59 protein-coding genes and 2 pseudogenes (2 of these 61 cut by a window edge) are annotated in these 57,671 nt (G+C 37.6%); 54 read left to right on the top strand and 7 right to left on the bottom strand.

The genetic code is table 11. The features are described from left to right. From IGI82_RS18540 to IGI82_RS18460, 17 genes and pseudogenes are all read left to right on the top strand, one after another. A protein-coding gene (locus IGI82_RS18540) for a relaxase/mobilization nuclease domain-containing protein (RefSeq protein ID WP_438842694.1) crosses the window boundary here: on the top strand, positions 1-776 show its 3' portion. 727 nt of this gene lie to the left of the window's left edge; the window shows 776 of its 1,503 coding nt (coding positions 728-1,503); the start codon falls outside the window, past its left edge; the stop codon is at positions 774-776. 185 nt (positions 777-961) lie between these two features. Next, positions 962-1,744 (top strand): Fic family protein, encoded by a 783-nt coding sequence (locus tag IGI82_RS18535; protein WP_101699676.1) that lies wholly within the window; start codon positions 962-964, stop codon positions 1,742-1,744. Between the two features lie 79 nt (positions 1,745-1,823). Beyond that, positions 1,824-2,279 carry a hypothetical protein gene (locus tag IGI82_RS18530; protein ID WP_074934940.1) on the top strand — a complete coding sequence of 152 codons (456 nt, stop codon included), beginning with the start codon at positions 1,824-1,826 and terminating at the stop codon, positions 2,277-2,279. 124 nt (positions 2,280-2,403) lie between these two features. Next, positions 2,404-2,925 (top strand): annotated as a pseudogene (locus IGI82_RS18525) (DNA cytosine methyltransferase); the annotation flags it as partial. Between the two features lie 147 nt (positions 2,926-3,072). Then, positions 3,073-3,855, top strand: a complete 783-nt coding sequence (locus IGI82_RS18520; protein WP_438842693.1) for a DNA cytosine methyltransferase — start codon at positions 3,073-3,075, stop codon at positions 3,853-3,855. Between the two features lie 111 nt (positions 3,856-3,966). Continuing rightward, on the top strand, positions 3,967-4,722 hold the full coding sequence (locus IGI82_RS18515) for a DNA-methyltransferase (protein ID WP_438842692.1): 756 nt from the start codon (positions 3,967-3,969) through the stop codon (positions 4,720-4,722). Positions 4,723-5,001: 279 nt separating this feature from the next. Further along, a complete protein-coding gene (locus IGI82_RS18510) occupies positions 5,002-5,202 on the top strand; it encodes a hypothetical protein (protein WP_074934935.1) in 201 nt (66 codons plus the stop codon). Positions 5,203-5,242: 40 nt separating this feature from the next. Next, on the top strand, positions 5,243-5,548 hold the full coding sequence (locus IGI82_RS18505; RefSeq protein WP_101699616.1) for a hypothetical protein: 306 nt from the start codon (positions 5,243-5,245) through the stop codon (positions 5,546-5,548). After that, the gene (locus IGI82_RS18500; RefSeq protein WP_438842691.1) at positions 5,545-5,871 is read left to right on the top strand and encodes a hypothetical protein; all 327 of its coding nucleotides are present in this window, start codon (positions 5,545-5,547) and stop codon (positions 5,869-5,871) included. Before IGI82_RS18505 ends, IGI82_RS18500 begins: the two co-directional genes overlap by 4 nt. 284 nt (positions 5,872-6,155) lie before the next feature. Further along, on the top strand, positions 6,156-6,326 hold the full coding sequence (locus tag IGI82_RS18495; protein WP_438842690.1) for a hypothetical protein: 171 nt from the start codon (positions 6,156-6,158) through the stop codon (positions 6,324-6,326). A gap of 38 nt (positions 6,327-6,364) precedes the next feature. After that, positions 6,365-6,733 (top strand): hypothetical protein, encoded by a 369-nt coding sequence (locus tag IGI82_RS18490; protein ID WP_438842689.1) that lies wholly within the window; start codon positions 6,365-6,367, stop codon positions 6,731-6,733. A gap of 101 nt (positions 6,734-6,834) precedes the next feature. Next, positions 6,835-7,701 carry a DNA cytosine methyltransferase gene (locus IGI82_RS18485; protein WP_438842688.1) on the top strand — a complete coding sequence of 289 codons (867 nt, stop codon included), beginning with the start codon at positions 6,835-6,837 and terminating at the stop codon, positions 7,699-7,701. 41 nt (positions 7,702-7,742) lie between these two features. After that, positions 7,743-8,003 carry a hypothetical protein gene (locus tag IGI82_RS18480; protein WP_438842687.1) on the top strand — a complete coding sequence of 87 codons (261 nt, stop codon included), beginning with the start codon at positions 7,743-7,745 and terminating at the stop codon, positions 8,001-8,003. A 58-nt stretch (positions 8,004-8,061) separates the two neighbouring features. Next, positions 8,062-8,787, top strand: a complete 726-nt coding sequence (locus IGI82_RS18475) for a DNA/RNA non-specific endonuclease (RefSeq protein ID WP_438842686.1) — start codon at positions 8,062-8,064, stop codon at positions 8,785-8,787. Between the two features lie 76 nt (positions 8,788-8,863). Next, complete coding sequence (locus IGI82_RS18470) at positions 8,864-9,310, top strand: hypothetical protein (protein ID WP_438842685.1); 447 nt, start codon at positions 8,864-8,866, stop codon at positions 9,308-9,310. 242 nt (positions 9,311-9,552) lie between these two features. After that, a complete protein-coding gene (locus IGI82_RS18465; RefSeq protein WP_438842684.1) occupies positions 9,553-9,879 on the top strand; it encodes a hypothetical protein in 327 nt (108 codons plus the stop codon). A 345-nt stretch (positions 9,880-10,224) separates the two neighbouring features. Then, entirely contained in the window at positions 10,225-10,593 is a 369-nt protein-coding gene (locus IGI82_RS18460; protein ID WP_438842683.1) for a DNA methyltransferase, read from the top strand. Positions 10,594-10,822: 229 nt separating this feature from the next. Here the strand turns inward: IGI82_RS18460 and IGI82_RS18455 are convergent, their stop codons facing one another. The 3 genes from IGI82_RS18455 to IGI82_RS18445 are packed head-to-tail and all read right to left on the bottom strand — an operon-like array spanning position 10,823 to position 14,314. Next, a complete protein-coding gene (locus tag IGI82_RS18455; RefSeq protein WP_438842682.1) occupies positions 10,823-11,278 on the bottom strand; it encodes a PTS sugar transporter subunit IIA in 456 nt (151 codons plus the stop codon). A 1-nt stretch (position 11,279) separates the two neighbouring features. Then, positions 11,280-13,472 (bottom strand): alpha-galactosidase, encoded by a 2,193-nt coding sequence (locus IGI82_RS18450; RefSeq protein WP_438842681.1) that lies wholly within the window; start codon positions 13,470-13,472, stop codon positions 11,280-11,282. 2 nt (positions 13,473-13,474) lie between these two features. Further along, on the bottom strand, positions 13,475-14,314 hold the full coding sequence (locus IGI82_RS18445) for an AraC family transcriptional regulator (protein WP_438842697.1): 840 nt from the start codon (positions 14,312-14,314) through the stop codon (positions 13,475-13,477). Positions 14,315-14,482: 168 nt separating this feature from the next. On the opposite strand from IGI82_RS18445, the gene IGI82_RS18440 reads away from it, so the two are divergent. Further along, positions 14,483-15,823, top strand: a complete 1,341-nt coding sequence (locus IGI82_RS18440) for a glycoside hydrolase family 32 protein (protein ID WP_438842680.1) — start codon at positions 14,483-14,485, stop codon at positions 15,821-15,823. A gap of 12 nt (positions 15,824-15,835) precedes the next feature. Beyond that, complete coding sequence (locus tag IGI82_RS18435) at positions 15,836-17,221, top strand: PTS transporter subunit EIIC (RefSeq protein WP_438842679.1); 1,386 nt, start codon at positions 15,836-15,838, stop codon at positions 17,219-17,221. Between the two features lie 147 nt (positions 17,222-17,368). On the opposite strand, the gene IGI82_RS18430 is transcribed toward IGI82_RS18435, so the two are convergent. Next, positions 17,369-18,274 carry a hypothetical protein gene (locus IGI82_RS18430; RefSeq protein WP_438842678.1) on the bottom strand — a complete coding sequence of 302 codons (906 nt, stop codon included), beginning with the start codon at positions 18,272-18,274 and terminating at the stop codon, positions 17,369-17,371. 36 nt (positions 18,275-18,310) lie between these two features. Beyond that, the gene (locus tag IGI82_RS18425; RefSeq protein ID WP_429864886.1) at positions 18,311-18,709 is read right to left on the bottom strand and encodes a hypothetical protein; all 399 of its coding nucleotides are present in this window, start codon (positions 18,707-18,709) and stop codon (positions 18,311-18,313) included. 645 nt (positions 18,710-19,354) lie between these two features. Here IGI82_RS18425 and IGI82_RS18420 point away from each other — a divergent pair. Beyond that, positions 19,355-19,723 (top strand): MarR family transcriptional regulator, encoded by a 369-nt coding sequence (locus IGI82_RS18420; protein WP_142960395.1) that lies wholly within the window; start codon positions 19,355-19,357, stop codon positions 19,721-19,723. Between the two features lie 173 nt (positions 19,724-19,896). Continuing rightward, positions 19,897-20,007, top strand: a pseudogene (locus tag IGI82_RS18415) (transposase); the annotation flags it as partial. An 88-nt stretch (positions 20,008-20,095) separates the two neighbouring features. On the opposite strand, the gene IGI82_RS18410 reads toward IGI82_RS18415, so the two are convergent. Beyond that, positions 20,096-20,713, bottom strand: coding sequence for a CPBP family intramembrane glutamic endopeptidase (locus IGI82_RS18410; RefSeq protein ID WP_438842677.1), 618 nt, complete (start codon positions 20,711-20,713; stop codon positions 20,096-20,098). Between the two features lie 158 nt (positions 20,714-20,871). Further along, positions 20,872-21,510 carry a CPBP family glutamic-type intramembrane protease gene (locus tag IGI82_RS18405; protein ID WP_438842676.1) on the bottom strand — a complete coding sequence of 213 codons (639 nt, stop codon included), beginning with the start codon at positions 21,508-21,510 and terminating at the stop codon, positions 20,872-20,874. A gap of 537 nt (positions 21,511-22,047) precedes the next feature. On the opposite strand from IGI82_RS18405, the gene IGI82_RS18400 reads away from it, so the two are divergent. The 33 genes from IGI82_RS18400 to IGI82_RS18240 form a co-directional block, all read left to right on the top strand. Further along, positions 22,048-23,004, top strand: a complete 957-nt coding sequence (locus IGI82_RS18400) for an LPXTG cell wall anchor domain-containing protein (RefSeq protein ID WP_438842675.1) — start codon at positions 22,048-22,050, stop codon at positions 23,002-23,004. Between the two features lie 147 nt (positions 23,005-23,151). After that, the gene (locus IGI82_RS18395) at positions 23,152-24,000 is read left to right on the top strand and encodes a helix-turn-helix domain-containing protein (RefSeq protein ID WP_438842674.1); all 849 of its coding nucleotides are present in this window, start codon (positions 23,152-23,154) and stop codon (positions 23,998-24,000) included. Between the two features lie 125 nt (positions 24,001-24,125). Further along, positions 24,126-24,473 carry a DUF7006 family protein gene (locus IGI82_RS18390; protein WP_438842673.1) on the top strand — a complete coding sequence of 116 codons (348 nt, stop codon included), beginning with the start codon at positions 24,126-24,128 and terminating at the stop codon, positions 24,471-24,473. Between the two features lie 1,393 nt (positions 24,474-25,866). Next, the gene (locus IGI82_RS18385; RefSeq protein WP_429976870.1) at positions 25,867-26,199 is read left to right on the top strand and encodes an LPXTG cell wall anchor domain-containing protein; all 333 of its coding nucleotides are present in this window, start codon (positions 25,867-25,869) and stop codon (positions 26,197-26,199) included. Further along, the gene (locus tag IGI82_RS18380) at positions 26,199-27,002 is read left to right on the top strand and encodes a WxL domain-containing protein (protein WP_429976821.1); all 804 of its coding nucleotides are present in this window, start codon (positions 26,199-26,201) and stop codon (positions 27,000-27,002) included. The genes IGI82_RS18385 and IGI82_RS18380 overlap by 1 nt, the downstream gene beginning before the upstream one ends. Positions 27,003-27,091: 89 nt before the next feature. Next, positions 27,092-28,132, top strand: coding sequence for a DUF916 and DUF3324 domain-containing protein (locus tag IGI82_RS18375; protein ID WP_438842672.1), 1,041 nt, complete (start codon positions 27,092-27,094; stop codon positions 28,130-28,132). 15 nt (positions 28,133-28,147) lie between these two features. Next, a complete protein-coding gene (locus IGI82_RS18370; protein ID WP_438842671.1) occupies positions 28,148-30,055 on the top strand; it encodes a pectate lyase-like adhesive domain-containing protein in 1,908 nt (635 codons plus the stop codon). After that, positions 30,048-34,193: a WxL domain-containing protein gene (locus IGI82_RS18365; RefSeq protein ID WP_438842696.1), complete on the top strand. Its 4,146-nt coding sequence runs from the start codon at positions 30,048-30,050 to the stop codon at positions 34,191-34,193. Before IGI82_RS18370 ends, IGI82_RS18365 begins: the two co-directional genes overlap by 8 nt. Before the next feature lie 153 nt (positions 34,194-34,346). Then, a complete protein-coding gene (locus IGI82_RS18360) occupies positions 34,347-35,825 on the top strand; it encodes a helix-turn-helix domain-containing protein (protein WP_438842670.1) in 1,479 nt (492 codons plus the stop codon). A gap of 22 nt (positions 35,826-35,847) precedes the next feature. Next, positions 35,848-36,198 carry a DUF7006 family protein gene (locus IGI82_RS18355; RefSeq protein ID WP_438842669.1) on the top strand — a complete coding sequence of 117 codons (351 nt, stop codon included), beginning with the start codon at positions 35,848-35,850 and terminating at the stop codon, positions 36,196-36,198. Positions 36,199-36,664: 466 nt separating this feature from the next. Further along, positions 36,665-37,237, top strand: a complete 573-nt coding sequence (locus tag IGI82_RS18350; RefSeq protein ID WP_438842668.1) for a TetR/AcrR family transcriptional regulator — start codon at positions 36,665-36,667, stop codon at positions 37,235-37,237. A 13-nt stretch (positions 37,238-37,250) separates the two neighbouring features. Further along, complete coding sequence (locus tag IGI82_RS18345; RefSeq protein WP_438842667.1) at positions 37,251-37,997, top strand: SDR family NAD(P)-dependent oxidoreductase; 747 nt, start codon at positions 37,251-37,253, stop codon at positions 37,995-37,997. 15 nt (positions 37,998-38,012) lie between these two features. Then, positions 38,013-39,077 (top strand): alkene reductase, encoded by a 1,065-nt coding sequence (locus tag IGI82_RS18340; RefSeq protein WP_438842666.1) that lies wholly within the window; start codon positions 38,013-38,015, stop codon positions 39,075-39,077. 62 nt (positions 39,078-39,139) lie between these two features. Next, entirely contained in the window at positions 39,140-40,144 is a 1,005-nt protein-coding gene (locus IGI82_RS18335) for an NADP-dependent oxidoreductase (protein ID WP_438842665.1), read from the top strand. A 16-nt stretch (positions 40,145-40,160) separates the two neighbouring features. Then, complete coding sequence (locus IGI82_RS18330; RefSeq protein WP_438842664.1) at positions 40,161-41,006, top strand: alpha/beta fold hydrolase; 846 nt, start codon at positions 40,161-40,163, stop codon at positions 41,004-41,006. 678 nt (positions 41,007-41,684) lie between these two features. After that, on the top strand, positions 41,685-42,017 hold the full coding sequence (locus IGI82_RS18325) for an LPXTG cell wall anchor domain-containing protein (protein ID WP_438842663.1): 333 nt from the start codon (positions 41,685-41,687) through the stop codon (positions 42,015-42,017). Then, positions 42,017-42,820, top strand: coding sequence for a WxL domain-containing protein (locus tag IGI82_RS18320; RefSeq protein WP_429976821.1), 804 nt, complete (start codon positions 42,017-42,019; stop codon positions 42,818-42,820). The genes IGI82_RS18325 and IGI82_RS18320 overlap by 1 nt, the downstream gene beginning before the upstream one ends. An 89-nt stretch (positions 42,821-42,909) precedes the next feature. Then, the gene (locus tag IGI82_RS18315) at positions 42,910-43,101 is read left to right on the top strand and encodes a hypothetical protein (RefSeq protein ID WP_438842662.1); all 192 of its coding nucleotides are present in this window, start codon (positions 42,910-42,912) and stop codon (positions 43,099-43,101) included. Continuing rightward, positions 43,098-43,949, top strand: a complete 852-nt coding sequence (locus IGI82_RS18310; RefSeq protein WP_438842661.1) for a DUF916 and DUF3324 domain-containing protein — start codon at positions 43,098-43,100, stop codon at positions 43,947-43,949. The genes IGI82_RS18315 and IGI82_RS18310 overlap by 4 nt, the downstream gene beginning before the upstream one ends. 15 nt (positions 43,950-43,964) lie before the next feature. After that, on the top strand, positions 43,965-46,463 hold the full coding sequence (locus tag IGI82_RS18305) for a BspA family leucine-rich repeat surface protein (RefSeq protein WP_438842660.1): 2,499 nt from the start codon (positions 43,965-43,967) through the stop codon (positions 46,461-46,463). Between the two features lie 152 nt (positions 46,464-46,615). Then, the gene (locus tag IGI82_RS18300) at positions 46,616-46,885 is read left to right on the top strand and encodes an HTH domain-containing protein (RefSeq protein ID WP_438842659.1); all 270 of its coding nucleotides are present in this window, start codon (positions 46,616-46,618) and stop codon (positions 46,883-46,885) included. Further along, complete coding sequence (locus IGI82_RS18295; protein WP_438842658.1) at positions 46,833-47,444, top strand: helix-turn-helix domain-containing protein; 612 nt, start codon at positions 46,833-46,835, stop codon at positions 47,442-47,444. Before IGI82_RS18300 ends, IGI82_RS18295 begins: the two co-directional genes overlap by 53 nt. Continuing rightward, a complete protein-coding gene (locus tag IGI82_RS18290) occupies positions 47,392-47,835 on the top strand; it encodes a hypothetical protein (RefSeq protein ID WP_438842698.1) in 444 nt (147 codons plus the stop codon). Before IGI82_RS18295 ends, IGI82_RS18290 begins: the two co-directional genes overlap by 53 nt. After that, complete coding sequence (locus IGI82_RS18285; protein WP_438842657.1) at positions 47,835-48,092, top strand: hypothetical protein; 258 nt, start codon at positions 47,835-47,837, stop codon at positions 48,090-48,092. The genes IGI82_RS18290 and IGI82_RS18285 overlap by 1 nt, the downstream gene beginning before the upstream one ends. A gap of 22 nt (positions 48,093-48,114) precedes the next feature. Further along, positions 48,115-48,465, top strand: coding sequence for a DUF7006 family protein (locus IGI82_RS18280; RefSeq protein ID WP_438842647.1), 351 nt, complete (start codon positions 48,115-48,117; stop codon positions 48,463-48,465). Positions 48,466-48,833: 368 nt separating this feature from the next. Then, positions 48,834-50,309, top strand: a complete 1,476-nt coding sequence (locus tag IGI82_RS18275) for a helix-turn-helix domain-containing protein (RefSeq protein ID WP_438842656.1) — start codon at positions 48,834-48,836, stop codon at positions 50,307-50,309. Positions 50,310-50,616: 307 nt separating this feature from the next. Next, complete coding sequence (locus IGI82_RS18270; RefSeq protein ID WP_429966798.1) at positions 50,617-50,937, top strand: hypothetical protein; 321 nt, start codon at positions 50,617-50,619, stop codon at positions 50,935-50,937. Next, a complete protein-coding gene (locus IGI82_RS18265) occupies positions 50,937-51,767 on the top strand; it encodes a WxL domain-containing protein (protein ID WP_438842655.1) in 831 nt (276 codons plus the stop codon). The genes IGI82_RS18270 and IGI82_RS18265 overlap by 1 nt, the downstream gene beginning before the upstream one ends. An 88-nt stretch (positions 51,768-51,855) precedes the next feature. Then, positions 51,856-52,911, top strand: a complete 1,056-nt coding sequence (locus IGI82_RS18260; RefSeq protein WP_438842654.1) for a WxL protein host-binding domain-containing protein — start codon at positions 51,856-51,858, stop codon at positions 52,909-52,911. Continuing rightward, positions 52,895-55,894 carry a WxL domain-containing protein gene (locus tag IGI82_RS18255; protein ID WP_438842653.1) on the top strand — a complete coding sequence of 1,000 codons (3,000 nt, stop codon included), beginning with the start codon at positions 52,895-52,897 and terminating at the stop codon, positions 55,892-55,894. The genes IGI82_RS18260 and IGI82_RS18255 overlap by 17 nt, the downstream gene beginning before the upstream one ends. Before the next feature lie 59 nt (positions 55,895-55,953). Beyond that, positions 55,954-56,328, top strand: coding sequence for a hypothetical protein (locus IGI82_RS18250; RefSeq protein WP_429966802.1), 375 nt, complete (start codon positions 55,954-55,956; stop codon positions 56,326-56,328). Positions 56,329-56,667: 339 nt separating this feature from the next. Beyond that, entirely contained in the window at positions 56,668-57,015 is a 348-nt protein-coding gene (locus IGI82_RS18245) for a DUF7006 family protein (protein ID WP_429966803.1), read from the top strand. A gap of 413 nt (positions 57,016-57,428) precedes the next feature. Beyond that, positions 57,429-57,671: the 5' portion of an LPXTG cell wall anchor domain-containing protein gene (locus IGI82_RS18240; RefSeq protein ID WP_429976870.1), read on the top strand. Its footprint extends 90 nt past the window's final position; the window shows 243 of its 333 coding nt (coding positions 1-243); its start codon is at positions 57,429-57,431; the stop codon falls past the right edge of the window.

Here is a 57,671-nt window from a genome sequence, read left to right as displayed (position 1 = left end):
ATTATACATTAAATAAAAAGCACCGAATCTATAATGAAGAAAACATTATTGAGCGTACAAGTAAAAATAAACCTGAAGCTGTTTTTGCTTTAGGAGATATTGCGAAAAAATATGCGGATCACAAAGCAGAAAAAGAATCTTTACCAGATCTAACTTTTGTCATTGAACCTTGGCAGATCGAAAGAGATACAACTACAGGTATTTATGTTGAAATTGCCTATGGTCGTTATGAGACTGGAGTTGTCAAAATTCCTGATTACATGTTAGAAAAATTAAAAGACGGCCGCTATGAGGCCCATTTTAATTACAAAGATATCTTCTATTTTTGGAGTGAAGAGAAAGTTCAAAAAAATAAATTTGTCATAGGATCTTCTTTGGCCAGTTACCTTTCAGGAGAAAGCGGTCTTGTTCCAAAACGGAAAAATTCTGCTATTCAGAATGTTCGAGAAATGGTGGCGGCGCTTAATATTCTATCTGCAAGGCAGGTTAGTAGTGAGCAAGTACCGAAAGTTTTAGGGCAAGATTTTTACGACAATTACGAAATTGTACAAGAAGCCAGATCGGCGTTGAATGATAAATTATATCGAGCAAACGAAAAACTAAAATTTGATCCTTCTAACCTGGAGCAAGCTGCGAAGGTAAAAGCACTGCATGCTGAAAAGAGTGAACTAGAAAAACAAGTGAAGCTTTTTGAGAAGCAACTGAAGACTTATGATGCGGCACTAGGTATTTTGACGGAAAAAGGATTGTCAGATTCAGTAGATATAGAAAAATAGTACTCATAATGTTTAATTGCGAGCTTTGGACGTGCTATGATATAAGTAGTTAGTAACAATGGAAAGCAAATAAACTTAGATCTCATGAATCAAAATAACCACAATTTGAATTTTATGATCAAGGATTTTTTAAAACTAAGTCTTTTTTCTTTTAGAAAGAATGAATACTCTTTAGGAGGGATTATATGGATAACACAGCACTCGCTAAATTTATACAGTCGCTTGGTAGTTTGAATAACTACGGCAGCTCTGTTTATCAAACAAAGAAAGCACTAGATTTGAAATCTACGAAACCTCTGCGGCAAAATATGGATGATATAGCCATTTTTGTAGATAGTCTAAAAGGAATTAATGCAATTAAGGAAAAAGGATTTTCTGTAGATGGTATTATCGAAGTAAATAAGCAATTTGATTCCCCGTCAGATGAACAACCTATTCTTCCAGGACATTTGAGAAATTCTTATTACAACGAAGATGATCGAATTGCGATCGTAATTGATCAGGCCAGCCAAGAATATTATGTACCTAAAGAAATCATTACAAGGGGGGACTTACAGGAAATTGTAGATCAATTCAACGAGTCAGAAAAAACGGAGAAAGATGCCTGGATGGTTTTTGCTCGTCTTGCAAAATTACAGGCTTTTCAAGATGGGAACAAACGCACAGCTTTGATTTCAGCTAACGCGGCATATGGATCACTGGAGACTGAAAACTATCTAATGATTCCGTTTCATGATATCAAGCGCTTGGAGTTTACTGTTAACTTGATGTCTTTCTATCGAGCAAAAAGTGTGTCTGAAGAGAGAGAGGCGTTTGAACGACTATATAGCACACTTCCTACAAAAAAAGAACGAGAACTGTATTTACGTCAACCTATCGATGATCTCAATCAAGGCCAGGATATATCTACTTATAGAATTAAATCTGAGCTTAGATCCAAAGAAGATGATCCGGAGCCTGAGATATAGGATCAATGAAAAACTAGCAAAAAAAGCATTACCTATCCAATACGGTTAGGTGATGCTTTTTTATATTTTGGAGGGAAAAATGGAACTATTCGATGTGACAAAATACCAGTTACCAGCGGAATCCGCTGTCGAGTGGGAGACAACGAAAGAACGATTAGGAATATTTCTCTCACAGTATAAAAGTGTTCGAGAAAAATTAGGGATCTCTGCAGCTCCTAAAATTTATGAAACCTATTCTTTCTTGCACCACGAAGACATACCAAAACAACTTATGGGAGATCCTATCTATCAAGAGTTTGAATATCTTCATAGAATATTTATCTCGGGGTATTTGGCTATCAATCACCCGTACAAACCTGAAATTACTGATAGAAGAAGGAAGATTTTTTTATTGAGATACCTATACGGACTTTCAATTTCTACTGTAAGTGATAGGATCCATTACCAGAAAAACATTATCCTGACAGATTCTAAGAAGGCACTTGTACAGTTTACCTCAGCTCTGAAACTTTTAGAAAGAAAAGAAACAATGTGATGGAGACTCTACTCAAAAAAGAACATTTATGAGGAAATCTCGTGTCCTTTACCAATCCGACCGCTGATTATAGTTGTCTTACAAGCTTGAATAACTGAAACACAGCTGTGGGAAAGAACTATGGATGAAGGGGAAAAAGTCATTAACTTTTATTGATTTGTTTGCTGGAGTAGGCGGATTTCGTATGGGAATGGAGAGAGCCGGCCATAAATGTGCTGGATTTTGTGAGATTGACAAACATGCTCGACAAAGCTATAAAGCTATTTTCGATACAAGAGAAGAGGTGGAAATGCATGACATTACAAAACTATCAGACGACTTTATTCAACGAATCGGACGTGTGGACGTTATCACAGGAGGATTTCCTTGCCAGGCTTTTAGCCTTGCAGGAAAAAGAAGAGGTTTCAGTGATACTAGAGGAACTCTCTTTTTTGAAATTGCACGCTTCGCAAAGATTTTGCAACCTAGCTATCTATTCCTTGAAAACGTCAAAGGACTCCTCAATCACGAAGGAGGGGCTACGTTTGAGACGATCCTCAGAACGCTGGATGAATTGGGGTATGACGTTTCGTGGCAAGTGTTTAACAGCAAAGATTTTGTCCCACAAAACCGAGAACGTATCTTTATTATCGGACATTTTAGAGGATAAGGTGCCAGACAGTTTCTACCTCTCACAGGAGAAAAAGAATCAGCTGATCAAGAACCAGCAAAAATCAACATAGCTGGAACGACAAATAAACGAAATAACTTAAACACGAATTTGAGAGAGCGGACCTATTATACGGATGGACTAATGGGGACCTTGACGGCTACTGATTATAAAACGCCGAAACAAATTGTCATTGGCAACGTGAATCCTAGCGGAAATGGTATGAATGGTCAGACCTTCAGTTCTAATGGTATAGCTCCTACACTCACTACGAATAAAGGAGAGGGTACTAAAGTAGCAATTCCGATCCTATCACCTGACAAAGACGTAGTTAGACAAAATGGACGCCGAATTAAAAGTAATGGAGAAGAAATGTTCACACTGACTGTACAGGATCGACATGGAATTATTGTTGAAGGACAAATTGATGGCCGGTATCGATCAGCAGTTAGTGTGTATTCGCCTGAAGGAATCTGTCCTACTTTAAACACAATGCAAGGCGGCGGACAGGAACCGAAGATTGTTGTGAAAGAAGCTACGAAAAAAGGGGACACGTCCGCTGTAGCTGGTGACAGTATCAATTTTGCTTATCCTAAATCGAACACTAAGCGTGGAAGAGTTGGGAAACAAGAAGCTCATACGATTGTTACTAGCGATCAGCAAGCAGTAGTGGCCGATGATTTTCAAATTAGGAAACTGACCCCTTTGGAATGTTGGAGGCTTCAAGCTTTTCCTGATTGGGCCTTTTTGGCTGCTAAGTTTGGCAGCCGAGAAATAGCTAAGAAAATTATAAAAGAAAAACTAGATCACTACAGCTGTGATTATGAGGTGAAAGTATCCAATTCTCAGTTGTACAAACAAGCTGGAAATTCGGTTACAGTATCGGTGATCTATTTTATAGCGAAACACCTTTGTATCAACATGTGACAAGCTTTTTGTGACTGATCTTCAATCTCTAAGTGAACTACTTAGCCTGTAAAGTAATCTTATCAAGACTTGATAAAATTGATTCAGGCCTGAATCGTAGAGGAGTAGTCTATGATTCAAAATAATAGGATTTACTTAGAAGATTGTTTATCTGGAATGAAAAAAATTCCTGATGAATCGGTAGATGCAATCATTTGTGATCTGCCGTATGGGACAACTTCTTGTTCTTGGGACAATATAATTCCTTGGGATCAGTTGTGGTCACAGTATTTGCGGATAGCAAAGGAAAATAGTGCGATCGTTCTTTTCGGGGCTGAGCCATTTTCTACGCAATTACGAATGAGTAACTTAAAGCATTACAAATATGATTGGTACTGGGTAAAGAACACTGCTACAGGATTTACATTTGCTAAAAGACAGCCTATGCGATCGGTAGAGACGATTTCGGTTTTCTCTAAAGGAACAACTGCCTATTATCCTCAAGGCTTGCAGAACCTTTCTCAGCCGCAATTAAGAAGTAGAAAGGCAACCGAAGATTCAATTTATAAAACAGATTCTTTGAGCAAAAATGAGTATATACAAGAATTTACAGGGTTTCCAAACAATGTATTGAGATATAACAAAGAAACGACTAATATCTTTCACCCGACACAAAAACCGATCGCTCTTTTGGAATATCTCGTTAAGACATATTCTCAAAAAGGTGACTTGATCCTAGACAACTGCATGGGAAGTGGAACGACAGCGATTGCTTGCTTAAATACTGACCGACAGTTTATTGGTTTTGAAACAAATAAAATATATTATGATAAGGCTATTGAGCGTATAAAGACTAATGTAACACAACTTGATCTATTCGAATTTTAAAGAAAAAAATTGAAAAAAAGACTTGATAAAGTCGGTATACCGATCTATAATAGATGTATAAAGTCGGTATACCGACTTATGTGTTAAATCAAATCTTATAAGAATAGGAGTGGTTTTATAGGCTTGATAATCTTTAGTAATAAAAAATGCACTTATTCTGCTGACACAGAATAAGCGCACAGTAACAAAACCAAGCAGGCATGCTACTACTCAAAATATATCATAAAAGAGAGTAGTAGCAAATCTTTTCGCTACACTCCTTAACTGGAGGACACAAGCATGTACGCTGATAAAAAGAAAATCGAATGGTTATTATTCGAAAGTGGAATATCAAGAAAACAAATCAACGAAAAATCGGGAGTTAAATTAACTACAATTACAGATTTAAGGAAGAAACGCTCTTCGATTGACCTTATGAGATTTGATAATGCCGCAAGTTTAACGGCCTTTGTTGATGAAATAATGAAAGAAGAAAAGTGATCCTACTGTAGTTGTGACTCCTTAAAATCTAGGAGGAATTATGAAATACACTGCATACAGAAAATCTGATCCTTATACTTTATACGAAATCGAAGGAACCACTGAAAATTTGGCTGCCTTCATAGCTACTCGTAGTCCTTTTGACAATGACTTTATGATCTTTAAAGAGGGCCAACTTATTTTAACACTTGTTGGATTTTTCATTGATCAAGCGATAGATCGTGAATTTATGGCTTATGAGTTGTCACCTGTATTAATTCCGATGCAAAGAGGAGAGGTAAGCATTCCAAAAGTAATAATGACAAAGAAATCTGTTCACAAGCAACGTGAGGACGTATTGTCATGAGTATTGCGGAAGGGAAGAAATACCGACTAAGAAGCGATTTTGTTTTTTCAGAACATGAACTAGCTGAAGGAACGTGGATAAGGATAGTAGAGATTTCTTATCCGATTGCTTATTGCATTGCTTATACTAAGAATGGCGATGTAACATTAGAAATTAACATTCAACGCTTAAGTCCGCTATTGGATTTATCTAGTGAGGAAGACGATTTTGGGTTTTGCGATTTTTGTAATCGGAGCCTGACTTACCAACCCTATCGAGCATTGAATATTGGATACCTTTGCGATGAATGTGCAGAGAAATTAGGAACCAGAAAGTGGAAATAGATTTTTAAATAATAGGAAGCTGTGGCTGCAGTACGGCCACAGTTTCTCGTCTAATAGAAGGAGAAATTTGATATGAGATATAGCCAGATGGATCATAAAAGAATGTGGGTAGAAAAGTTGGAAAGAGATTTGTCACAACTCGAATCACTAGGATATAGCAGAGATTCTGAAGTGTATAAGTCAGCTGTAAAACGAACTGACAAGGCCCGAAAAGAACTAAAAAATCTAGTTGCTGACAGACAGAGATAGCAGAAAGGCAAATTATGGAAACTTAGAAGGAAGCTTTGAAAATTAGAAAAGTTGAATGCAGAGTTGAAACTCCCGATACGGTTTATTGCGGATCACCAAAAGATTTGTTACTGGTCATATCAGAAAGCGAATTGAAGCTGGCAGTGATCAACAAGAAGCTTGAATCTTTGTTTGGTGATAAACGTTGGGACATTGAAGTCGGCTGATGGTAGAAATTAACAACTAATAAATGAGGAACCTTATTATGAGAACAGAAATTGAAGTTCAAAAAGAAAATGTGCAATTTTTACTTGATTTTATTGAAGAAAATCCAGAAGTGCGAATCGTGCCCTTGGTGAATTCAGAAATAGCGGAAGATGATGGGCTTGCTTCATGGATGGGTTCAGTTGGAAAATCTGAAATCGATTATATATGGGATAACGGGGAAAGAATCTTTTTTAAATCACAAGATGAAGAAGAGTTAATTGAAAAAGAAATGGACGCTATTGAAAACGAGGTTCAATCACTAGATGAAAATCATCCGCTATCGAAAGCAATCGGAAAAAGAGCGGTTGCGCGAGTTGAAGGATATCAGTGGGAAAAAGTGATCGTTATGTGGATTGGGTTACCTTAGTCAGAAGATCACGATAGTTGATAAAGTCGCGAAAATTATAGGTGTGGTAGTAGAGTCATATCTACAAAAAAACAGAAATTACCAACTGAAGGAGTGATGAGTTGATAACGGCAAAAAGTTACTTTAGCGGTGCAGGCGGTATGGATCTAGGTATGATTGAATCTGGAATTCATATCCTTGAATCATATGAAATAGATTCAAAAGCTGCAGGAACACTGAAAAATAATTTTGAACATACGATCAATCAAAGTGATATAACTCAAATTACCGTTTTAGATCAACAAGATGCAGATGTTTATATCGGCACTTTTCCTTGTACGAAGTATTCGAATATTGCTGCTATCAGCGGGACAAGGACGGGTGATGATTTATTCTTACATTTCTTTCGTCATATAGCTTTAGCGAAGCCCGAGGCTTATGTTATTGAGAACGTTCCAGGGATGAGAAAATTTCAAGTAGTAATGGAATGTTTGACCAAGCTGCCAGATTACTACGTCCGAGTAGAATGCCCAGTCAATGCTAACTGGTGGCTTCCACAAGAGCGAAAAAGGTTGATTGTCATTGGCACTAGAAAACCATTCAATAATTTAGAATATCCGCTTGCTATTGATCAAATACCTGTGACCGTTGGAGATATTTTAGAAGATGATCCAGAAATTCATATACCTGAATATGTTTATAAACGGTTGAATGGCGGATATCGGGATAAACCTATTATCACAACTAGAGAAGGTAAAGCTCCCACCTGTGTGGCGCATTATGCTAAAGATCGTAGCACTCGATTAGTTGATGACGGAAACCGAATACGACCATATACTGTTTTGGAATATCAGCGGCTTCAGGGATTTCCAGATTGGTTTAAATTTGAAGGCACAGAAAACGATGCATATAGACAGATCGGAAATGCAGTACCTGTGAACATGGGGCGTTGGATCGGAGAGCAATTGCAAAAATATTTTAGTAACTAGGTTAGCTATTGTCAAAAATAGGTGAATCGAGGTGATTTTTAATGTTTTTGAAAAGCGCAGGAATGGATAGAGAAGAGTTGTTAGAATTAATCGTTTATGAATACGTCCATGCAAAATCAACCTATGGAAATACACTTTTAGGAAAACCCCCAGAAGTCATATATGCCGAAGGTAAGATGATGGGCGCTTGTATATCTCTGGGGTTGAATTATGAAATAAAAAACAAGATAGTAACATTTAAACTTAACTCAACCAACAAGGAAGTGGCTCGATTTCCTTTTGATCCAGAAGAGCCCTGGTGATTCTGCTATCTACCAAAATAAATGACTAGATGAATAACACTAATACAAGGAGATTTTAATGAAACATAAGTCAAAATTTATACTAGCAGCGTTAATCAGCCTGCTTGGATTTACGGCTTCATTAATTGATTTATCGGAAGTCGATATTCAGTTACCAAGCTTTTTAGATGAATGGACCTATCAGGAAGAAATATCAGCTGAAGAGGTTGAAAATATTTCTGATTTTGACGGTCACAATGTAGTTGTTAGAATTAATAATAATGTGCCATCATTCACCGCTGAAGAGATGTCGATCGATGCAGGAACTTGGCAAAAATTTTCGGACCTCGATTCCCTCAATAGAGTTGGGGTTGCAGATGCAATGCTACACCAATCGATGATGCCGACAGAAGAACGAGGCGATATATCAAACGTGTATCCCTCGGGATGGAATCAGAAAAAACTTGAAAATAATGTTTGGCTCTATAATAGAAGCCATCTAATTGGCTTTCAAATGACCGGTGAAAACGATAACTGGAAAAATTTATTCACTGGTACGCAACAGCTGAATCAAATCTACATGGTTCAATTTGAAAATGAAGTTGCCAATTATCTTAGAAATACTGATAATCACATTCGCTATCGTGTCACACCAGTTTTTAGGGAAAGAGAATTGCTTGCGAGAGCTGTTCAGCTGGAAGCACAAAGTATAGAGGACGACCAAGTTCAATTTAATGTATTGATATATAATGTCCAAGATGGCGTTACGATTGATTATCACACCGGACAAGCAAAGATTCAATAATCTGATTTTTTCAGGATAAATTGATTATTCTAGTGTTAAAATAGATGAAAAAGGTAGTTAGATAGGAGAGGTTTAGTTGGAAAACTATAGGAAAATCATAATAAGAGTATTGTCGTATCTTTCTTTGGCCGTTCTGGTATTCTCAATCTCTATTTATTTTAGAAGTTTGACGAGTGCTCTAGAAAGTCAAAAGCAAAGGTTTGAAGTGATGGATCAGAAAATCGATCGATTAGAAAAACAGTTGAATGAAGAACAGAGCGATTCTGAAATTGACCATGAGAAAAATATTGATAGCGGATTCTACGAGGGAGCAGTAGAATCTTACCTCTTCAAAGATAATCAAATTCCTGAAGGGAAAATATTTTTCACAGAAAATGAAGCGAAACAATATGGAGAATCGTACGCACAAGCAACAAATGTGACTAAAATAGAAATAACACCAATTGAAGCTGTGCTTAGTTATAGTCATGGCGAGCAAAAAGATGGATATGTTTACGCCTGTCTTGTTCATACAGCAGATTAATTTCTGAATTGATATTATAGATATAGCGCATGCAAACACTATAAAGTGTATTATATCTAGATACACTTTATAGTGTTTTTGGTAGGATGATCATTTTGAGCAAAGGGAAATATGACTTAATGAGCAGTGATCTGTAGATTAAACTTATAAATTAATTTATAAGTTTTAGTTTAATTTTGTAATTATAGCGCTTTCGTGTTATGATGACAGTGTAAAAATACTGTATTGGGAGTTGAGTAAATATGAGTAGAAAAGGAAAATGGATTTCTTGTTTTGTAGTGGTGCTTTTTGGAATTATTTCATTTAACACTTTGGGACAACCGGTAAGTGCTTCGGAAAATGTCATTGTTAGTAGTAGCGATAGAGAAATAACCGAGCCAAAAATCATAGGATTTGAGGAGCAAGGTGGTATCCAATCTCGTGTTCAGGTGTTTAAGTTCAGTATATTATTTCCTCCTGGACAATATCCTCCAGCTGTATACTCAACTCATATGTACATTGGTCATTTAGAACGTGTAAGCTATGTGGGCGGAGCTCAGTATATCGGACATTATTCAACTGGAATCTGAGAAGGAGTCTGAGAATATGAATAACTTTGATCTATGGAAATGGGTTGCAGGAAAAAGGACAGATAAAGAATCCAACTATTCCAAAAAAAATTGGTGGTATGTAGGTTTAATGTTACTGCTGTTTATATTGATTGTCCTATCTTATTATTTTATTTCCGTATTATGGTAGATTCTAGATCTTTTGAATGAGTGTAACATGGATATTATAAAAAATGAATAACTAGCAAAAAGCCTCTTGCATGTTCAAGAGGTTTTTTATTTACTAATTACGGGGTACATGGAACATAGAAACGAAATAGTGCGATCGTTTTATTTGGTGCAGAACCTTTTTCTACTCAACTGCGAATGAGTAACTTCAAGGATTACAAGTATGATTGGTATTGGGTGAAAAATACGGCGACCGGCTTTGCATTTGCGAAAAAACAGCCGATGAGATCAGTGGAAACGATCTCTGTGTTTTCCAAAGGATCTGCGATCTATTATCCTCAAGGATTGGAACGGATTCAACAACCTAAGTTAAGAGTGAGAAACACCACGGAAGGGTCGATTTATCATTCAGAATCCTTGGCAGAAAAAGCGTATGTCCAGGAATACACAGGCTATCCGAACAATGTTTTGCGTTTTGATAAAGAATCAATGCACACTTTCCATCCAACTCAGAAACCAGTGAGTCTATTGGAATACCTGGTTAAAACATACACTAAGAAAGACTAACTATATAGAGTCAAGTGAAAATTAGCTAAATCAAAAAAATATTTTATAACAGTTAAGTCCAAAAAATGAGTACAACAAATAGACCTTTCACTATTAGATTTTTTTGATTGTTCAATAGTATTGAACTTACACAAAATTCTTTACGGACCCTCAAACTCTTTGGTAGCTCATTTTTAGATATCGTTCGGGTTGTACTTTATAAGACATAAGTAACTTTTCTCCTTTGAACCTATAGATCTCCTAATTTTTCATGGACTTTTACGTGGTTATTATTGATCAACTCGATTGATGCAATATCCTCAAATGCAACGATGACAGTCGTCTGTTTTCCTTGTTCTAAGATAAACGGAAGGTCAACTGTTGCCAGCAATGTCTCTTCGCTAACTTTTTGCCCCTCAGCAACATGGACATCGATTCCTTGACCGTTTAATTCAACTGTATCAATCCCAATATGGACTAGAACAGACTGTCCTTTTTTTGTTTCCAATAAAATCGCATGTTTGGTCGGAAATACACTAATCACTTTGCCGATGATTGGGCTGTAGATGTGATTTTCTTCAGGTTCAATCCCAAATCCATCTCCCATCGCTTTAGAAGAAAAAACAGGATCATTGACGTTTTCTAGTTTGATTATCTGACCGTTGAGCGGCGCAAAAATATCTTCTTTTTTCTTGTTGAAAAACATCTTAAACACGCTCCGTTTCTAATTTATCTAGTTTTATTCTTTTGACGATGAAATCGCCTTTAGTATTTTCCAAAGCCAATCCGCAATTAGACAACTCTGATCCCGAATATACTTGATTAGTGGTTTCGTCTCGGTAAAGGGCATTACTGTCCAGAGTAGGTATCTTGACCAATAGGCTTAGATCGAATACTTTATACGTATTGCGGAAGACATAAATAAGGATTTGTTCTTTATTCGTGAACAGCCATGCACAAATATTTCCATCAAAAGGAGAGAACAGTCGGTAAAATTCTCCCTCCATAATAAGTGTTCTTTCACGTTTGTATTCTTTCAAATGGTTCCGAACAGATTCTTTTTCATCCTCAGTCAAATGAATAATATCCATCTCATAGCCCATATTGGTGGAAGACGCGAGAGCTGCTCTCGTTTCAAAGGAAACGATCCGATTTGTTTGGTGGTTCGGCACATCGGAAACATGACCGGTCATTGATGAAACAGGGAATAGGTGACTAGCTCCATATTGAATTTGCTGTCGATCCAGACCATCTGTGTTATCGCTGATCCATGTTTGCGGAAAATAATAGAGCATTCCTGGGTCTAATCTACCACCGCCGCTGGAACAATTTTCAAAAAGTACATCCGGAAAAGCGTTCGTTAACTTATTGATGATGTTGTACAGACTTAGCATGTAACGATGACTGTACTCTGAAGGCTCATACGTTGAATCCTGAGAAAAAGGGTCAGATATATGGCGATTCATGTCCCATTTAATATAATTCACCCGAAGTTTTGTGATAGTCTCTGATAAGGTTTTGATAATGAATTGTTGGACCTCTTGCTTTGTAAGGTCTAGTACATATTGACTTCTGCTTAGTAACGGCTCATATTTTTTGCTTCTCATGACCCAATCAGGATGCTTTTGGATCAGTTCAGAATTAGGAGAAATCATTTCGGGTTCAAACCAGATGCCAAACCCAATATTTTTCTGCTTTGCATAATCAACTAATGATTCGATGCCATTAGGAAATTTATCTGTATCTACCTGCCAATCCCCCAAGGACGTTTTACTACTGTTTCTCTTTCCATACCAACCATCGTCTAATACCACTGTTTCAAACCCCAAATCATTCGCAGCATCAATTAAATCAGTGATCAACTTGTCATTTACATCGTAATAGGTCATTTCCCAACTATTAATCAGAATAGGGCGTTCTCTATTTCTCCATGCAGGATGGATCAAATGATTAGAAAAGAAATGATGGAAATTCTGCGAGCTGCCATTGAAGCCTTCATCACTGTAAGACAAGATGGCTTGAGGACTATAAAAAGTTTCACCAGGTTCTAATCTCCATGAAAAAGTCTCGCTATTTATTCCGATTTGCATTCGTAGTTGATTATATTGGTCTCTTTCTAGGGTTATTTCGTGATTTCCACTGTAAATCACTGTCATCGCATGGACTTCGCCTTGAAATTCGTTTGCATCCTTGGATAAAGCGATGAAAGGAGGATATTGCGGACTGCTTGCTCCTCTTGAGCTTCCAATCTTGAATAAACCATGCTGAATCTCACTTCGATTTAACTGAAATTCTTTTTGATGGGTTCCATAAAAAGTCGTCGAAAACTGTTGATCATATCTGGTATCAATTGAAGCGCTCAATAATTTAGAAATCTTTATCGAATGGATACCATCATTTTTTACGCTTGAGGAGCGGACGATCATAGGAGAATTTTCAAAAATCGTATAGTACAAAGCCAGTTCGATTTTCGAAGCCTGATCGTATAGAAAGATAATCAACGTTTGTGCTGGCTCATCTGTGTTTCTAACATGAGGCAAATCTGTTAGCTCCACGGCTTCATTTCTGATTTCATAGTTCTTATAGCATAACCTGGTTATCTCTTCTCCGTTTTCTTGTTGAATTTGTACAGCAGCACTTCGGTAATCTCCTTGATGAGGGAATGATATTTCTAATGGCAGAAATTCGGGAGAAATTTCAGGCTTTTCGATAGTAGGTGCAGCTGCAAAGGATCGCTTTTTTAAAATTGGTCGATTACTGAAGTGATAACTATCGACCTTTTTACCCCAATAACGGTGAACAAGATAATTGTTTTCCACGATTTCCATAATATAGGTAACGTGATTGTTTGATAGTGTGAAGGTGTTTTTTTCTGAGTCATAGTGAATGAGTTCTCGCATGATTAGTTGTGATCCTTTCTAAATTCAGTAGGGGAGAGTCCCAGTTCTTTTCTAAAAAATTTTGAGAAGGAAAGGGCGTCGGCAAAACCAACCGATCCTGCAATCAAGTTGATTGGATCGTCGCTTTCCGTTAATAGTTTTTTGGCTTTATTGATTTTTAAATTAGTCAAATACTTCTTAGGCGAAACGCCGATTTCTTCTTTAAACATGGCGGACAAATAATTTGGATGGATACCTACAGAATAGGCAATATCAGAAATTTGAATATCATCATGATAGTGCAGCTCCATATATCGTATTGCTTGAAAAGAGGGGGAGGTTTCAAGATTTTTCACTGTTTTTATCTCGCATTCTCCTAAAAGGGTTCCTACGATGTCATACATAATGCCATTGATCTTAAAGTAAGAAGCCAGTGTATTTTGATTTAGCTCAATGATCTCTTCAATTCTCTTTTCATAGAAGGAAGCATCCGAACAGTCCATAACAAAATTAGCTGGACTGGATTGAATCAAGGTCTGAACAAAGTTAACAGATTCAATACCGGTGAAACCAATCCAAGAATACTTCCAAGGACTTTGCTTATCAGCTGTATAGGTAGAAACGATATTGGCCGGTACGATAAAGATTTGGTTCTCATGGACTTCAATTTTCTGATCTTCAATTTCCAACAGACCTTTGCCCTCCTTTACAAAGTGAATAAAGTGATAGTCTCTTCGTTTCGGACCATAGCTATAATTAGGTTCACAATATTCTATTCCGCTGTTGTATAAAATGAAGTCTGAGATACTCTTTTTCGAAAAGTCAGTAAACTTATCTGTATATTCTCTCAGATTATTATTCATAAATTTATTATACATGGTAACGCTTAACAAATAATGTCTATCTTAGAAATTTCCATATATCCATTAATTTTTTCCATATTCCAAATCTATTAAAGGATGTTAAGATCTCATCAACCAAGGATATGAAAACGCATTAATGCAATTTATTAAAAGGAGGTATAAGGGAATTTGGAGAATCAGCATAAGAATTCTTTCCATATAGAGCCGGCAAAAGGATTATTAAATGATCCAAATGGATTAATCCAATTTAAAGGGATGTACTATTTTTTTCATCAGTGGAATCGCTTCGAAACGAATCATAATTATAAAGAGTGGGGACTATTTACTTCCAAAGATTTAGTGAAATGGGAGAGTCAAGGATCAGCCATTTTACCAGATTTAGAAGACGATAAAGGTGGTATCTATTCAGGCAGCGCGATTGAAAAAGATGGAAAAATGTATCTTTTCTATACAGGAAATAGTAAAAAACATGGAAAAAGAAAAAGTTATCAGAAAATTGCCTACTCTGAAGATGGAAGAACTTTTATTAAGAAGGATCAAGTCATCGAGACACCTGTTGGTTATACCGAGCATCATCGCGATCCCAAGGTTTGGGAAAAAAATGGGGTGTGGTGGATGATCGTAGGTACACAGACGCAAGCCAATGGTGGAGCCATCACATTATTTGAATCAAGTGATCTAGTCAATTGGCAGTTTAATGGTGAGTTTTATTCAGATGAAAAATTGGATCAGATGTGTGAGTGTCCGGATGTATTTTCTTTGTCTGATGATGTAGATATCTTAATGGTATGTCCACAAAAAAGAACCTCTATTGAAGAAACGGATTTATCGCTTTCTAGTTATGCGGGGTATTTAGTTGGGAAAATCGACTATCTGCAAAAGAAGTTTATCGAAAAAGAAGAGCTGAGAAAGTTAGATCATGGTTTTGATTTTTATGCCCCACAAACGTTTAAAGATGATAAGGATCGGCGTATTTTGACTGCTTGGATGTCTCGGATGGATGACGAGGAAGAAGCCAATTGTCCTACGCTTATAGATGGTTACTTACATTGTCTGACGATGCCTAGAGAGCTGAAATGGAAAAATAATCATCTTTACCAAGTCCCGCTGGAAGAATATCAAGTATTAAGAAAAGATCAGCAAGAATTTAAAAATAAAAGTCATTTAATCAAAAATCAAAATAGCGCATATGAAATGATTATTGAATTTAATGAATCAAGCTCTGACTTTTCATTGAGTTTAAACTCGGAAATGAATACGATCAACTATAGTGACGGTTTCTTAGAGATTAGCCGAATCAATTGGGTTTCAGGGAAAAGCGAAGCCAAGAGAATTGAACTGAGTTCACTATTCAAACTGCAAATTTTTAATGATACTTCAGCAATGGAAGTGTTCATCAATGATGGCGAGTATGTTTTTTCAATGAGAACCTTCAGCAATAATCTCAAGAGAGACGTATATTATCAGAATTTGAGTCACAACGGTTCGGTTATGTTTTATAATTATTAAGGAGGATAACAAATGAATAACAAAGATATTGCGAAGAAAATCTTGGAACTAGTTGGCGGAAATGAAAATGTTCAATCAGTGACGCATTGTGCGACCAGACTTAGAATCATTACGTACGATAAGGACAAAATTGATATCAAGGCTGTCGAAGACATTGATAAAGTAAAAGGGAGCTTCTTTAACTCAGGACAATATCAAGTCATATTAGGAACAGGGTTAGTGAATAAAGTGTACGAAGAATTTGTTCCACTTATCGACGGTTCAGGAAAAGATATCGCTGAGGAGCCGGCAGAAAAGCAAAAAATGACTTTTCAACGGGCGATCAGAATATTTGGGGATGTGTTTGTTCCGATTATCCCAGTTTTAGTCGCTACGGGGCTTTTTATGGGGTTGCGAGGACTATTTACACAAGAAGCCGTCTTAGGTGTTGTCGGTCTTTCTCCAGATGACATTCCCCAACAATTTCTGATGATCACGCAAATTCTAACAGATACGGCTTTTGCCTTTCTGCCTGCTTTAGTCGCTTGGTCTACTTTTAAAATTTTTGGCGGAACACCTATTTTGGGGATTGTATTAGGGCTAATGCTCGTAAGTTCAGTATTACCGAATGCTTATGAGGTAGGACAGCAAGCAGCTGAGCCACTAGTATTTTTTGGGTTTATTAAGGTAGTTGGTTATCAAGGTTCGGTATTGCCAGCCTTTGTAACAGGGATTTTAGGTTCAAAAATTGAAATATTATTGCGAAAACGCATTCCAGATTCACTAGATTTAATTTTGACGCCATTCTTGACATTATTAACAGGACTTATTTTGGCATTATTCATTATTGGACCGATTTTCCATGAAGTGGAAATTGGCGTTTTGCACGCAGTAGAATTTCTATTAAATCTTCCTCTTGGAATCGGAGGATTGATTTATGGTAGTTTTGGACAATTATTGGGTATCTTTGGTATTCATCATATCTTGAATTTCTTAGAAATCAGCATGTTAGGGCAAGATGGTTGGAATTACCTAAACCCAATTGGAACTTGTGGAAATATCGCACAAGCGGGAGCAGTACTAGCAGTAGCAATCAAGTCCGTCTCTCCGAAAATGAAGCAAATCGCTTATCCATCAGCGTTATCCGCTGCACTAGGAATTACTGAACCTGCTGTTTTTGGTGTAACATTACGTCTTATCAAACCATTTATCATGTCAATGATTGGTGGCGGAGTAGGAGGCTTCTTAGCATCGTTGCTACACTTAAGAGCAACCGGAATGGCTTTGACAGGTATACCTGGAACATTGCTCTATCTGAATGAACAATTGCCATTGTATATCTTAGTCAATCTAGTCGCATTTGCCGTTTCCTTTGGATTAACTTGGATGATTGGATATAAAAAGGATCAAGAATTGTAAGATAATTTTTTTAAATCGTATATTAGAGAATTGCATTTAAGTATTAGACTTTAAAAGGACACTTCTTAATGACATTCTATTAAATTAATCATGAGATCGAAAAAACAGACCAATGAAATGGTCTGTTTTTTTTTTTGTCTATTCAATTTAAAATGAGTGTTTGATTTCGATGTTAAAGGGTTTGATTAGTCCTAATGATTGCATTGCGTAAGCATAATTGTTAGCAAAACCTACTTTAATACTTTCGTAATTAGAAGGAGCAAAATCATAAACGTCTGTTACTACACCAGTTGTTTTAACCGATCCGTTTGACTGTCTCACAAAGGAATATGAATATTTAACATTGTGTAATGCATAGTACTTGTCTCCACTTGTAAAAGCAAATGTTCCTTTTATTGTTTTTGTCTTGCTTGTTCCACGCACCCAAGCTTTGTATTCTGAGTAAAAGCTCCCTAAAATATCATTACCAGATACAACGTTTTTAGCCCAAGCATTTCCGTTAGATACATGTTTCGCAGGTGAAGGAGATAAGAAACTAGGGACTTCTGCATATTTCATATACATAGCAGTATTAGGATAGCCTTCGTTTCTAACAATCGCAATCCCTGCTGCCCAGCCGGACCTAGCAAGTTTGATAGGGTCAACAGCTGCACGGCTAGTTGATACTCTACTCTCAGATGTATTGACTAGTTCATTTGCTGAAACAAGAGCTTCTTCAAGCTGCGTGGAATCTATTGTCGCAGATAAAATGAAATCTGATATCGCCTTATTCATTTCTTGAGAACTAATTATGCCACTTTGTTTACAGTTTTCAATGATTTCGTTAATTGTATCTTGATTACCAGAAGATTCAGCAACATAGTTATCAATCAAACTTTGTGTTTCAGGAGTGATTTCTAAGTTTGAGCTATTTGAGATAATCGGTTCCGAAACTTGAGGATTACCTTTAGCGATCTCATCTGCCAAATTGTCGGCAAAAGTTGTTACTGGATTTGAGAAAAATACCAACATACCTCCCATAATAGTAATTGTTCCTAACACTTTTTTAAACATATAAACACCCTTTTCTTTTTTTGTATATTTTAAGAACTACTCGACTCTATCAAAATCATTCTTTTCTTTAAGATCCAAATGAAAGGACAATTTATCTTGTAGATCTTTAAATTCTTGGTAATCTGAAAACGTTGATAACTCTTCAGTATCCATATCATATATATAGTATTCGCCATCATAATCTTGAAGAACAACATATTTTTCGTTCCAATTTAATTTATCAACTTCATCTACGATTACTTCCATCTGATGGATTTTTCTGTTTTTAACAAAATCGCTCGTTGTAGCAGATGTCTGTACAATGTCATATGTGTCGTTAATCACAATAGTGAACGAGCTATTTGTGACTGATGGAAACTCATCCCCATTTAAGACAGAACAGCCAGAAAAGATGAAAGACATAGCTAATAATGTTGAAATGATAATTTTTTTCATTATATACCTCGATACTTTCTATTTAACAACTATTCAAAAAAATATTATATACATAATTATAACTCAATTTCTTTTTTGGACTATTTTATCGTCCGGTACATTATAAATAACTGTGTAAGGAAGAAAGAAAATTAAACCGTAGAAGATAACTTACTTGAAATGCCTACACTTCAATATTATGGAGATGATTTGCTAGAATGATCTAGAAGTGTTAGTGAAGAACAGTTTTTGTCAGTAATAAATTCTTATTCTGCCGATTGCAGTAATAAAAAAATGCGAAGCTTTATTTTTACTTTCATAAGGTGTATTCTATATTAGACTTTAATATTATTCAAAAGGAGATATATGAATGGCTTCAAATTTTAATAAGCTGCCATACCATTTGAGAAAGTGGTATACATGGTTATATACGGTACCTCTAATTTTAATCCTGATAGATTTAACCTTAACTGAGTGGTTGAACGGTTACTCATTATCAGCGTTGTTTTTAATCCTATATGGTATAAGTTTTTTCTTTTCTACAAAAGCAACTAAGGGCAGAAAACAATGGATTATATTAGATACTATTATATACGTATTTTTACTGGCGGTTATTCATATATTTTACAAATAGAGAATAATCTAAAAAGGATAAGGTGGACTATTATGCTAGGATTGAGTAAATCTGAATATCAAATTCTTTATAGTCTTTATGATGTCAATCAATCGTTAACTAAACATGAGATATTAGAAAAAATGCCTGAATTGAACAAGAATACAGCTGCTGTTGTGATACGAAGTTTATTCGATAAAGGATATTTGGAAGTAGGAGAGATTAAATATTCGCAAACCGTATTAGCACGGGCTTACAGGCCGAGTATCCCTTTTATAGATTTTATAAAAGGCGAATACGGAGAAACGGCTGTAGAAAAATTAGTTAATCACGCAATAAGCTCTTTGACGACCAAACAACAAACGGAATATTTTTCCAATCTTATAAATGAAAGAAAAAATGTGATAAATAAAAATAGTTGAGTTTTTCATATTTCGGAAACTATTCAGGGAACGATAAAGGGGTCAGAAACTTAAAAGTTTCTGACCTCATATTTATAACCGCATGCTCAAAACCACATTTGAAAATCGGAATTTACAGAAATACTGTGGGGAAATAGTTAGAGAATCATAACTTGCCATTTAGTGAGAGAAGAATAAACAACAAGATAAAAGTGATAAAACGAGTAGCCTACGGCTATCGAAATTCCCACAACTTTCGAGCAAGAATTTATCTCATTCAAGGCTTGATCTTCCAAGTAAAATAAAAACCAGTTAAGCACTCTGCCTAACTGATTATGACTAAATTTTCAGTTGTATCTTTCTCTACCAACACTAAATGTCGAAGAACCATTTTTATTTTATAAGGAAACTTAAAAGTCCAAAAGAATCATATACGAAATGACAAATCCAGCTAATCCATACACTATTAGATTTCTTCCAAATATAATTTAGAGCAAGTCTTGCAGGCATCAAAGTCATTACTAATTGTAGTGGATTAAAACCATATGAAGTGATGTGCCACATAGAAAATAGGAAGCTACAAATAATTGTAGACCAGAAAAAAGATATTCCTCTTTTTTGAAGAGATAAAAGAATATTTGTACTTACCAATTCTTCCCCCAAAAGCATAAAGGGTATTTGTAAAAAATACATTGTCCATGAGATGGTTCCATAAATAGAATTAGATGTGGTTTGACCGAAAAAATGAACATACATCCAAGAAAAGAAGAAGCCAGAAATCAGAACTAATGGTATGCCCCAAAGTAAAACTTTGATACTGAAATGTTTAAACTGAGATAAAAACTCAGTCTTCAATAAGAAATACCCCGCTAAAGCTGATAACAAGAAATTCCAAACAGTTCCGAATACAGATAAAACGTTAGTGTTTAAACCAGTATAAGAAAGAAACAAGTAAGAGATGGCAATAATTATGGTTAAAAAAAATAGAATAACAGATGAATTTTTCTTCAATATCAGCACTCCTTTTTATTTGATAAAACCAAGATAAGTATAGAGATAAAAATAAAAAACAATAAAAATATTAATTTTTTTGGTTATATATAAGCAAGTTACTCAGCAATCCGATGGAATAAACAAGCCAGCCCTAATTAGGCTGGCCAGTATGAATATTAGCCAAAGAAAAAAGCTACAATGATAGCAGTGAAATCAAAAATTAAATGAACTGCATAACTAGTTATTAAAGAATTACTTTTAATAGCAGCTTGATTAAAGAGAATTCTCGCTGTTCCTTGTAACAAAAGGATATGCCCCAAAGTATGAATGATATTGCCATTATCATAAGTGGAATAATGTATTAATGCAAATAGTATTGCTGAAAGTAAGCTAGCAAGTGGAAGACGGAATTTATTAGAAAAGATGGACAAAAAGAAAATAGAAAAGAGTTCTTCCCCCATAATCATTATAGGCAGAACAATAAATAGTAAGGGTTGAAAAGCTTCTGTAGCAGAATTTCCTTCTAGGTTCCATTGCAATACTTTTTGTAGAATAAAAGATATAACAAAACTCAAAACAATATTTAAAAAGAAGTACAGAAGGAAGTTTTTAATTGGTGCAGTGGGTTTAGAAAAAAGGGACTTTATACTACCCGGCCCATAAACATAGCGAAAAGCAATAAAACCTGTGACTGTCAGTGCAAGAATACTGACTATTGATGGTCCCCATAATAGTCCGACTATTCCAAGTATTACGATGAAGGTCCCAATGAAAATTTTTTTTGTCTCTAAATCTCTGTGTAATAATCTGTTCATATGATTCAGCTCCTAATGTGGTATAAAATAGAATTCGTTTTTTGTAAAAATATTAAGTGAGGAAAATTAATCGGATCAGTTTAAGACAATTTAATATGAAATAACTGTTGTAAGTATAAACTATTATCATTTCAAAATATAATTTAAAGCTTGGTCGGCATAAATCATATCAAACGAACACGTTCAATCTTACTTTTAACCAGCTTCTATATAATAGAGTATAAAACTGCAATGCATGTAGGCATTAACAACTCTTGGTTGTATTGACTAGCCTTTTCCAAAGGATTGATTCTCTTATTCTTATATTTATACAAGTGTATCTTACGTCATTTCAGTTAACAAAAGAAATAAAGTCGTATATTTAAGACTTTTTTTCTATATTCATTAAATCAAACTATAATGAAGTGGAATTTTAAATTCTAATAAAATCTGTGAGGAGCAAATAAATGAAATGGATAGTTATGATCATTACTTTAATATTACTTAGTTTCGTGTAAATACGAGTTTTTAACGATCAATTTAATGGAGGAAAACAAAATGAAAAAACTTTTTATTGGATTAACAGCAGTTGCAATTAGCAGTATAGGGGGTGTAGTACCTGTTTCGGCAGATACAATAAACGGGTATCACGTCACAGTAAAAGATGAATACCATGCAATTGATGATGATGGAACCATGTGGTCAAATGATGGTGGCACATGGTTTAATAGCCTTACTGGTGAAAAGGGCATTCTTCTTTTCGAAGAAGAACCAGAGGGAACGAAAGAAACAGAACCAAAACCAGAAGAAACAACTCCCGTAACTCCAATCCCTACACAAGAACCAGAGGGAACGAAAGAAACAGAACCAAAACCAGAAAAAACAACTCCCGTAACTCCAACCCCTACACAAGAACCAGAAGGAACGAAAGAAACAGAACCAAAACCAGAAAAAGCAACTCCCGTAACTCCAACCCCTACACAAGAACCAGAAGGAACGAAAGAAACAGAGCCAAAACCGGAAGAAACAACTCCCGTAACTCCAATCCCTACACAAGAACCAGAGGAAACGAAAGAAACAGAGCCAAAACCGGAAGAAACAACTCCCGTAATTCCAACTCCTACACAAGAACTAGAAGGAACGAAAGAAACAGAGCCAAAACCGGAAGAAACAACTCCCGTAATTCCAACTCCTACACAAGAACTAGAAGGAACGAAAGAAACAGAACCAAAACCAGAAGAAACGAACCTCTCTATTAAGACAGCAAAAAACACATCAGAGGTTATTGGTCAAGGAGCCAATAAGGAAGCAACATCTGTGACGAAAACGGCTAGTTCTGTTAAAAAAGGAGAAACTAAAGTTCTAGAAGATAAAGTAAATATCAATGCTAATAGTTTTCCTAAAACAGGAGAAAATAGCAGTATTTCAACTATTTTAAGTTTTATTGGTATTATATTTGTATCTATAGTGGGGTTCTTTGTATTCAAAACGAAAGAGGCAAAATTACGAAATTAAAGACGATAGAAATTTTTCACTAAATTAATTTAAAGATCATGAATTTAAATTGGATATATAATTTAAATAGAAATTAAAACTGAAAATCAACTGATTCTATTCAGAAGATGGTTTATTGAAGGTTATGTAAAAGAGGGGGTACTATTTATGTACGGTGAGACGATCAGAAAAATTCGTTTAAAGAAAGGATTTAGTCAAAAAGAAGTTTATGGAGATATCATATCTAAGTCCTATGCTATTGAATTTGAAAAAGGAAAACATCAAATAGCTTCCAATATACTTATTCAAATCTTAGATAAGCTTTCAATGGATATTGATGAATTCTTATTTATTGCAAATGATTATCAATTGAACGAAAAAAATAATTACAATCATATTTATCAAAGATTGGCAAATAAACAAGATATTTCTGGTCTAAATCTCTTGTTAGAAGATTTGAAAAAAAAAACAGGAAAATTGAACAATATTAGAATTGCAGAAGTAAGATCACGTATAAGAATTTTAACGCATTTTAAAAAGTTTGGAACTTATCATGCTGGAGTAGTTCTGGAATGTGATCGTCAGGTTATTGCTTCTTATCTGGTAGATGTTGAAAGTTGGACGCTACATGAAATCTTACTTTTTGCTAATACACTGGACTTTTTAGAAGATGAACTCATCTTTATTTTTTTCAAAAGAGTTTCTAATTTATTAGAATATTATGTTCTGCTTGATAATGGTCGAGAAATTTATTGTACTTTGTTAATAAATTTATTAGAGTACACCTTTAAGAAAGAACAATATCAGTATACAGAAGTTTTACTTGCACAATTAGATCTGTTATCAACCGATTATAGAGAATTTTTCCACAGAACAGTTTATAAATTCTTTGAAGGACTGTTACTCATGAAGCGAGGAGAGGAAGAAAAAGGAAGAAAAATTGCAGAGCGCATGCTAGAAACTATGCGTTACTTAGATCAAGAACCGTTAGCGAAGATGTTTTCTCACTTGGTGTAACCATAGTATAAAATGATTTTAAGCATCAGAAAAAATGAAAAATGCATTAATTAAAATATACTAGAAATGGTTCCTTTCCGTAGTGTGTACCTAATCTTCAAATAAAGTGGATGAGGAAGAAAACAATGACGAAATTAATAAAAAAAGAAGAATACATGGAATATTTTCAACAGTCGCTTAAAAAAAAAGAAAAAGAACGAAATGCGTTGAGCCGTTATATGGAGGAGCAGTTCGAAAGATTAAATCAATTAATTGATGGTGTTTCTAAAGATTCATTTTGGGATGTTTTCCCTGAAATATTAGGTATTGATGCTAAGCTAACTTTATTGATCGAGTTGGCATCATTTGAGAACTTTTCCAATAAGGATATCATTCGAATAGTTGAGAATGATTATAAGAATTATTTTAAGGAGTTATGTGGGTATGACCTGAAAATGAAACCCAAACCTTCTATGATCTTTAATGTGTCATAAAGTTATATTGATGTGATGTAAAAACTAAGTCTATTCTGAAAATGACTAATTGCTGGATGCTCTTTTTGTTTCCGTAAACTTGTCATCAAAAGATTATTTATCTTAAAAATAGTTTTATGAGTGTTTGGACAAACCCTTTATGGTGTCAGAAACTTAAAATTTTTTGTCCCTCTTTTATATAATGAACGCAAGTAATGAAGCAAGTAAAATGAGGTATATATGATTTCCTAGTATCAATAACGATAGGATTTGAGGAACAAGTTGGTATCCAATCTCGTGTTCAGGTTTTAAGTTCAGTATATTATTTCCTCCTGGACAATATCCTCCAGCTGTATACTCAACTCATATGTACATTGGTCATTTAGAACGTGTAAGTTATGTGGGCGGAGCTCGGTATATCGGACATTATTCAACTAGAATCTGAGAATATGAATAACTTTGATCTATGGAAATGGGTTGCAGGAAAAAGGATAGATAAAGAACCCAACTATTCCAAAAAAATTGGTTGTATGTAAGTTTAATGTTACTGCTGTTCATATTGATTGTCCTATCTTATTATTTCATTTCCGTATTATGGTAGTTTCTAGATTTTTTTAATGAGTGAAACATGAATAGTATAAAATGAATAACTAGTAAAAACCTCTTACATGTTCAAGAGGTTTTTTATTTACTAATTACTTGCAGCCAAATTTTGATAGTACCTAATAAGTGTGTCGACGCGTAATTAAATTGTTTAAGTCAGTCAGTGTTTTAATCTGATTTAAATTTAATTCCGGCATATTACAAATTCTTAGTAGGACAGTAGAGTTTACCCTGTTGGTCTATTTGCCGATTGGAATATATAAACCGTTCTTTGCAGCCAGATATGTTGAGCAAATTAGAATTCAAAAAAAAGAATGTGTATGATGCAATTGTTAAAAAGAGTGTTCAGAAAATGACTAATTACTGAACACTCTTTTTAGATACTATAATTGATATGTATTATTCTATTTTTGTATCCACAAACTCATAAATTATCCACTGTTCAATTAAAAATTAAGTTTATGATGATAATTACATATCTTGAATGGTGTCAGAAACTTAAAAGTTTTTGATCCTTTTTTTATGTCCATTTTTCTAAATTTGCATGTCGAAGTGAAAATTTCGATTATTCATTTAATAGAGAATCCATTAATCTAGGAGATACAAGAAAGGTGCTTCATTGAACCTTGTTTGTTTTTTCTCATGTATTAAAAACCTTCGTTTTTGGGTTTACAGAAAAAAAGACATTTGAACAAGTCAAATGTCAAAATAACTGTTGGTAAATTAGGGTTTCTTAGTTTTGAGAAACATAAGTAATGATCAATCTAAAAAACGAAGATTTTTGAGACGACTATTTAAAGGAGGAGGGAAGATGCATAAAACGGTTGGATGTTTGATTGGGATGCTGGCAGTGCTTCTTGCACTTCAATTTCCATTGTCCGTCGATGGTACACAGGTCCAATCCGTCGAGTCAGAGGGATCTATTGGATTTACCGGGGCGTACAAACCGATCGGCACACCCGATCCACCCCCAAGCACCAGTCCACAAAAACCAGGCGGCTCGTTACCACAAACGAATATGACCGAAGGGTCATTTGCTATTTGGGTCGGCAGTTTCTTAGTGGCCGGTACCTTAGTGGTAGTAGAGTACCAAAGAAGAAAAGCAACACAAAAAATAATTGGAATGAAAGCAGGAAATGAATGATGAAATTTATCCGTTTAGCCACTGTAGCGGCATTATCAACAACGATCTTTGCCGGAGGCGTACAAGCCTTCGCTGAAGAAACAGAATCACAAGAAGTACGTCAAGCGACGACAGAGGGGCAAATTACCTTTACACCAAGCAATGACGATACCGTCGTTGATCCTGGAGATGATGGGGAAGATGTAACCATTCCACCAATCACTGGTCCTGATGGAGAAAACAAAGGACCTCTAACGATCGCAACTGTGCCAACCATGAACTTCGGTTCACAAATTATCTCAACCACAGATGAGCATTATAACATGGTCGCTGAAAGACAACAAAAAACAGGGACGTCAGGGGAAGAAAATAAAGTTCCTTATGTAAGTTTGGCACAAGTCCAAGATACTCGCGGTACCAATGAAGGGTGGGCGTTACGTGTAAGTCTAACGGAATTCCAAGCACCTACGAATACACTAAATAATGTATTAAAAGGCGCAAAAATCACGTTATTTGATCCGACCCTGCGTTACAGTATCGATAATAATGAGCAAGCACCGACCATTCATGCAAGCGGGTTAGAATTGATCCCAAACAGTGATGCCGTGCCGATTATGACGGCTGCTAATAACAAAGGTGCCGGTACTTCTACTGCTGTTTGGGGAGATCATGATGCGATCGCAAAACAAGTAGCAGACGGCGCAGCTGTTGTGGAGAATGAGGCGATTCAACTATTCGTACCAGGTTCGACCGCCAAAGATGCGGTAACGTATACCTCTACCTTGACTTGGGAATTGGGGCAAACACCTGACAATGAACTGTAAGAGGTAACCCGTTCCGTCTACCAGTCTATTAGTCTCTAGCAGCGTTGCAGATCTCTGTAGCGCTGCTTTTTTAGAAAGGATTACGACAAATGAGATATAAACATGCCATGCAAAACGGGCTTTGGCTCCTTGCGGCATTTTTCTTCTTCTTACCAGTTTCAGTCAAAGCAGAAGAAACTGCCTTAAATACACACGTGACCCCACTTTTTCCAGAAAGCCAAGTAGATGAAAGCAAAGGGTATTACGAGCTGTTACTTGCGCCTGGTCAAAAAGAGACCTTGAAGCTGAAAGTCGGCAATTCCAGTTCAGAACCAATCACTGTTCAGGTAACGCCGCATACTGCTTACACCAATACTTTAGGGAATGTCGAGTATGGCAAAGATGCCAATGTAGCAGACCCGACCTTGATCCATTCTTTGGATGAACTGATGACCCCTTCGGAGGTCATTACCTTATCAGGAAAAGAAACAAAGACCATAGAAATTCCTTTACAGATGCCTAAAGATGCCTTTGAAGGGTATTTAGCCGGCGGATTACGAATCGCCGAAATAAAAGAAGCGGAAGAAAGTGAGACGCCAGAAGGGGAAGGGGTCGCCATCAAAAATGAATTTGCCCACGTGATCGGGGTAGTCGTCAGCAATACCAGCGATTCTGTAGAGCCAGAATTGGAACTGTTGGATGTTTTTGCGGATCAGTTGAACTACCGCAATGTGATCAGTGCGACTTTACAAAACTTTACGCCAGCCTTTGTGAATCGCTTGGAAGTGGAAGCGACGGTCAAACGTGCCGGAGAAAACGACGTACTTTATGAGGCCAGTAAAGAAATGATGCAGATGGCGCCGAATTCGAACTTCAACTTTCCGATTTCGTTAGAAGGCGATCGTTTTCGCAGCGGGAACTATGTATTAGACCTAACGGCAAAGTCGGGAGAAAACGAATGGTCTTGGACACGAGAATTTACAATCGATGCCGATGATGCCCGTAAATTGAACCGAGAAGATGTGATGATCGACAATCATGCGAATTGGTGGATGATTGGTTCAATCGTCTTGGTTATTCTTTTACTTGTCGTCATTTTGTATCTACTGATTCAAAAGAAGAAAGCAAGAGTAAACGAGCAAGAACAGTAAGAAGGAGTGAATGAAATGACCACGAGATTGAGACGACCGATGCTTGTGTTAGGGACGACCATCTTGTTCATGCAAGCTGTATGCATGCCTGTCGGCATGGTCTACGCAGAGACAACGATGGACACTGAGGAACAAGAATTAGTGGAACTACCACTAATGAAAAACTATCTGGAGGAAGAAGAGATCAGTGAACCGCGTTTTTTCTTTACTCGTTCTCGAATGCAAGGAACGGCAGAAGAACCCCTTCAAGTGACATTCTTTTCTGATCACGAAGTGTCTGAAGTACGAGTATTCTTACCAGAAGAAGCAACGCTCTTGAAAGATCAATTATCAACAGGAATCTCAGTTGAGGAAGGAGCGCAGTCTAACGAATGGATCGTTCAGTCAAAGCGTGCGCAAAATACATTTGTCCTTCCTCTAGTAGTTGAAAAAGCTGGAAACTATGAATTGTCGGTGGAAGAAACGACGGCTCATTTAGAAATTAGTGAGAAAGAAGAGACTGATGAGGAAGTCCCGGTCGAAGAAATGGAATTGTCCGAGAATGATCCAGTTGGACAAGAGGAATTAAAAGAAGAAAATGGAATAGAAGAAGAACAAGAAAATGAACAACCGGCAGAAGAAGTACGTGAACCTGTATCAGAAGCTCCGCAGGAGCAACAAAAAGATGAGGAAGAGACCGATGAGGCGTCACACGTGGTCGAACCGACCGTCTTTGATGGAGAAACAGCAGAAGTTACAACGATGGCCCAATTCAGAGAAGCAGTTGGCAATCCTGATATTGGGATCATTTCTGTTCAAGCCAATTTGACAGAGGCTACCGCAAACGTACTAACTGTGGATCGTCCGTTACTTATCCAAGGCAATGGGTATACATTGACTTTTGGTATCAATGGGTTTTACTTTCAACTAGAAGAAGTAACACAAGCAAGCACCATTCGACTTGAAAATGCGACATTGACAAAAGTTGGTGCTACACCATTAATCAACGCAACGGTAGAAAGTAGTAAAAATTGGACCGTTGAATTGGAAGATATAACTGAAGTGAATGCGAATAACATGCGATTAGCCTCTCTTCCTGAAGGAAGTATTCACTTTACAGGTGGCGTATCAAACTTTACACGTACAACTTCTGCACAAACGTTCATCGTAGCAAAAGAAGTCTTAGCAACCAACCAAGCAGAAGTCACGATTAGTCGAGGGAATGCGACGGTCTTCTTTTCTTCTGCCACCGTATCAAATCCAAAGCTTACGGTAGAACAGGGAGCAGCAATTACGATCACAACTACCGCAGGAGTGGCGAATACGATTGATCTAAGAGGAGAAAACTCGGAAGTTTTTTTGCAAAGTGGAGAATTGGATGTAGCTACTGTTGGGACAACAGCGGTACCTACAGATACAACGAATAATACGATCTCATTAACAGGAACTGCACCTAAAATAACGATAAATTCAAGTTTTCAATTAACAGTCAGAAGCACATTAGCCAAGAGAGGAATTCATCTGGCTGGAAAAAATGCGCAGCTTTTAGTCAACAATTCTGAGATATCCGTTACTTCTGCGACACAATCAGCTATAAATATAACTGGCGATAATGCAAATTTATCCGTGATTGATAGCCTATTTGATGTAACAGCTTCTGGACAGACACTAAATCTTACAGGAACTTCTCCGAAAATGACACTAAACAAATCGAGTGCAAGAGTTGTTTCAACGACAGGAGTTTCAATGACTCTATCGGGAAGTGACGCGGTACTTGAAGCGAATGAATCGGAACTAGCGATTCAATCAACAACTGGTCAAAGAATGAACTTGATTGGTTCAAATCCAGTCTTGAATTTAAAGAATAGTCAATTAGACATGAAAGCGACAACCGGACGAGGGATTTATTTGCAGGGGGGCAACGCCACAAGTGCTCATGGATAATAGTCAGTTATTGATGACAGATACCGGTCCTTCCCAAGGAATGATCTTACAAGGAACAGATGCGTTACTTTCTTTGAGCAATCAGAGTGAATTGGAAATTACAGGTGCAGGAACTGGAGCGTTAGAAAACATACAAATTGGGAATAACAATGGACGCCCGGAACTTTCAGTCACCGGAGAATCTAAGCTTTCTGTCACAACAACCAGTGGAACAGGCGCTGCGACAGATACGGAAAATAATGCCATCCATTTACGAGGCGCTGATCCAAAAACAACAGTCACCGGAGGATCAGAACTGCTAGTTTCAATAACCTCTAATGCACGAAGAGGGGTGTACTTGAATGGCGATAATCCAGAGTTGCTTGTGACCGATAGTCAATTTGATGTAACAACAGTTTCTGGACAGACACTAAATCTTACAGGAACTTCTCCGAAAATGACACTAAACAAATCGAGTGCAAGAGTTGTTTCAACGACAGGAGTTTCAATGACTCTATCGGGACGTTACGCGGTACTTGAAGCGAATGAATCGGAACTAGCGATTCAATCAACAACTGGCCAAAGAATGAACCTGATTGGTTCCAATCCCGTTTTAAATTTAAAGAATAGTCAATTAGACATGAAAGCGACATCCGGACGAGGGATTTATTTGCAGGGGGCAACGCCACAAGTACTCATGGATAATAGTCAGTTATTGATGACAGATACCGGTCCTTCCCAAGGAATGATCTTACAAGGAACAGATGCGTTACTTTCTTTGAGCAATCAGAGTGAATTGGAAATTACAGGTGCAGGAACTGGAGCGTTAGAAAACATACAAATTGGGAATAACAATGCTCGCCCAGAACTTTCGGTTACCGGAGAATCTAAGCTTTCCGTTACAACAACCAGTGGAACATCTGCTGCGACAGATACGATAAATAACGCCATTCATCTACGAGGCACTGATCCAAAAGCAATATTTAATGACGCTGAATTAAATATTGAAATAATATCTGGATCTCGTCGAGGATTATACCTAAATGGAATCAATTCTGATTTACGTATTCTTGATAGTAAAATTGATGTAACAACAGTTTCTGGACAGACACTAAATCTTACAGGAACTTCTCCGAAAATGACACTAAACAAATCGAGTGCAAGAGTTGTTTCAACGACAGGAGTTTCAATGACTCTATCGGGACGTTACGCGGTACTTGAAGCGAATGAATCGGAACTAGCGATTCAATCAACAACTGGCCAAAGAATGAACCTGATTGGTTCCAATTCCGTTTTAAATTTAAAGAATAGTCAATTAGACATGAAAGCGACATCCGGACGAGGGATTTATTTGCAGGGGGCAACGCCACAAGTACTCATGGATAATAGTCAGTTATTGATGACAGATACCGGTCCTTCCCAAGGAATGATCTTACAAGGAACAGATGCTTTACTTTCATTGAGTAATCAGAGTGAACTAGCAATTACAGGTGCAGGGACTGGAACGTTTGAAAATATACAAATTGGGAATAACAATGCTCGCCCAGAACTTTCGGTTACCGGTGAATCTAAGGTTTCCGTTACAACAACCAGTGGAACATCTGCTGCGACAGATACGATAAATAACGCCATTCATCTACGAGGCACTGATCCAAAAGCAATATTTAATGACGCTGAATTAAATATTGAAATAATATCTGGATCTCGTCGAGGATTATACCTAAATGGAATCAATTCTGATTTACGTATTCTTGATAGTAAAATTGATATAAAAACCCTAAATGATACAGGTTTGAGAACTTTAGGCAACAATGGGACTAATTTAATTAGCAATAGCCAGATAGATTTATTAAGCGGAACTTCTGTATCAATAGGCTTTACAGGGAATTTAATGAAAACAAGCATAACCAATAATTCAAAAATAAATTCGGACCAAGGAATGTACTTTGCAGGTCAAGAAGTTATTATTGATAATAACTCAGAGATAGATATCACTAATACTGTTGCAACAAACGTCACTACTATTAGTGATCAAAGAAGTATCTTTGGTGTACTAACTTTTGAAAGGAGAGGATCCACTAAAGGGCAGCTCACTATAAACCATTCAGGGTTGTCTATAGATAAAAGAGATGGAGAACGTATTCGAGGAGCTTTAAATATTGTAGGTGGGGACAATGAGTTACTTGTTGAAAACGGAGGCAGTTTAAACATAGTGAATGAAGGCAGCGGTACTCCAGATGATAGCACAACCTCTAATGCTAATGCTGGTGTTGGCTTTCGGAACTATGACTATGAATATAATACGACCCTTATCTCTAACAATGATTTTATTGTGAGAGATCCAGGTTCTCGAATAGATATTCAAGCAAAATATGGCGCTGCGGTGACTATGTCAACCGCTGGTACCGTATTTGATGGGAGTGTTACTGTAAAAAATCAAGGTTACTTTGTGGCTACTGGTAATACCGCAGGTAATAATTCTGGTGTGTTTGTAGGTAGACTAGTTCATGTCACATTTGATAACCCGCTATTTATAGATTTTACGAATTATCGTACAGGTGGCGGTCAAGTATTTGGTGTTTCTAATGCTAATTCTACTTTTACTGGAATTAATAGTGATTTAGCCCTATGGGAGAATAATTCTGATTTATTGGGTGATCCTTTTTTAAACTTTAGAAAACTGGATTATTCATTTCGTGGAATCAACTATGATACGTTAGTTAGCAGCAGTGATCCAGATCAACTAAATACTGATACTCTTGGCACTACAGGCCTACTATCCTATACTCGTATTAGCTCAAATAATGGTCGATGGGCAATCGCAGATGAACTTAGAGTTCCAACCAACGCCGATAAGAAAATTCATGGGCGAGTGAGTCTTCCAGTAGGGCTAGATGATAGTCGTCCTGCTTGGGATGATGAAGCACTTGTTACCGTAGAAGTAGAATCCCCTTCGGGAGAAACGACACAAGAATATACGACTAAAACAGTTGGTGATACAAATGAATCGCCAGGAATCAGCATCTATGGCGAAGAGCCGCGTGGCGGACTCTTTGAAATCGATTTGGATGAACCGTTAGAAGCTGGATCAAAAGTTCGAATCAGTAAAGTTGAACTAACCAGTGGCGAACTTACGGATGGATTTGAACATCAGATTTTAACAGATACGGTTGAGGTCTTTCCAATCATACCACCAACACCGGCACAATTTTCTTCGTCAATCATTGCGCAAGATAGTGCTGCGATCCAAGGGGTGACGGATAATCTAGATGCTGAAGTAACCGCCACACACAATGGGGAACCACTCAATACTGAATCTGTCTCGGTAGATGCGGATGGTAGGTTTTCATTAGACTTAAGTGAAGTTTCTTTAGAAATCGATGATGAAATACAAGTCTTTCTACGAGATGCAGAAGGATCAGCTGTAGCTGCAGGAGTTGTTAATCCTCCAGAAACAAATAATACTCGCGGAAATATCAACCCATCCACTGAATTAATCTTTCACGATGTCACGTTTGAACCGGCTACGACATTAATTGTTGGAGATCTAGGGCCTGTCTCACCGGTCGATCCGTTGGATCCAGAAATAGAAGTTGATCCAGAAAAAAAACCAGAATTACCAGAGGATCAAGGACAACTAAGTATTGATTTTGTTTCGTCTTTTAACTTTGGTTCACAAGCCATTTCGGTTCATGACCAAACCTATTATGCCAAACCCCAACGTTTACTGAATGAAGATGGAACAGTAAATGAGGATGAAGAACGACCGAACTATGTTCAGATCAGTGATCGACGTTCGGAAAACGAACGAAATGGCTGGACACTAGCAGTCACCCAAAATAGCCAGTTTACGGATCGTCAAGGCAATCAACTTAGAGGTGCACGTCTGTTGCTGAATAACCAACAATTTGCTTCTGTTCAAGAAAATGGGGAACCGACGCTCCAAAACCAAGACGGCGTTGTCTTGCTCCCAGAACAAAAGATACCTCTTGTGACCGCAAGCAACGGCCAAGGCGCAGGGACTTGGGTCTATCGTTTTGGTGATGGAGAAAGTGCAGGAGAAAGTGTTGCCCTTGAAGTGCCGCCATCGGCGGATCCTAGAGCAACGACCTATCAAACGACCCTCACATGGGAGTTGAGTGCTGTACCGGATAACTAGGTAGAAGAAGAGAAGTGTGTCCACTCTTTTCTTTTTATTGTAGATAGAATTGAAAAAAGACGTTCTTTTCGTATTTAATGAACCGATAAGGTATGATGAGCAAAACATGTCGTTGGAAAAAAGAAGACTGAGGGGAAGAAGGGAGGGAATGCTATGCGAGAATTACAGCTCTCATTTATCACGAATGCGGAGACCCGTCGCTGGATGCGAATCTTATCGATTATTGAGCGAGAACATCATTTTACGATCGTGGCACTTAGCGAACGCTTAATGATTTCTCAACGCACATTGGTTAAAGATATTCAAGCAATTAGAAGCTATTTTGGTGAAACCATTGAATTGCTTTCCTTGTACAAGGGGTTTCGTTTTGATGAACGAGACCGCGTCAAGTACCAAGAAAAAAAAGAAGCACTCTTAGAGAATGAAGTTCTTTTTGAGATCGTCGGCACTATTTTTTGGGGACAGCCGGTGGCATTGGCTGAATTGGCCCATCACTACAGTTATGCAGAAAGTACGCTCCGTCGATTTCTAGCGAGAATCGAACCAATCTTGGCCTCATATCGCTTGAGCTTGACCTTCACTCCGGTCAATTTCAAGGGGAAAGAAGCCGATATCCGAAAGTTCTTTTTTGATTTTTATTACAATAGCGAACAGACGCCCCATACGATTCGGCCACCAGAGCACCTGCACAAATTAGTCTTAGACGAACTATCCAATCAATTAGGTGAGTATGAGTTGGGCACAGGGACGACGGTTTCAGCCTTTTATTATCACTTGTATATCACCATGATCCGCGTCCAACACAATCATTTTGTCACGGTGCCAAAGTGGTTGAAGGCGATCGATTATCAAGAAAAGGACTTTCAATTGCTTTATTCCTTGCAGGATAGGATCAATCAAGACTTTGATATTTATCTTCCGAAGGAAGAATTTGCATGGCTCCACCTTTCGATCATTGCCAAGCGAACGATCGATCGCTCCGATCAGGAAATCAAATTTGGCCAACGGTTCAACTGTTGGGCAGGGCTTGAGGAGGTCGTTTCAGCGTATTTGTCAGATCCATTTTTTGAGCAATGGGATACAGACATACTCGGGCACTTTATGACATCATTTTTTGTGTCACGTTTGGTGAATGAAGCCTTGAGTCCACTATTGAATAAAGAGTTAAAAGAAGTACATGACATGGTAGAAAAAAAACACAGTCAGATCCATAAAATCAATACTCACTTCTTGTCAACCCATTCAAAGGCCCTTCCGATTTCTTCCAGTACCTTTGAAGACGTGGCGGCGAGCTTTACCTTATACATGGATATGGTCTTTCGTTATTATCAACCCGTCAAACAAATTTTGTTTTTATTGGAGGGTGACTACTTAGTGGTTCAATCGATTCGCATAGAGGCCCGTGAACAGCTAGGGGACCACCACCACTTACTGTTTGTAAAGTTACAGGAATTTCTACCGGAACAATTAAATAACGAAAAGATTGATCTGATCGTGACGAACTATCGCCCCTATCTTTCGGACGATAGCCTAGAAACAGACTATGTGCTGATCAATAGTCAGCCGACAACCAAAGATTGGACAATGGTCAAACACCAATTGAATCCATTGACGGATCAGCTTTCATTTTAAACAAAAAGGAGGAGAACACATTATGACCGTGTTTACGACCAAACAAGACTATCTTCAGGGGTTTCAACGCACCTTTGAAGCAATCGAGAAACGAGAAAGCACCGTCCTGAACGACTATTTGACCAATCAGATTTGCCATTTGAATACCTTAGTCAACCAAATTTCTAGTCGGAATTTCTGGGAAGTTTGGCCAAAGATTTTAGGGATCGATGCGAAGATTAGTTTAGTGGATGAATTGATCACCTTTGAAGATTTTTCAAGTGAAGATATCTTGCGAATAGTGGAAACAGATTATCAGACCTATTTCAAAGAACTATGCGGGTATGATCTAAGTATGGAAACAAAACATTCGATGATATTCAATGTGATGTGATCCCTTTTCATTGAACAACTAATATCAAAAAGGCAAAGTCCAATCAAAAGCTAAGCAGCTTCTGATTGGGCTTTTTGAAATTCGTTCATCATAAAGTGATACGGAACACTCTATTTTAGTGTTCATAAACGCGCAAAAAAGCAACGGTCATTTAAAATTTAGATTAATGAGTATAATACCTCTTTGATGGTGTCAGAAACTTAAAAGTTTTTGACCCTTATTTAGTCTATATTCTATCGATTGTGTAATGGCTCAATTAATTATGTTCCGTTAAATAATAGTTTATAAAGTGTAATTTGAGCTATTTACTTTACAATCAATATTAAATCGATTATTTTAGAATGGTCATTCTAAATAATTGTTTAAAGTTCTTAGTAAGCATGGTTAGTAATTAAAATGCAAAAAATTTTAGCATTTATTAGAATGATTGTTCTATTAAATAGAATATGACGAAAGGAGATACTTTGTGGCTAGACAAAAGGAATTTGATACACAAATTGTTTTAGAGAAAGCAATGGATGTCTTTTGGGAAAATGGATACGAGCACACATCAATGCAAAACCTTGTTGATGCTATGGGAATTCACAGAAGAAGCATATATGACACATTCGGCGATAAGCATAACTTATTTATACTTTCACTCAAACTGTATGAGGAGTTGATAAGTCGAAATATTCAAATGAGTATTCTTGAAAGTATGAGTGTGCATGAGAAATTAAAAACAGTTTTTTCGGTAATCGTTAGCGATAAAAATCATCGTGCAGGATGTTTGATTGTGAATACGGCTGCAGAACTTTCTAACATAGACCAAGTTGTTGAAAAAGAAATACAAGATTATTTTAATCGTGAAGAGCACCTAATTTTTAATATATTGCTTACGGCACAGGAAAAAAACGAAATAGCAGCATCAACTGATATAGAAGCTTTGTCCTGTTTTCTTCATAATGCTTTAATCGGTATACGTGTCTTATCAAAAACAACCAACGACAATGAAAAATTGAATATGATCATTGACCAAACTTTAAAAAATATAAATTAAAGGAGATAACATCATGAAGTTTACAGTTATTACAGGAGCAAGTTCTGGAATTGGGTATGAAACAGCATTAGCGTTTGCAACAAAAGGAAAAAACTTGATATTAGTGGCTCGAAGATTGGATAAGCTAGAGGAATTAAAAAAACAAATCCGATCAATTAATCAGTCACTTGAAGTTGTTCTGAAGAGTTCCGACTTATCAGATCGTGATCAAGTTTATGATTTATACAAAGATTTAAAGCATTATGACATTGAAACGTGGATAAATAATGCTGGATTAGGTGATGCGGGGTTAATAATAGACGAGGATCTTCAAAAGATTGAAAATATGCTTCGAGTAAATATTGATGCAGTAACCATCTTATCTACGCTTTATGCACAAGATTATGCGGATAAAGAGCAAGCACAATTGATTAACGTTTCTTCTGCTATGGGTTACATGCTTGCCGTTGGGAATATAGTTTATTCTGCAACAAAGTATTATGTTAGTGCCTACACAGAAGGACTAGCAAAGGAATTATCTGGTCGTGCTTTAAAAGCCAAAGTATTGGCTCCAGCTATTACTGAAACCGAGTTTATTGATAAAGCCAACAATGTTGAGAATTTTGATTACAGTACTGGAGTTAAAAAATATCACACGGCAAAAGAAATGGCACAGTTTTTAATTGAGCTTTACGAAAGCAATAACACTGTAGGAATTGTAAATGAAAACTATGATTTCGTTCTAAATGATGGAATTTATCCTGTTTTACAGGGATTATAAAAGGGAGATAGTGAAATGGACAAATTATTTGAAGAAATTACATTAGGTGATATCACCTTAAAAAATCGATTAGTAATGGCACCTATGACGCGAAGTAGAGCAACTGCTGATGGTTTGCCAGGAGAGTTTGCGGCAAAATATTATGGTCAGCGGGCCTCCATGGGATTAATTATCACTGAAGGAGTTCAACCGTCAGAACTAGGGCAGGGATATTTGAACACTCCTGGCATTTATACAGATGAGCAGGCAATGGCTTGGAAGAAGGTCATTGATCATGTACACGAAAAAGGTGGGAAAATATTTATTCAATTAATGCACGTAGGTAGAATGTCTCATCCAGATAATCTAAGTACTCATAAACAAGCGATTGCCCCATCCGCAATTGCTCCTGGGGAAAAAATGTTTACTTTAGGTGGTATGAAAGAAATTCCAGTGCCTACTGAAATAAAAACAGAAGATATTCCTACCATTGTCGATCAATATCGAAGCGCTGCAGCACTAGCAATTAAAGCTGGTGCAGACGGTGTTGAGATCCATGGCGCAAATGGGTATTTGATTCATCAGTTTTTAGGTGAAAATTCAAATATTCGTAAGGATAATTTTGGCGGATCTATTGAGAATCGTGCTAGATTTGCTTTAGAGGTAACACGAGCAGTAGTGGAAGAAATTGGCGCTTCAAAAGTAGGCATTCGGTTATCTCCAATGAATCACTTAGGGAACGTTGATGAAGGAGAATATGGCGAGGATCTGTATCGATATTTAGTGGCTGAATTAACTGAATATGACCTGGCATACCTACACTTGATGCATGTAGGTAATGAATCTTTATTGGAAGATATTAGGAATTTGTGGCATACACGATTGATGGTCAATCGTGCCGGAAGACCAATAGAAAATCTTACCGTTGACTTAGACAACAATTTAACAGATCTTGTTTCTGTAGGTGTTTGGTCACTGGCTAATCCAGACCTAGTAGATAGATTAAGAAATGGCGCACCTCTTAATCCGCCTGTTCCTGACACGTTTTACGTAAATCAAGGAGAACTTGGATATACCGATTATCCCACAGTTAATCCATAAATGAATTTTGGGCCATCAATACAGAGTTGTTGATGGCTTATTTAATAAGGAGTGAGATTGTTATGAAAGCAGCACAGATAAAGAAGTACTCTAAAGATATAAATGTTTTAGTTAACGAAGTACCAAAGCCTATGATACAAGAAAATGAAATACTTATTAAAGTTAAAGTAGCGGCGGTAAATCCATTAGAGCTATTAAATATAACAGGCAGTGTAAAACTGATACAAGATTACCAAAAGCCATTCACTTTAGGTAATGAGTTATCCGGTGTAATAACAGAAGTAGGTAGTAACGTAAAGAATTTTAAAAAGGGAGATTCTGTTTATACTAGATTACCAATTGAAAAAATTGGCGCTTTTGCTGAATTTGTAGCAGTAAATCAAGATGCGGTATGGTTTATACCTAAAAACTTAGATTATACCTCTGCGGCGGCCATTCCTTTGACAGGTTTGACAGCTTATCAAGCATTTACAGATATTCTAAAAGTAGAATCAGGGCAATCAGTATTCATTCCAGGAGGTTCTGGGAGCTTTGGGCAAATGGCAGTGCCCATTGCCAAGTACCTCGGTTTAAATGTGATAGTGTCAGGAAATTCTGCTTCTAAAAATCGTATATTGAAAGCTGGAGCAGATCAATACTTAGATTACAAGAAAGAAAATTATTGGGAAGTATTGGATAAGGTTGATTATGTAGTAGATACATTAGGCGGAGCTGAAATCGAAAAAGAATTGACCATTATAAAGCCAGGAGGGAAGTTACTTAGCCTTATAGCTGGACCTAATAAGCAATTTGCGATTGAACAACATTTACCTAAATGGAAACAGTGGCTGTTTGGATTAGCTGGTAGAAAACTGGATAGTCAAGCTAAAAAACATAATGTAGATTATCGATTTATTTTTGTAAAATCAAATGGAGAACAATTACACAAGATAACAAAAATTGTAGAAAAAGAAAATATTATACCAGCCATCGATCCTAATATCTTCACATTAGAACAGGTGAATGAGGCAATTTCACTGGTAAAAAACGGGCGGTTACAAGGAAAAGTGGTTATTAAATTCGATTAAGGGAAGGGGAGAGAAGATGACAATACAAACAGACTATTTAACTGCACCTAATTTATTTTTAAAAGGAAAGAAAAATAAATTTGCTTATCGAGAAATGGGGGAAAAGGAAGGAATTCCTCTAGTTTTATTAACCCATCTGTCTGCAACTTTAGATAACTGGGATCCACTATTAATAAATACTTTGGCAGAAAATCATTGGGTAATTGTGTTTGACAACGTAGGTGTAGGTCTTTCTGATGGAAAAGTTCCCGAAACAATCAAAGAAATGGCTGATGGTGCAATAGAGTTTATACATGGTCTAAATATTGAACAAGTTGATCTACTTGGACTATCCATGGGGGGGATGATAGCTCAAGAGTTAGTTGCAAAAGAACAGCTTCTTGTAAGAAAGTTAATCTTGGTCGGAACCGGCCCTCGAGGAGGGGAAGGGATTTCTGAGGTTACTAAAGTAACTAACAAGGATTTTTTGCGATCTATTTTAACTAGAAAAGATATAAAAACGTACTTGTTCTTTACTGAAACAGAGAATGGAAGAATAAAAGCTGCAGAGTTTTTAGAACGAATCAATACTCGTTCGCAAGTTAAAGATAAAAACATTCGTTTTTCTAGCTACCAGAATCAGCTAACCGCAATCAATCGCTGGGGAAAAGAAAAATCAGCAGATTTGTCCACAATCAATCAACAGACATTGATTGTGAATGGTGATCATGATCGTATGGTGCCTACAGTAAATTCATACGATCTAGCTAAAAGAATTCCAAAATCGACATTAAAAATCTATCCTGATGCAGGCCATGGATCTCTATTCCAATTTCCAATAGATTTTTCCCAAATAGTTTCAGAATTTATTTATGCAAAATAAAAAAAATCCAATGCCATATGTTTGAAAAAAATTTTTTTAGGTCATAAATTTTGTTCTTTTCTATAATATTTTGAGTTTTAGGGCCAACAGGGTATACCCAGGTGGTTTATTTGCCTATCGGAATATATAAACTGTTCTTGGCGGCCAGATATGTTGAGCAAGTTGGATTTCAAGAAATAGAATGTGTATGATGAAATTGTTAAAGAGAGTGTTCAGAAAATGACGATTTTCTGGACGCTCTTTTTAAATACAATAATTAATAAGTATTGCTCTGTTTTTGTGTTCATAAACTCATAACTAAATCATTGTTCAATTAACATTTAGATTTATGAGTATTAGGACAAATATTGTATGTGGTCAGAAACTTAAAAGTTTTTGATCCTTTTTTTATGTCCATTTTTCTAAATTTGCATGTCGAAGTGAAAATTTCGATTATTCATTTAATAGAGAATCCATTAATCTAGGAGATACAAGAAAGGTGCTTCATTGAACCTTGTTTGTTTTTTCTCATGTATTAAAAACCTTCGTTTTTTAGATTGATCATTACTTATGTTTCTCAAAACTAAGAAACCCTAATTTACCAACAGTTATTTTGACATTTGACTTGTTCAAATGTCTTTTTTTCTGTAAACCCAAAAACGAAGATTTTTGAGACGACTATTTAAAGGAGGAGGGAAGATGCATAAAACGGTTGGATGTTTGATTGGGATGCTGGCAGTGCTTCTTGCACTTCAATTTCCATTGTCCGTCGATGGTACACAGGTCCAATCCGTCGAGTCAGAGGGATCTATTGGATTTACCGGGGCGTACAAACCGATCGGCACACCCGATCCACCCCCAAGCACCAGTCCACAAAAACCAGGCGGCTCGTTACCACAAACGAATATGACCGAAGGGTCCATTGCTATTTGGGTCGGCAGTTTCTTAGTGGCCGGTACCTTAGTGGTAGTAGAGTACCAAAGAAGAAAAGCAACACAAAAAATAATTGGAATGAAAGCAGGAAATGAATGATGAAATTTATCCGTTTAGCCACTGTAGCGGCATTATCAACAACGATCTTTGCCGGAGGCGTACAAGCCTTCGCTGAAGAAACAGAATCACAAGAAGTACGTCAAGCGACGACAGAGGGGCAAATTACCTTTACACCAAGCAATGACGATACCGTCGTTGATCCTGGAGATGATGGGGAAGATGTAACCATTCCGCCAATCACTGGTCCGGATGGAGAAAACAAAGGACCTTTAACGATCGCAACTGTGCCAACGATGAACTTCGGTTCACAAATTATCTCAACCACAGATGAGCATTATAACATGGTCGCTGAAAGACAACAAAAAACAGGGACGTCAGGGGAAGAAAATAAAGTTCCTTATGTAAGTTTGGCACAAGTCCAAGATACTCGCGGTACCAATGAAGGGTGGGCGTTACGTGTAAGTCTAACGGAATTCCAAGCACCTACGAATACATTAAATAATGTATTAAAAGGCGCAAAAATCACGTTATTTGATCCGACCCTGCGTTACAGTATCGATAATAATGAGCAAGCACCGACCATTCATGCAAGCGGGTTAGAATTGATCCCAAACAGTGATGCCGTGCCGATTATGACTGCTGCTAATAACAAAGGTGCCGGTACTTCTACTGCTGTTTGGGGAGATCATGATGCGATCGCAAAACAAGTAGCAGACGGCGCAGCTGTTGTGGAGAATGAGGCGATTCAACTATTCGTACCAGGTTCGACCGCCAAAGATGCGGTAACGTATACCTCTACCTTGACTTGGGAATTGGGGCAAACACCTGACAATGAACTGTAAGAGGTAACCCGTTCCGTCTCCCAGTCTATTAGTCTCTAGCAGCGTTGCAGATCTCTGTAGCGCTGCTTTTTTAGAAAGGATTACGACAAATGAGATATAAACATGCCATGCAAAACGGGCTTTGGCTCCTTGCGGCATTTTTCTTCTTCTTACCAGTTTCAGTCAAAGCAGAAGAAACTGCCTTAAATACACACGTGACCCCACTTTTTCCAGAAAGCCAAGTAGATGAAAGCAAAGGTATTACGAGCTGTTACTTGCGCCTGGTCAAAAAGAGACCTTGAAGCTGAAAGTCGGCAATTCCAGTTCAGAACCAATCACTGTTCAGGTAACGCCGCATACTGCTTACACCAATACTTTAGGGAATGTCGAGTATGGCAAAGATGCCAATGTAGCAGACCCGACCTTGATCCATTCTTTGGATGAACTGATGACCCCTTCGGAGGTCATTACCTTATCAGGAAAAGAAACAAAGACCATAGAAATTCCTTTACAGATGCCTAAAGATGCCTTTGAAGGGTATTTAGCCGGCGGATTACGAATCGCCGAAATAAAAGAAGCGGAAGAAAGTGAGACACCAGAAGGGGAAGGGGTCGCCATCAAAAATGAATTTGCCCACGTGATCGGGGTAGTCGTCAGCAATACCAGCGATTCTGTAGAGCCAGAATTGGAACTGTTGGATGTTTTTGCGGATCAGTTGAACTATCGGAATGTGATCAGTGCGACTTTACAAAACTTTACGCCAGCCTTTGTGAATCGCTTGGAAGTGGAAGCGACGGTCAAACGTGCCGGAGAAAACGACGTACTTTATGAGGCCAGTAAAGAAATGATGCAGATGGCGCCAAATTCGAACTTCAACTTTCCGATTTCGTTAGAAGGCGATCGTTTTCGCAGCGGGAACTATGTATTAGACCTAACGGCAAAGTCGGGAGAAAACGAATGGTCTTGGACACGAGAATTTACAATCGATGCTGATGATGCCCGTAAATTAAATCGAGAAGATGTGATGATCGACAATCATGCGAATTGGTGGATGATTGGTTCAATCGTCTTGGTTATTCTTTTACTTGTCGTCATTTTGTATCTACTGATTCAAAAGAAGAAAGCAAGAGTAAACGAGCAAGAACAGTAAGAAGGAGTGAATGAAATGACCACGAGATTGAGACGACCGATGCTTGTGTTAGGGACGACCATTTTGTTCATCCAATCTGTATGCATGCCTGTCGGCATGGTCTACGCAGAGACAAAGATGGACACTGAAGAAAAAGAACTAATGGAACTACTACCAACGATAGAAGAAGTAGGGGAATGTGAAGTTACGGATGGCGATTCAAAACCGAAGCTTAATATTCAAACTGAGGAAAGCCAACAAATAACTGATCAAGACAATATTTCTTCAGAGGAAAAAGAAATAAAAAACAGTGAACAATCAACAAAAGAGAATGAAACAGATACCAATCAAGATAGTAAAGGTACTCGGATCGACGAATCCAGAAATGGTATATGGGGAACTGTTAGTTGGAGCTGGAATTCAGGAACTCAGACGATTACCTTGCAAGGCGGGACAGCGGGAACAGTAAGTTCTGCTCCTTGGAAAATACTTACTGATGTGGTAACGATTACGGTAGAAGGCAGAGTGTTGTTACCCTCAACCTCAGCCAATTTATTTGCAGGTTTGCCACATCTTGAAAGAATAAATCAGGCAGAAAATTTTGATGTATCTCATGTTACCAATATGTTTGGTATGTTTCAAAATACTAGCAACTTAAAAACAGTAGATGTTTCCACATGGGATACGTCGAAAGTTACTAATATGACACAGATGTTCCTTGGCGCAAGTAGTATTGAAATGTTAGATGTTTCAAAATGGGATACTTCAAGTGTTACCAGTATGTTTGCTATGTTTCAAAATACTAGCAAGTTGAAAACATTAAATGTATCAACATGGGATACGTCGAGTGTTACTAATATGGCACAGATGTTTATTCGAGTAAGTAGTATTGAAAAATTAGATGTTTCGACATGGGATACGTCGAGTATTACTAATATGACACAGATGTTCCTTGGCGCAAGTAGTATTGAAATGTTAGATGTTTCAAAATGGGATACGTCGAATGTTAATTCTATGCGTGCTGCGTTTCAAAATACTAGTAACTTAAAAACATTAGATGTTTCCACATGGGATACGTCGAAAGTTACTAATATGACACAGATGTTCCTTGGCGCAAGTAATATTGAAATGTTAGATGTTTCAAAATGGGATACTTCAAGTGTTACCACTATGTTTGGTATGTTTCAAAATACTAGCAACTTAAAAACATTAGATGTTTCCACATGGGATACGTCGAATGTTAATAATATGACACAGATGTTCCTTGGCGCAAGTAATATTGAAATGTTAGATGTTTCAAAATGGGATACTTCAAGTGTTACCAATATGTTTGGTATGTTTCAAAATACTAGCAAGTTGAAAACATTAAATGTATCAACATGGGATACATCGAGTGTTACTAATATGGCACAGATGTTTATTCGAGCAAGTAGTATTGAAATGTTAGATTTAGCCAATTGGAATACTACAAATGTTTCTTCAGCTACCAATATGTTTGTTAATACCCCCAATCTTTCAGAAATTCGTCTAGGAACTAGATCTCGTTTTGATCACTTGTCGAGCCCTCCCGAAATGTCTACTATCCCATCTTCAGATCAGTATACTGGCAATTGGGTCTATTATTTGAATCAAGCAAATACAATTCCTGAAACTTATATTACCTATTCCCCAACCAATTTTTGGCGGGAATATGACGGCACCAATCCAGGTAACTATCAGTGGCAAACAACAGGTTCTGTAGCCGTTCATTACAGAGATATCAATGATCAAGCAGTCAATCCTCCAGAAAGGATTACTGGTGGGATACGCGCACCATTTCAAATCGAAGAAAAAGAAATAGACGGATATACATTAAAAGAAGTCCCTAATAATACTTCAGGTCGTTTTACTGAAGAAGAGCAAGTCATAGTTTTTCGATACATGAAAGATATAGTATATCCTGTAGATCCGTTAAATCCAGAAGTTGATGTGGATCCAGAAAATCCTCCAGAACTTCCTGAAAATCAAGGAACACTGAGTATTGATTTCATTTCGTCTTTTACCTTCGGTTCACAAGCCATTTCTGCTCAGACCAAGCGCTACTACGCACAACCACAACGCTTATTGAATCATGATGGAACCCTCAATGATGCCGAAGAACGGCCAAACTACATCCAAGTCAGTGATCGCCGCCCAGACAACGAACGCAAGGGATGGACACTAGCGGTCACACAAAACAATCAGTTTACGGATCGTCAAGGCAATCAACTTAGAGGTGCACGTCTGGTGCTGAATAACCAACAATTTACTTCTGTCCAAGAAAATGGAGAACCGATGCTCCAAAACCAAGACGCCGTTGCCTTGATCCCAGAACAAAAAATGCCTCTTGTGACCGCACGCAACGGCCAAGGCGCAGGGACTTGGATCTATCGTTTTGGTGATGGAGAAAGTGCAGGAGAAAGTGTTGCCCTTGAAGTGCCGCCATCGGCGGATCCTAGAGCAACGACCTATCAAACGACCCTCACATGGGAGTTGAGTGCTGTACCGGATAACTAGGTAGAAGAAGAGAAGTGTGGCCGCTCTTTTCTTTTATTGTAGATAGAATTGAAAAAGGCGTTCTTTTCGTATTTAATGAACCGATAAGGTATGATGAGCAAAAACATGTCGTTGGAAAAAAAGAAGACTGAGGGGAAGAAGGAGGGAATGCTATGCGAGAATTACAGCTCTCATTTATCACGAATGCGGAGACCCGTCGCTGGATGCGAATCTTATCGATTATTGAGCGAGAACATCATTTTACGATCGTGGCACTTAGCGAACGCTTAATGATTTCTCAACGCACATTGGTTAAAGATATTCAAGCAATTAGAAGCTATTTTGGTGAGACCATTGAATTGCTTTCTTTGTACAATGGGTTTCGTTTTGATGAACGAGACCGCGTCAAGTACCAAGAAAAAAGAAGCACTCTTAGAGAATGAAGTTCTTTTTGAGATCGTCGGCACTATTTTTTGGGGACAGCCGGTGGCATTGGCTGAATTAGCCCATCACTACAGTTATGCAGAAAGTACGCTCCGTCGATTTCTAGCGAGAATCGAACCAATCTTGGCCTCATATCGCTTGAGCTTGACCTTCACTCCGGTCAATTTCAAGGGGAAAGAAGCCGATATCCGAAAGTTCTTTTTTGATTTTTATTACAATAGCGAACAGACGCCCCATACGATTCGGCCTCCAGAGCGCCTGCACAAATTAGTCTTAGACGAACTATCCAATCAATTAGGTGAGTATGAGTTGGGCACAGGGACGACGGTTTCAGCCTTTTATTATCACCTATATATCACCATGATCCGCGTCCAACACAATCATTTTGTCACGGTACCAAAGTGGTTGAAGGCGATCGATTATCAAGAAAAGGACTTTCAATTGCTGTATTCCTTGCAGGATAGGATCAATCAAGACTTTGAGATTCATCTTCCAAAGGAAGAATTTGCATGGCTCCACCTTTTCGATCATTGCCAAGCGAACGATCGATCGCTCTGATCAGGAAATCACATTTGTCCAACGGTTCAACTGTTGGACAGGGCTTGAGCAGGTCGTTTCAGCGTATTTGTCAGATCCATTTTTTGAGCAATGGGATACAGATATACTCGGGCACTTTATGATATCATTTTTTTTGTCACGTTTGGTGAATGAAGCCTTGAGTCCACTATTGAATAAAGAGTTAAAAGAAGTACATGACATGGTAGAAAAAAAACACAGTCAGATCCATAAAATCAATACTCACTTCTTGTTAACCCATTCAAAGGCCCTTCCGATTTCTTCCAGTACCTTTGAAGACGTAGCGGTGAGCTTTACCTTATACATGGATATGGTCTTTCGTTATTACCAACCCGTCAAACAAATTTTGTTTTTATTGAGGGTGACTACTTAGTGGTTCAATCGATTCGCATAGAGGCCCGTGAACAGCTAGGGGACCACCACCACTTACTGTTTGTAAAGTTACAGGAATTTCTACCGGAACAATTAAATAACGAAAAGATTGATCTGATCGTGACGAACTATCGCCCCTATCTTTCGGACGATAGTCTAGAAACAGACTATGTGCTGATCAATAGTCAGCCGACAACCAAAGATTGGACAATGGTCAAACACCAATTGAATCCATTGACGGATCAGCTTTCATTTTAAACAAAAAGGAGGATAACGCACTATGACCGTGTTTACGACCCAACAAGACTATCTTCAGGGGTTTCAACGCACCTTTGAAGCAGTCGAGAAACGAGAAAGCACCGTCTTGAAAGACTATTTGACTGATCAGATTCGCCGTTTGAATACCTTAGTGGACCAAATTTCTAGTCGAAATTTCTGGGAAGTTTGGCCAAAGATTTTAGGGATCGATGCGAAGATCAGTTTAGTGGCTGAGTTGATCAATTTTGAAGATTTTTCAAGTGAAGATATCTTGCGAATAGTGGAAACGGATTATCAGACCTATTTCAAAGAACTGTGCGGGTATGATCTAAGCATGGAAACGAAACATTCGATGATATTCAATGTGATGTGATCCCGATCTCTTTTCACTGAACAACTAATATCAAAAAGCCAAAGTCCAATCAAAAGCTAAGCAGCTTCTGATTGGACTTTTTGAAATTCGTTCATCATAAAGTGATACGGAACACTCTATTTTAGTGTTTATAAACGCGCAAAAAAAGCAACGGGCATTTAAATTTAGATTGATGAGTAGAATGATACCTCTTTTTGGGGGGGCAGAAACTTAATAGTTTTTGATCCCTTTTTTAGTTGGAAAAAACAACTATCGGGAAATAGTAGTTTAGTGTGTTAAATGGCTCGAAAAGTGTTTATCATTTTCAATTATTATGCTATCTATGTCATAGTAAAGAAAAGTTTTTAGGTGAAGATGAGGTGGTAAACATGAGAGACTTACAGTTAGAATTTATCAGTAATCGCACAACTAAGCGCTTATTTCGAGTTTTGAGTGTGATGGAACGAGATCGTTTATTTACAATTGGTGAAATGGCAGAAAAGATGCAAGTCACACAACGCACAATTGCAAATGATCTCAAGTATGTGAAAGACTATTTTGGCGATTGTATTACCTTAATTTCGGGGTATAGCGGCTTTCTGTTTAAAGAGAAAAAACCTTCCGTGTACCAAGAAAAGAAACATGAATTATTAGAAAATGAGTGTTTATTTGAAATCATCGGTCATATTTTTCAAGGGGAATTGATGGATATTGACGAGTTGGCCCATCATTATCATTTTTCTGAGAGCACGTTTCGACGGTTGTTGGGTCAATCGAACAAAATATTGAGCAGTTATCGGTTAAAATGGGTGTCGAATCCATTGACAATTGAAGGGAGCGAAGCGGATTTACGGAAATTCTTCAAAGACTTTTATTACGAAGGGATTGATACTGCCCATACCCTTGTTCCCGACCCCGCATTGCATGAGTTGGTCTTAACCCAGTTAAACAACAAACTAGGACAATATGATATTGGTACTGGAACAACACCAGCTGCTTTTTACTATACTTTTTTTATTGCAATCAAACGGGCGAGCCTTGGTTTTCCGATAACAGTCCCGAAATACTTGATTGAATTAGCCTACAAAGGAAATAGCTTCTCCCTCCTGTATTCTTTAAAAGACGGAATCAACAAGCTTTACGGCGTAGAACTAGCGAAGGAAGAATTTGCATGGATTTATTTAGTTACTATTTGTAAACGTACCTTAGATCGAGAAGCATCGGAGGAAAAGTTCTACCAGCAGTTTCATCAAGGATCAGAAATTGCCAAACTTACAGAGGCTTACTTACAAGAGTTTGAGCTCACAAATGAGAGCTATGCCAAGATAAAAATTTTCTTGCAATCCTTCTTTTTGTCTAGAAAAGTGAACTATGCGTTAGCTCCTGGATTGAACAAAGAGGCACAGGACATCAAAGAATCTCTCATGCGTTCTGACAATGAAAACTATCAACGGAATTTACGATTTTTAAAGAAGCATCAAAGAAAAGACTTTTTGGCTGCGCCATATCTTGAAGATATTTGTGTGAGTTTAACGATCTACAGTGACTTGATCTTTGATTTTTATTCACCGACAAAAAGAGTTTATTTTCTTTTAGAAGGTGATCACTTCATCTGCCAACAGATTCGAACTCGTGCAATGCAACAATTTGGTACAAAGCACACGTTGACCTTTTTGCCATTGCAACATCTGACACAAGAAATATTAAATGCCGATCATATTGATTTGATTGTCACAAACTATAATCGGTACCTCTTAGACTATATTGTTGAAACTGATTACTTGTTATTGAAAGCTGTCCCAGATGAGCATGACTGGCGGAATCTAGAAAGAAAAATTGATCCCTATCGAAAACCATTTCTTTAACATCAATGCACTCACTAAAGGAACTAGTGGGTGCTTTTTCATCTATTTCATATCTTGATGAAAACAATGATTTTATTTTACCTGAATATCCCTGTAATCTTAATGTTGTAAGAAACATGCATGTGAACTTACATTATAAGCGTTTTAAAAACCTTCGTTTTTGGGAGGAGAACAAAAAAAGACATTCGATTATGTCGAATGTCTTGGAAACGTTGTTAGAATAGGTTTTCTATTTTAGAGAATACATAACGAAAGTTCATTCTAAAAAACGAAGGTTATTGAGCCAATATATCTAAGGAGGAGGGAAATGAAAGGTAAGAAGTGGATCGTTTTGAGTTGCTTATTGGTACTCTTTATAAAAGTCCCCTTGCTTGAAGGGCAGGCGGCATCGATCCAGTCGTCCGAAACAGATAGCTCCATTACATTTACGGGGCGTTATGAACCAATCGGCACACCCAATCCACCGCCGGATATCTCCAAGCCACCTACGTCTGAAAGATTGCCACAAACTAACATATTAAGACAAAATCAGTGGTTGTGGCTGGGGTGGTTGTTTGTCATTGTTGCGGGGAATCTTGGTATCAAAAGAATGACAAAAACAACTAATAGGAAAGAAGGAAATTATTAATGAAATTTATTCGATTAACTACTGTTGCTGCATTATCTGCTACTATTTTTGCCGGAGGCGTTCAAGCTTTTGCTGATGAGCCTACCGAAGTAGAAAAAACAAACGAAGTTCGTAAAACAACAACCGATGGCCAGATCACATTTATCCCAGGTAATGATGATACTGTCGTTGATACTGGACCAGACGGTCCAGATGTAACCATTCCACCAGTTGTAGATCCTGATGGTCAAAACAAAGGTCCATTAACGATTGCTGTTGTTCCAACGATGAACTTTGGGTCACAAATTATCTCGACCACTGATAAAAATTACAATATGGTTGCTGAAAGACAACAATTAACAGGAACAACTGGTGATGAAAACAAAGTTCCTTACGTGAGTATGGCTCAGGTTCAAGATACACGTGGGACAAATGAAGGTTGGGAACTAAGTGTGAGTCTAACTGAATTCCAAGCAACGAAGGAAACACAAAATGCTGTATTAAAAGGTGCAAAGATCACCTTACTTGATCCAGCATTACTTTATAGCATTGATGATGTTGAACAAAGACCTGAAACACACGCAAGTGGGTTAGAACTTCTACCAAGTGAAGCTGCAGTACCAGTAATGACAGCAGCAGCGCAAAAAGGAGCAGGGACATCTTCAGTTGTCTGGGGCGACCATGAGGCTATTGCAAAACAAGTCGCAGATGGCGCAGACGTTGTAGAAAATGACGCGATTAAACTATTTGTTCCAGGATCTACCGCAAAAGATGCCGTAACGTATCAGTCCACATTGACATGGGAGTTAACTTCAACTCCTGACAACTCAATTCCTGATACTGAAGTGTAAGAATAAATATTTTTTACTACGACATTGTAGTATCGGCAGCGTTACAGATCCTTGTAGCGTTGCCTTTTTTAGGAAAGGAGTACGTTTCATGAAACTTAAAAAAAAGAATAACTATTACTTATGGCTGTTTCCTTTTTTCTGCTTGCTTTTCCCCTTTTCTGTTCAGGCAAAAGAAACGACTCTAAATATTTATGCTACACCAATTTTTCCAGACAGCCAAGTGGATGAAAGCAAAGGGTATTATGATTTAAACTTAGCACCCAATCAAAAAGAAACCTTGCGCTTGGAGATTGGGAATACGAGTGCTGAACCGATACGAATTCAAGTGACTCCCCATACTGCATATACCAATGTGTTAGGAAACGTTGAATACGGGAAAGATGCACAAGAAGCAGACCCTACGTTGGTTCATTCCTTAGCTGACCTGATGGAGCCTTCTGAGGTGATTGAGTTAGCAGGAAATGAAACGAAAACTGTGGAGATTCCCTTACAGATGCCAGAAGAAGCATTTGAAGGCTTTTTAGCGGGTGGATTACGTATTGCCGAACAAAAAGAGGCAACGGCAGAAATTGATGAAGGAGAAGGCGTAGCCATAAAAAATGAATTCGCCTATGTGGTTGGTGTGGTCGTCAGTAATAACAGAGACTCGGTACAACCGGAGTTGGAACTGCTAGATGTATTTGCGGATCAATTAAACTACCGCAATGTGATCAGTGCTTCTTTACAAAACTTTACGCCCACTTTTGTCAATCAATTGGCGGTGGAAGCCACGGTGAAACGAGTAGGAGAGAACGTCGTTCTCTATGAGGCAAAGAAAGAAATGATGCAGATGGCACCAAATTCAAACTTTAACTTTCCAATTTCTCTAGAAGGAGACCGTTTTCGGAGTGGGGACTATGTCCTAGAACTAACAGCGACTTCGGGGGAAAATGAATGGGTATGGACGCGTGAGTTTACCATTGAAGCAGACGAAGCTCGCAAGTTGAACCGTGAAGATGTAATGATTGATTCAAACATCAATTGGTGGCTAGTAGCAACACTTGTTTTGTTTTCCGTACTTTTACTTATTACTGGGTGGTTGTTAATAAAAAAAAGAAAAGAAGATAAGAGTAGGAGGGAAAAAGAGTATGAAAAGAAGAAATAAATTCGCTTTACTTGGTGTCACATTTCTTTGTTCTCAGCTAGTTACACTTCCATTTATAATTGGTTTATCTACCTCTGTTCAGGCAGTAGAAAGAACGGCTACAATTGAATCTTCGACTACTTTTAATGAGAAACTTAAAGATAAACCAATATTCACATTTCAAGAGACCCAAGCAACCTACTCTATTGGAGAAGTGTTTACTTTAGTAATGCTTGCAAATCAAGAAGTGACTGAGGCAGTAATAAATTTACCGGAAGAAATAGCAATTCTAGATGACGAGCTAGCGCATGGAATCACTGTAAAACAAGGTATAGGAAAAAATGAAATAAAAATAAAAATGGATGTTCCACAGAACGTATTTAGTCTTCCCTTGGTTTTTGAACAGACAGGTACGTATACAATTACTTTAGGAGAAGCAATGATGACGATTGAGATAGTTAGTGAAGAATCGTCCCAAGAACATAAAGGGAATGAAGTAACTGATCCATCGAGTGAGGATAAGAAGGAGGAGGGAACGATAGAGTCCCCTTATTCAGAAAAAGAACTACCTGATGTCCCCATATTGAATGCACCAAATCAAGAGTTAAGTCAGGCAGCAAATGGTGTTGAAGTGAACAGTGATGATCTAATTAACGTAGGCTCATGGGTTGAGTTTATTGCAGCTTTTTCAAATCCATCTATATCTACGATAGAAATTATTGATGATTTTGAAGTTCCTGCAACGCCTTTAGCTGGTTTAACAGGTATGATAACTGGAAGCAATTCCAATGTTACTGGAGGACTCTCGTTCGTTTATTTGACGAGAAGTAATATCTCTAGAAATCTAGTTATTAATGGTAATGGGCATCAAATCGATTTTGGGGCTGTTTCGTTAGGAATGTATCCGGCAACACATAATGTTAATTCACCATGGGATATTACATTTAATGACTTGGATGTTTATTCAGGAAATTGGTGGGGTTTTTTTCAAACAACAAATCTCACTGTCCCACAACATGCATTGTCCAATATTACTCTCCACAATATTAATGCGTATGGTAATGAATTAATTGCACCTTATTATACGAATGTTGATATTTCTGGAACAGTAAATAATTATATCACTGCAACCTATAGCTCTAAATTCCGTACGGATTGGAGAGTAAATACGGTGAATTCTGTAAACTTGGAAACTAGAAGTTTAACTATTAAGGAAGATGGAGAACTTAATTTGTCAACTGTCAATAGTGGGAATATAATTATAGGATTAGGTGGATTAGATGCTAGTTTGACACTAGAAAAAAATGCCATGATCAACATAGAATCTAATGGAACAGGAGCTGGGGACAATGCGAATGGTAGAGGTTCTAGTATAGATATCCTGAATGGGGATCTGATCATGAAGGAAGGATCAACTATCAACATTGACAATAAGAGAAGTTATTCAGCGATAACTTTGCGTAGCAATAACTCTACGTTAAAATTAGAGGATAGCGCTAAAATAAATATTGAATCAACAGGTCATACCCACAATTCAAATGCAATAGATAGAAATTTAGTTTACATGGCTGCTGGGAGTTCTTTACTAGTAGGCGAGAATGCTGAATTTAATATCAATGCTACAGGAAGGGGTAGTGCAACATCAAATATTGTCCATGTAGCTGGGAATGCATACTTCAAAATTGCCAAGGATGGGGCTCTCGATATAAAAAGTGATAGTACATCCATCAGCCAAAGTCTACTTAATTTTGCTTCAGCAGGTTCAACGTTTGAATTCTCTGATGCCCAAAAAGTAAATTTAGAACGTACGACATCTATCTCTGGGGCGACGTCTAATGGACTGATCAGTATTGCTGGGACTTCAGGTATTCTAGATATTGACATCCAATCTGTCAAACAATGGAATAGAGGTAATTTTACGGAAGAACCAGACTATTTTTGGACACCTATTTTTAATTTGATACTCCAGTATAATACAATAAATCCAACAATTGCTAATGTTTCTTCTATATTTCAAGAAACTATGACTAGTTTTACTGAGGGCTTCACTACACGCGATGTTCAACGAATACTCTTTGAAAAAATACCGGATGTTAAAGTAAACATAAATGCCTTGACGGAGGACTCGATGGAAGTCAATTCTTATACAGTTACTGGTAAAGCTTCACCAAACAGTGTGATTCGATTTTCTGGAGATCCAGCATTACCTGAAGGAACTATTCAGTCACCCAATTTTTCTGAAAGTGAAAAGTATCATGTGACTACCGATGACAATGGGGATTATATCTATGAGCTCCCACAAGGATCATTCTTTACTGAAGGAAATGAAGTGACGGCTTATGCCTATCTAAATGGAAAATCTGCCTTTGCAAGTACGGTGGTGGAGAAATCAAAACGGCCGCCTAAGCCTAAAGATCCTTTAGATCCAAATACGGAAGTTGCACCAGAAAACGTACCGGAACTCTCCGAGGAACAAGGCCTGTTAAGTATTGACTTTGTCTCTCGTTTTTCTTTTGGCCAGCAGGGAATTTCTGCACAAACAAAGAACTATTATGCACAACCTCAACGCTTATTGAATCCGGATGGGGCCGTCAATCAAGAAGAAGAACGCCCAAACTATGTGCAGATCAGTGATCGTCGGAGTGAAAATGACCGCCATGGCTGGACCCTTTCTGTTATCCAAAATGACCAGTTCCACAATGATCAAAATCATGAACTTAAAGGAGCAAGCTTGCATTTGACCAATCAACAGCTGGCGTCTGCTCAAGACATGGGTGAGCCTGACCTGAGTCAGCCTGACGGAATCAAACTGATTCCGGGAGAAAAGACAGAACTGATGACCGCAAAAGACGCTCAAGGGATCGGTACTTGGATCTATCGGTTTGGTGATGCAGCCAGCGCCGATAAAAGTGTGGTGTTAGAGGTTCCACCAAGAGCTGCTCCTCAAGCTGCGACCTATCAAACTACGTTGACTTGGGAACTAAGTACGGTTCCTGGCAATTAAACAAAAAGGCGAAGGGCTGCGGCTCTTTTTCTTTTTTATATAATGAATAGAGGAAAGACATGGATTCATTATATTGCCAATTGATTTTTCACGCCAAAGCCGAACGGTGGTTTCAATTGTTGGAAATCATGGAAGAAAATAAGCATATCCTGGCGCAACATCTGATCGATCAGACACAAGCTGCACGACGAACCGTCTTTGATGATATCAAAGAAATAAAGATCTATTTTGGCGATACGCTCCAATTGACTGGAAAAGAAGATGAATCAAATGACAGGAGAAGAAGCAGCGTCCGACAATTCCTTTATGATTTTTGTTTCACGTTGCCATTATACCCCGAGATACTGCCTGATCATATTGGTCATCTACGTAGTGAAAAGTTGGTCGTCCCTCAAGGTACCTGGCGCTTAGATCATCAACTGCTCAATCAATGATGCCAATTGACAAAACCGCGGGTCAATCAAGGGTATTTTTTGCCAGAAAGAAAAGAACAACGAGTACTTCAGGAGCTACTTGTACAAGCCTCTGACCAACAATTAGCTCTGAACGTGACGGTTACCGGCTGCATTTGTTTGAGTATCATTTACAAGCGAACGATGTCTTGGTGAATACGTTACCTGATGCCAATGATTTAGTACGAATTAAACATCGGTTGAATCCAAGAGCCTAACATTGGAACTAGGCTAAGTCAGCTCGAAAAAAAAGCGAAGAAATAGAATAGCCACTTATCAAAGATAAACGAAAAAAAATGACAGGGGGCATGAAGAAAGACCATGTCTATATTCACTACACAAGAGGATTATATTAAAGGATTTACTCAAGCATTTACAGAAACTAAAAGAGACACCAAAGACCTGGAGGACTATGTAACCAAACAAGTTCAACGTTTGGATACTTTATTGGAAGAACTGACTAAAGAAACCTTTTGGCAGCGGTGGCCAGAGATTTTAGGGATTGATGCCAAAATGTCCTTAGTCACAGAATTAGTCTATTTTGAGGATTTTTCCAGTAAAGAGATCATTCGCATGGCTGAAACAGATTACCATACGTATTTCAAGGAGTTATGCGGGTATGACTTGAGCATGGAGACCAAACATTCGATGATCTTCAATATTCAATGATGCGTTCGCTATTAATTGATAGGTCATTTCTTATCGAAAAGAATAATGAATGTTAAGTTAGGTAATATCATTTACGCATGTATATTAATTTCCAGTGGGGTCAGAAACCTAAAAGTTTTTGATTCTTTTTTTTTATGTCTATTTTTCTAAATTTGCACGTCGAAGTGAAAATTTTGATTATTCATTTAATAGAGAATCCATTAATCTAGGAGATACAAGAAAGGTGCATCATTGAACCTTGTTTGTTTTTTCTCATGTATTAAAAACCTTCTGTTTGGGTTTAGAAAAAAAGACATTTGAACAAGTCAAATGTCAAATAACTGTTGGTAAATTAGGTTTCTTAATGAGAAAACATGGTAATACTAAATCTAAAAACGAAGATTTTTGAGACGACTATTTAAAGGAGGAGGAAGATGCATAAAACGGTTGGATGTTTGATTGGGATGCTGGCAGTGCTTCTTGCACTTCAATTTCCATTGTCCGTCGATGGTACACAGGTCCAATCCGTCGAGTCAGAGGGATCTATTGGATTTACCGGGGCGTACAAACCGATCGGCACACCCGATCCACCCCCAAGCACCAGTCCACAAAAACCAGGCGGCTCGTTACCACAAACGAATATGACCGAAGGGTCATTTGCTATTTGGGTCGGCAGT

The sequence above is a fragment of the Enterococcus sp. AZ067 genome (assembly GCF_051715005.1).
In the GTDB taxonomy this organism is placed as follows: domain Bacteria; phylum Bacillota; class Bacilli; order Lactobacillales; family Enterococcaceae; genus Enterococcus_D; species Enterococcus_D casseliflavus.
Note: the sequence above shows the minus strand (reverse complement) of the source record. Positions and strands in the feature narration are given on the sequence as shown.

What these genes read in the sequence shown, in the direction of transcription:
- IGI82_RS18535 (WP_101699676.1), top strand. Translation starts at nt 962, where the DNA reads ATGGATAACACAGCACTCGCTAAATTTATACAGTCGCTTGGTAGTTTG.
- IGI82_RS18530 (WP_074934940.1), top strand. Translation starts at nt 1,824, where the DNA reads ATGGAACTATTCGATGTGACAAAATACCAGTTACCAGCGGAATCCGCT.
- IGI82_RS18520 (WP_438842693.1), top strand. Translation starts at nt 3,073, where the DNA reads ATGGGGACCTTGACGGCTACTGATTATAAAACGCCGAAACAAATTGTC.
- IGI82_RS18515 (WP_438842692.1), top strand. Translation starts at nt 3,967, where the DNA reads ATGATTCAAAATAATAGGATTTACTTAGAAGATTGTTTATCTGGAATG.
- IGI82_RS18510 (WP_074934935.1), top strand. Translation starts at nt 5,002, where the DNA reads ATGTACGCTGATAAAAAGAAAATCGAATGGTTATTATTCGAAAGTGGA.
- IGI82_RS18505 (WP_101699616.1), top strand. Translation starts at nt 5,243, where the DNA reads ATGAAATACACTGCATACAGAAAATCTGATCCTTATACTTTATACGAA.
- IGI82_RS18500 (WP_438842691.1), top strand. Translation starts at nt 5,545, where the DNA reads ATGAGTATTGCGGAAGGGAAGAAATACCGACTAAGAAGCGATTTTGTT.
- IGI82_RS18490 (WP_438842689.1), top strand. Translation starts at nt 6,365, where the DNA reads ATGAGAACAGAAATTGAAGTTCAAAAAGAAAATGTGCAATTTTTACTT.
- IGI82_RS18480 (WP_438842687.1), top strand. Translation starts at nt 7,743, where the DNA reads ATGTTTTTGAAAAGCGCAGGAATGGATAGAGAAGAGTTGTTAGAATTA.
- IGI82_RS18475 (WP_438842686.1), top strand. Translation starts at nt 8,062, where the DNA reads ATGAAACATAAGTCAAAATTTATACTAGCAGCGTTAATCAGCCTGCTT.
- IGI82_RS18465 (WP_438842684.1), top strand. Translation starts at nt 9,553, where the DNA reads ATGAGTAGAAAAGGAAAATGGATTTCTTGTTTTGTAGTGGTGCTTTTT.
- IGI82_RS18460 (WP_438842683.1), top strand. Translation starts at nt 10,225, where the DNA reads ATGAGTAACTTCAAGGATTACAAGTATGATTGGTATTGGGTGAAAAAT.
- IGI82_RS18455 (WP_438842682.1), bottom strand. Translation starts at nt 11,278, where the DNA reads ATGTTTTTCAACAAGAAAAAAGAAGATATTTTTGCGCCGCTCAACGGT.
- IGI82_RS18450 (WP_438842681.1), bottom strand. Translation starts at nt 13,472, where the DNA reads ATGCGAGAACTCATTCACTATGACTCAGAAAAAAACACCTTCACACTA.
- IGI82_RS18445 (WP_438842697.1), bottom strand. Translation starts at nt 14,314, where the DNA reads ATGAATAATAATCTGAGAGAATATACAGATAAGTTTACTGACTTTTCG.
- IGI82_RS18435 (WP_438842679.1), top strand. Translation starts at nt 15,836, where the DNA reads ATGAATAACAAAGATATTGCGAAGAAAATCTTGGAACTAGTTGGCGGA.
- IGI82_RS18430 (WP_438842678.1), bottom strand. Translation starts at nt 18,274, where the DNA reads ATGTTTAAAAAAGTGTTAGGAACAATTACTATTATGGGAGGTATGTTG.
- IGI82_RS18425 (WP_429864886.1), bottom strand. Translation starts at nt 18,709, where the DNA reads ATGAAAAAAATTATCATTTCAACATTATTAGCTATGTCTTTCATCTTT.
- IGI82_RS18420 (WP_142960395.1), top strand. Translation starts at nt 19,355, where the DNA reads ATGCTAGGATTGAGTAAATCTGAATATCAAATTCTTTATAGTCTTTAT.
- IGI82_RS18405 (WP_438842676.1), bottom strand. Translation starts at nt 21,510, where the DNA reads ATGAACAGATTATTACACAGAGATTTAGAGACAAAAAAAATTTTCATT.
- IGI82_RS18400 (WP_438842675.1), top strand. Translation starts at nt 22,048, where the DNA reads ATGAAAAAACTTTTTATTGGATTAACAGCAGTTGCAATTAGCAGTATA.
- IGI82_RS18395 (WP_438842674.1), top strand. Translation starts at nt 23,152, where the DNA reads ATGTACGGTGAGACGATCAGAAAAATTCGTTTAAAGAAAGGATTTAGT.
- IGI82_RS18390 (WP_438842673.1), top strand. Translation starts at nt 24,126, where the DNA reads ATGACGAAATTAATAAAAAAAGAAGAATACATGGAATATTTTCAACAG.
- IGI82_RS18385 (WP_429976870.1), top strand. Translation starts at nt 25,867, where the DNA reads ATGCATAAAACGGTTGGATGTTTGATTGGGATGCTGGCAGTGCTTCTT.
- IGI82_RS18380 (WP_429976821.1), top strand. Translation starts at nt 26,199, where the DNA reads ATGAAATTTATCCGTTTAGCCACTGTAGCGGCATTATCAACAACGATC.
- IGI82_RS18375 (WP_438842672.1), top strand. Translation starts at nt 27,092, where the DNA reads ATGAGATATAAACATGCCATGCAAAACGGGCTTTGGCTCCTTGCGGCA.
- IGI82_RS18370 (WP_438842671.1), top strand. Translation starts at nt 28,148, where the DNA reads ATGACCACGAGATTGAGACGACCGATGCTTGTGTTAGGGACGACCATC.
- IGI82_RS18365 (WP_438842696.1), top strand. Translation starts at nt 30,048, where the DNA reads ATGGATAATAGTCAGTTATTGATGACAGATACCGGTCCTTCCCAAGGA.
- IGI82_RS18360 (WP_438842670.1), top strand. Translation starts at nt 34,347, where the DNA reads ATGCGAGAATTACAGCTCTCATTTATCACGAATGCGGAGACCCGTCGC.
- IGI82_RS18355 (WP_438842669.1), top strand. Translation starts at nt 35,848, where the DNA reads ATGACCGTGTTTACGACCAAACAAGACTATCTTCAGGGGTTTCAACGC.
- IGI82_RS18345 (WP_438842667.1), top strand. Translation starts at nt 37,251, where the DNA reads ATGAAGTTTACAGTTATTACAGGAGCAAGTTCTGGAATTGGGTATGAA.
- IGI82_RS18340 (WP_438842666.1), top strand. Translation starts at nt 38,013, where the DNA reads ATGGACAAATTATTTGAAGAAATTACATTAGGTGATATCACCTTAAAA.
- IGI82_RS18335 (WP_438842665.1), top strand. Translation starts at nt 39,140, where the DNA reads ATGAAAGCAGCACAGATAAAGAAGTACTCTAAAGATATAAATGTTTTA.
- IGI82_RS18330 (WP_438842664.1), top strand. Translation starts at nt 40,161, where the DNA reads ATGACAATACAAACAGACTATTTAACTGCACCTAATTTATTTTTAAAA.
- IGI82_RS18325 (WP_438842663.1), top strand. Translation starts at nt 41,685, where the DNA reads ATGCATAAAACGGTTGGATGTTTGATTGGGATGCTGGCAGTGCTTCTT.
- IGI82_RS18320 (WP_429976821.1), top strand. Translation starts at nt 42,017, where the DNA reads ATGAAATTTATCCGTTTAGCCACTGTAGCGGCATTATCAACAACGATC.
- IGI82_RS18315 (WP_438842662.1), top strand. Translation starts at nt 42,910, where the DNA reads ATGAGATATAAACATGCCATGCAAAACGGGCTTTGGCTCCTTGCGGCA.
- IGI82_RS18305 (WP_438842660.1), top strand. Translation starts at nt 43,965, where the DNA reads ATGACCACGAGATTGAGACGACCGATGCTTGTGTTAGGGACGACCATT.
- IGI82_RS18300 (WP_438842659.1), top strand. Translation starts at nt 46,616, where the DNA reads ATGCGAGAATTACAGCTCTCATTTATCACGAATGCGGAGACCCGTCGC.
- IGI82_RS18295 (WP_438842658.1), top strand. Translation starts at nt 46,833, where the DNA reads ATGAACGAGACCGCGTCAAGTACCAAGAAAAAAGAAGCACTCTTAGAG.
- IGI82_RS18280 (WP_438842647.1), top strand. Translation starts at nt 48,115, where the DNA reads ATGACCGTGTTTACGACCCAACAAGACTATCTTCAGGGGTTTCAACGC.
- IGI82_RS18275 (WP_438842656.1), top strand. Translation starts at nt 48,834, where the DNA reads ATGAGAGACTTACAGTTAGAATTTATCAGTAATCGCACAACTAAGCGC.
- IGI82_RS18270 (WP_429966798.1), top strand. Translation starts at nt 50,617, where the DNA reads ATGAAAGGTAAGAAGTGGATCGTTTTGAGTTGCTTATTGGTACTCTTT.
- IGI82_RS18265 (WP_438842655.1), top strand. Translation starts at nt 50,937, where the DNA reads ATGAAATTTATTCGATTAACTACTGTTGCTGCATTATCTGCTACTATT.
- IGI82_RS18260 (WP_438842654.1), top strand. Translation starts at nt 51,856, where the DNA reads ATGAAACTTAAAAAAAAGAATAACTATTACTTATGGCTGTTTCCTTTT.
- IGI82_RS18255 (WP_438842653.1), top strand. Translation starts at nt 52,895, where the DNA reads ATGAAAAGAAGAAATAAATTCGCTTTACTTGGTGTCACATTTCTTTGT.
- IGI82_RS18250 (WP_429966802.1), top strand. Translation starts at nt 55,954, where the DNA reads ATGGATTCATTATATTGCCAATTGATTTTTCACGCCAAAGCCGAACGG.
- IGI82_RS18245 (WP_429966803.1), top strand. Translation starts at nt 56,668, where the DNA reads ATGTCTATATTCACTACACAAGAGGATTATATTAAAGGATTTACTCAA.